The following is a 49854-nucleotide window of genomic DNA, read 5'->3' as shown; positions in this document are numbered from 1 at the left end:
TTACGGGCCGTAAGTAACGGAGTCTGATGCAAATGTCAGATCGTATGCGCCTGTTAGGGCGCGGCTGGTAACAGAGCCTTATAGGCGCATCAGAAAAACCTCCGGCTATGCCGGAGGATATTTATTTTTTTTTAACTCCCTCGCAGTATTACTTCAACGGTGATTGCGCCGTATTGAGACGTGCAGCCAACGTGGCCTGGGCGTTGCCACTCACATGTTTTTTGTGCGGAAACGCGCAGTGCGGTTACTCCGTTTCATTACTTGCTGCAAACCTCTGCGCTCTGCATTCCCCGCTTGCCACTTGTGGCTGGTCAGCATTACTGCCCCGCGCTATATCTGGGTGCGAACACCAGAACAAGCCAGGGAGACGGCATATCAAAACCTCGGTCGATATTGCAGCCATCGGGGTGGCTGCCGGCACATTGCCATTACTGCTATTACCGCAGCTTCCCCCCTGGCCATGGCTAGTGATCATTGCCGCTGTCGCGCTGCTGCTGTGGCGGCAAACGCAGAATTCCCTATGCCAGGCAATGTGCTGGTTGTTGTGCGGCTTTTTACTGGCGAGCGGTAGCGCCCGCGTGTTGGTGGGGCAGATCACCGCGCTAATTGGCGCGCCGCAAAATATCATCGTCACCGTAAGCAGTATCCGTCTGCAGGATGAAGCGCCTGGCCGGGTAATTTTTCGCATCGAACAGGTTGATGGGCGTTGGCTATTGCCGGCGCTTTACTTCAGTGCCGGCTGGAAGCAGGCGATACCCTGTGCTGGCCAACGCTGGCGGTTGCAGGTTCGTTTGCGCCCGGTACACGCCGTTCTCAATCAGGGTGGGTTTGACAGCCAGCGTTGGGCACTGGCACAGCGGCAACCGCTTACCGGGAGAATAACCCAGGCGGCGCTGCTGGATCCCGGCTGTAACCTGCGCCAGCGCATTATCCACCATGCAGAACAGAATATTCCCGCCGTGAATTATAAATCGGTGTTGCTGGCGCTGGCCTTTGGCGAGCGAACGTCGCTGGAGAAAGCGTTGCGCACGCTAATGCTGAAAACTGGCATAGCCCACCTGATGGCGATTTCCGGGCTGCATGTGGCGATGGCGGCGATCCTGGTTTGGTTATTACTGCGCGGCGTGCAGTTTTTTTTCCCGCCCTATTGGATTGGCTATCGTTTCCCGTTAGTCGTGAGTTGGTTTTTCACTGTGATTTATGTCTGGTTGGCCGGCGGCCAGCCGCCTGCGGTGCGCACCGGAGTGGCGCTGACTCTGTGGATGTTGTTGCGTATTGGTGGGGTGCAGTGTTCCTCGTGGCAGGTTTGGCTATGGTGCGTCAGTTTAATCCTGTTGTGCGATCCGTTGGCCGTGCTGTCAGACAGCTTTTGGCTATCCGTTATGGCGGTAGCCTCACTGATCTTCTGGTTTGACTGGGTGCCGCTAAGCGAGCGTGTACGCACCGCCTGGTTTTGGGCGCCGGTACGCTGGCTGCACCTGCAGTTAGGCATCACGTTGCTGCTGGTCCCCATGCAAGCCGGGTTGTTTCAGGGGATGACCTTAACCTCGTTGCCGGCCAACCTGTGGGCTGTGCCGCTGGTTTCCTTTTTGACCGTGCCGTTGATTTTATGGGCTATTGTTTTGGGCACACTCCCCACCGTCAGCGCGGCACTGTGGTGGCTGGCCGATCAAACGCTGCTGTGGGTATTTATCCCGCTAGGCTATTTGCAACGGGGGTGGGTTGAGCTTGGCGCTTCATCTTTGCTTATCAGCCTGGCGGGGTGGTTGCTGGTGGTCTGCTGGCGTTTCAATGGCTGGTGGCATTACCCCGGTGGGCTCCTGGCATTGGCTCTATGCGGCTTCTTGTGGCATGAACGCCCCGATCCTTACCGTTGGCGCGTGGATATGCTGGATGTTGGGCACGGCCTGGCCGTCGTGATTTCCGCCCAGGGGAAAGCAGTGGTGTTTGATAGCGGCGGGCAGTGGCAGAGCGGCAATGCGGCGGAGCGCTATATTCTGCCGTTTCTCACCTGGCGTGGCCTGGCTGTTGAGCAGATCATCATCAGCCACAATCATCTCGATCATACCGGTGGACTGGCAACGCTGCGGCAGGCATTCCCACAGGCCAGCGTACGCAGCCCACAACTCGGTGCCGGCCATCTGCCGTGTATGGCCGGCGAGCACTGGCACTGGCAAACCCTGGATTTTCGCGTTTTGGGGCCCGGCAAGCGGGTGGCCGATGCGGGCAACAATGACTCCTGTATCGTTCGGGTGAGTGATGGGCAATACAGCGTTTTGCTGACGGGCGATGTCGAGCAGAAAGGGGAGGCGCTGCTATTGCAGCAGCAGCGGCATTTATTGCCGGCAACGGTGCTGCAGGTGCCGCACCATGGCAGTAAAACCTCGTCTTCTTCGCCGTTTATTCGCGCAGTGGCGCCCAAAGCCGCGTTGGCTTCGGCTTCGCGTTATAACAGATGGCGTTTCCCTGCTGAGAAAATTGTTACCAGATATGTGGGCTATCAGGCGGACTGGCATGACACAGCCCGCTCAGGGCAACTGAGCGTCTTTTTCTTCGACAAAGATTGGCAGATTCAAGGCTTTCGCGAGCAATTAGTGCCCCGTTGGTATCATCGGTGGTTTGGTGTTATGGAGGATAATGAGTAAAATGAGCCGCTATTTCTTCCAATGCTGGTATTTGCATGATGAATGATAAAGATCTCTCGACCTGGCAGACCTTCCGTCGCTTGTGGCCGATGATCACACCTTTTAAAACTGGGCTGATCGTAGCCGCTATCGCGTTAATTTTAAACGCTGCCGGCGACACCTTGATGTTGTCGCTGTTGAAACCTCTGTTGGATGAAGGTTTTGGCAAAGCAGACAGCAGCGTTCTGGTCTGGATGCCGTTGGTGGTTATCGGCCTGATGATTATGCGCGGCCTCACCGGTTTTATTTCCAGCTATTGCATTTCCTGGGTATCGGGGATGGTGGTGATGCAAATGCGCCGCCGTCTGTTTGGCCATATGATGCGGATGCCCGTGGCCTTTTTCGACCAGCAGTCAACGGGGACGCTGCTATCGCGTATCACTTACGACTCCGAGCAAGTGGCATCGTCGTCGTCCAGCGCGCTGGTTACCGTGGTGCGAGAAGGGGCTTCGATCATCGGCCTCTTCATCATGATGTTTTATTATAGCTGGCAGCTTTCGGTGATTCTGATTGTGCTGGCGCCGATCGTTTCTTTCGCGATTCGCCTGGTATCGAAGCGTTTTCGTAATATCAGCAAAAATATGCAAAACACCATGGGGCAGGTGACGACCAGCGCCGAGCAAATGCTGAAGGGGCACAAAGAAGTGCTGATTTTCGGCGGCCAACAGGTTGAAACCGAGCGTTTCAACTCGGTCAGCAATCGCATGCGTCAGCAGGGCATGAAGCTGGTTTCCGCGTCGTCCATCTCTGATCCGATCATTCAGCTTATCGCATCGCTGGCGCTGGCGTTTGTGCTGTTTGCCGCCAGTTTCCCCAGTGTGATGGAAACCCTGACGGCCGGTACCATTACCGTGGTGTTCTCATCGATGATTGCCCTGATGCGGCCGCTCAAATCGCTGACCAACGTCAACGCCCAGTTCCAGCGCGGTATGGCGGCTTGCCAAACGTTGTTCAGCATTCTGGACATGGAACAGGAAAAAGATAGCGGTACCCGCGAAGTAACACGCGCCAAAGGGGATATTGAGTTCCGTAATGTCACCTTCTACTACCCAGGCAAAGAAACGCCGGCGCTGCGCGACATCAACCTGAGTATTTCTGAAGGCAAAACGGTGGCGCTGGTTGGGCGCTCCGGCTCGGGTAAATCAACTATCGCCAACCTGTTGACCCGTTTCTATGACGTGCAGGAAGGGGCGGTGTTGATGGACGGTTACGATCTGCGTGAGTACACGCTAGCATCCCTGCGCGATCAGGTCGCGCTGGTATCTCAAAACGTCCACTTGTTTAACGACACCATCGCCAACAATATTGCCTATGCGCGTGAAGATCGCTATAGCCGCGCAGAGATCGAACAGGCGGCGCGCATGGCTTATGCCATGGACTTTATCGACAAGATGGAAAAGGGGCTGGATACGGTGATCGGCGAGAACGGCGTGATGCTCTCCGGTGGGCAGCGCCAACGTATTGCCATTGCTCGGGCACTGCTGCGCGATTGCCCAATCCTGATCCTGGATGAAGCCACCTCGGCGCTGGATACGGAATCTGAACGAGCGATTCAGGCGGCGCTGGACGAACTGCAGAAAAACCGTACGTCGCTGGTGATTGCGCACCGCTTGTCCACGATTGAAAAAGCGGATGAGATTCTGGTTATCGAAGATGGGCGTATCGTTGAACGTGGCGGGCATGATGAACTGCTCGCCCGGCAAGGGGCTTACGCGCAACTTCACCGTTTGCAGTTTGGCCACTAATGATCGAGCGTATCTGGTCTGGCGGTTCACTGCTCTATTTGCTGCTGTTGCCGCTTTCCTGGCTGTATGGCCTGGTGAGCGGTTTAATCCGCCTGAGCTATCGTCTGGGGCTGCGCAAAAGCTGGCGGGCGCCGGTGCCGGTGATTGTGGTGGGCAACCTGACTGCAGGCGGTAACGGTAAAACGCCGGTTGTGATTTGGCTGGTAGAGCAGTTACAGCGGCGTGGTTACCGTGCGGGCGTGGTGTCGCGCGGTTATGGCGGCAAGTCCGCAAGTTACCCGCTGTTGCTGGATAGCGCCACCACAACGGCGCAGGCCGGTGATGAACCGGTGCTGATTTATCAACGTACCGGCGCGCCGGTCGCCGTTGCGCCCAAGCGTGTGGCCGCGGTGCAGGCACTGGTGCAGCAGCACGCGCTGGACGTGGTGATCACCGATGACGGTTTGCAGCATTATGCCCTGCAGCGTGATTTTGAAGTGGTGGTGATTGATGGCGTGCGGCGTTTTGGCAACGGCTGGTGGTTGCCCGCCGGTCCGATGCGCGAGCGTGCTGCTCGTCTGAACAGCGTGGATGTCTGCATTGCTAACGGTGGCGTGGCCCAGGAGGGTGAAATCGCCATGAAGCTGCAGGCTCAGGATGCGGTGAATCTGCTCAGCGGTGAGCGGTGCCCGGTTGCTGAACTGCCCGAGGTGGTTGCCATGGCCGGCATTGGCCACCCCCCGCGTTTTTTCGCCACGCTGGAAAAGCAGGGCGTTGAAATGGTGCGGGAGGTGCCGTTTGCCGACCACCAGGCCTATAGCTTGCCGCAGTTGGCCGCGTTGGTTCAGCCGCAGCAAACGTTGTTGATGACCGAAAAAGATGCCGTGAAATGCAGAGCGTTTGCTCAGCCGAACTGGTGGTATTTACCGGTTGATGCGCAGTTGCCCCAGCAACAGGCCGAACAGTTGCTGCAGCGCATCGAGGCGCTACTGAAATAACCCGTATGCCGCCTAGCCTTATGGCGGGGCGGCGTGTTGCATGGATAAAAAACGCTTTTTGTAATCAAAAAGAAAATAAATAATCAAGAGTTATCATGGAGATACTTCATCGGTGTGCATGATGATGAAAATAAAATGTTAAACTCGCTTGTGTAGCCGGTTGTTTTATGAGTAAATAAGCCTCGGCCTGTGATACAGACCTATTTATGCCAGAGTTTAGAGTTAAGCAGTTCCTTCAAAGCCGTTATCAGTCGATTCCGCTTCAAAGACGAACCTTCTAAGTACCTCCCATAAGTAATGTTTCTGCAAGCAGTCCAAAGTGCCTTATGGCAAGTTTTTATATTTAAAAGGTAAATGTAATGTCTAAGAAGATGGGTCAGGTTAAGTGGTTCAACGAGAGCAAAGGTTTTGGTTTCATTGAACAGCACGACGGTGGTAAAGATGTGTTTGTACATTTCTCTGCTATCATGACCGACGGTTTCAAAACCCTGGCTGAAGGCCAGCGTGTTGAGTACACCATTCAGGACAGCCCGCGCGGGCCGGCTGCCGCCAACGTTGTTGCCCTGTAAGTTCAGGTAATAGCGTATCGAGATCTTAATACAACCATGATGCAGCCGGTAGGCAGGCATCATTGCGGAAGATATTAAGTTCAATAAGCCCGCCAGCGTGCGGGCTTTTTCATGTTTGCTCATAAGGAGTTTATGACGAAAAACTTAGGATGGGCTGGTAGCATCCAGATAACAAATACGCATGGCGTAGTTCCGGGTGCCCACAAAAAAAGGAAATCAGTTATGTTAAAAAATCGGATGTTAAAAATGGGTCGGGTGAAATGGTTTAATCAGGCTGAAGGCTATGGTTTTATTTCACCGGTTGATGGCAGTGACGAAATATACGTCAGCCGCCAGGCGATTGCCAATACCAAAAACAAATCACTTACCGAAGGCCAGAACGTTGAGTTTTCGATCGGCCGTGGCTCTAATGGGCTGTCGGCTGCAGACGTTATCGCGTTCTAAGCTTCTTCCTCCTCGCCAGTGCCGGCGCTGCCGCTACTTTGCACTGGCGAAGAAAAATCACGCCAATTCCACTATTATCAAGTAACCCCCCTTTCAGCAGGACGACAGGATGCCTTTGCCGGTTATTTCATTGGCCGCCGCCCGCGCACTACACCTTGCCGCCCAGGGCTTATTAACCCCGGTTCGGCGTAAAGCCCGCCCAGACGATGTTATCCAGGCGATTCAACGGATGGGCTTGCTGCAAATCGATACCATCAGCGTCGTTGCCCGCAGCCCTTATCTGGTGCTGTTCAGCCGTCTTGGCGATTACTCGCCCGCATGGCTGGATCAGGCATTAGCGCAGCGGCGCCTGTTTGAGTACTGGGCGCACGAAGCCTGTTTCCTCCCCATTGACGACTTCCCACTGATGCGCCATCGCATGCTGGCGCCACAGGGAATGGGCTGGAAATACTCGGCACAGTGGGCAGAACAGCACCAGGATGCCATAGAGGCGCTGGTGCAACACATTGAGGAAAAAGGACCGGTGCGCTCGGCGGATTTCAGCAGCGCGGACAAAGGCAACAGCGGCTGGTGGGATTGGAAGCCGGAAAAACGCCATCTTGAACTGTTGTTTACCACCGGCAGGCTGATGGTGGCCGAACGCCGCAATTTCCAGCGGGTGTACGATCTTACCGAACGTCTGATGCCGCAGTGGGATGATACGCAACATGCGTTGCCAGAAAGCGCTGCCCGGCAAGAGATGCTCCGGCGTACCTGCCGCTATCTGGGTTTTTTCCGCGCCGAATGGCTGGCGGACTATTATCGCTTAAAGCGTGTTGCGCCGGGAAAACTGCTTGCCGAGCTGCAACAGCAAGGGGAGATCATCCCGGTCGCCGTCGCCGGTTGGGACGCGAAATGCTACGTCCACCGTTCGCTGGCCGCGCAACTGGCGCTGGCCGAACAGGGCAAACTGACATCGACGGTATGCACGCTGCTGTCGCCGTTTGATCCGGTGGTGTGGGATCGCCGCCGTACCAGTGAACTGTTTGGTTTTGATTATCGCCTGGAATGCTATACCCCGAGCGAAAAAAGGCAGTATGGCTACTTTACCCTACCGATATTGCAGCGCGGCGCACTGATTGGGCGCATTGATGCCAAAATGCACCGCCGTCTGAGCATATTCGAGGTACGCAGTTTGCACCTTGAGCCGGGGGTTCGCCTGGGCAAACAGCGCTGCCAGGATATGTATCAGGCCATTACCCGTTGCGCGCAATGGCACGGGGCGCGGCAGGTGGCGTTAAAAACGTTGCCGGATGAATTGGCTGCGCGCTGGGGCAGTGGCTGGGAAGTGGAATAACGAACGGCGTTGCCATAAAAAGGGGGGTAAAACGAGTGCCAGCGCCGTTCGTTACAATACGTGGTGTTATTTGCGGTACTACCTGAGAAATTGAGTGGCAGAAAGCTACATCGACTGCTTATGATTAATTGTGTGATGCTTGCCACACAAAATTCTACGCCTGCGGCCAGTGCAATTCAACCCCTTCACGGAAATGTCATCAAGGGTTCAGCCGGTGATTAACCGTAACACCACGTTATGCTATTCTCATGCCTCTTTTCCTGAAGTCATATCTCCACCCTGGAGGGAACATGGATCACCGTTTACTTGAAATCGTTGCCTGCCCGGTCTGTAACGGCAAGCTTTACTACAATAAAGAAAATCAGGAACTGGTTTGCAAAGTGGATGGTTTGGCCTATCCGCTGCGTGACGGTATTCCGGTGCTGTTGGAAAACGAAGCGCGTGCCCTGTCACTGGAAGAGAGACACGCATGAGCTTTATCGCGATTATTCCTGCGCGTTATGCGTCAACGCGTTTACCGGGCAAACCGCTGGCGGATATCCATGGCAAACCCATGGTGGTGCACGTCATGGAACGCGCTCGCGAGTCCGGCGCGGCGCGCGTGATTGTCGCCACCGATCATGCCGATGTGGCAGATGCCGTGGTGGCGGCCGGCGGCGAAGTGTGTATGACCAGCCCGGATCACCACTCTGGTACTGAACGTTTGGCGGAAGTGATTGAACATTACGGTTTTGCCGATGACCAGATCATTGTCAACGTCCAGGGTGACGAACCGTTGATCCCGCCGGTGATTATTCGCCAGGTGGCGGAAAACCTGGCGGCCTGCAGCGCCGGCATGGCGACGCTGGCGGTGCCGATTGACAGCGCGGAAGAAGCGTTTAATCCCAATGCGGTGAAAGTAGTGATGGACGCGCAGGGATATGCGCTGTATTTCTCGCGCGCCACCATTCCCTGGGATCGCGAGCGTTTTGCCGTTTCGAAAGCCGCCATCGGCGACAGCCTGCTGCGCCATATCGGCATCTACGCTTACCGCGCCGGCTTTGTGCGCCGCTATGTGCGCTGGGCGCCCAGCCAACTGGAGCAGATCGAGCTGCTGGAACAGCTGCGTGTGCTGTGGTACGGCGAGAAAATCCACGTGGCGGTCGCCAAGGCCATTCCCACCGTTGGGGTAGATACGGCGGAAGATCTTCAACGCGTGCGCGATACCCTGTGCGGCTGATTGTCCCCGGGTGATAGAACGGCCAGCGCGATATCGCGCTGGCCGTTGTGTTTTTGCCTATAGCTCTTCGTTTTGTTGATCTGCATTGAAGTATTTCCCCGCATGGCGTTTGATGATGTAAAGCGCTTTATTTTTCCTCCAGAGGTTTTGCTTGATGGAACAGTTACGTGCCGAACTGAGTATTGTGCTGGGCGAATCAATCAGCCGCCTTGAACGCGTCAGCGAGCAACCCTACGCGCATATGTACTCATTGTACGATCAACATGATCACGCCATCCCATTGATGGCGAAAAGCTATGTCTGCGCGGGGATCGCCCAACAAGAGGCCTATAAGCTTTCAATGCTGGCGCGGGAGGGAGATATCCGTTTGCCGACGGTGTTTGGCGTGGTGTATACCCACCAGGCGCCGTACAAGGAAATTCTGCTGATCGAACGGCTGCGCGGGGTACCGGTTGAAGCACCCGCGCGCACGCCCGACCGCTGGAACATGCTGAAGGGGCAGATCGTGGAAGGGATGTTGGCCTGGCACCGCATCGACAGCCACGGTAACGTTGGCACTGTCGACAGTACGCAGGAAAACGACTGGTTTTGCTGGTATCAACAGCGGATCGAGGTGTTATGGTCGACGCTTACCAACCTGAATTCGCCGCAGTTAACGATGGACGATCGCCGCTTGCTGTATCGCACGCGCGAAGCATTGACCCATTTCTTTGTCGGCTTTGACGATCCCTGTGTGTTGGTGCACGGCAACCTGACGCTGCGCAGTATGCTCAAAGACGCCAAAACCGACCAACTGTTGGCGATGTTTAACCCAGGCATGATGCTTTGGGCACCGCGTGAATACGATCTTTTCCGGCTAAGCGAACCCGGTATGCCAAGCCAACTGCTGTTTGAGTATTTGCAGCGGGCGCCGGTGGCGGAATCGTTCATGGCGCGCCGCTGGTTGTACACGGTATGGGAAGCCGCCGCGCGCATGATCCATACCGGCAAGCTCGATCGGCAACTGTTCAGCAATGCTTCGCAGCAACTGTTGCCGTGGCTGGCGGGTTAATCGTTATCGGCGCCTTTTACCCGTTGCCACAGGCTGCCCAGCGTTTCATACCAGGCGCGTTCGCTGTGCCCCAGGAACATGGCCGAAGGTAATACGCGATCCCAGAAATACAGCGGTGAGGCGATCGCCAACTGGTTGGCCGGCGCGGGAATCGGGTGCAACCCTTTGGCGCGAAAGAAACGCATCGCCCGCGGCAAGTGGTTGGCCGAAGTGACCAAAATAAACGGCTGTTGCCCCACCAGTTCGGCGACTTGCCCTGCCTCTTGTTCGGTGTCCATCGGGCGATCGAGCACCACGATATCACTGCGCGGCACTCCCAGGCTCTCCGCCACTCTGGCGGCGGTCTCGGCGTTGCTCAGCATATTGGCGCCGCTGGCGCCGGTAAACACCATTTTGCTGCCGGGGTGCGCCAGATAGAGACGTATGCCTTCGGTAACCCGCGGCAGGCTGTTGCCGATCAGATTGGAGCTCGGCGCCCAGTCCGGGTTATACGTGTAGCCGCCACCTAATACCACGATATACTTCGCCGCGTCGTTGCCGCGGTAGGTGGCGTATTGCGCCTCGATGGGCTGCAACAAGCGATCGGCAACCGGCTGCAGACTGAAAAGCAATAAAAACAGCCAACTCAGGGTTAAAATAGCCTTACTGCTTTTCTGCCAGCGGGTGAACCATATCAGTAGCAGTGCCAGCCCCATCAGCAAAAGCAGGGCGGGCAGCGGCATTAAAATACCGCCGATGAACTTTTTCAGGTCAAACAGCATCAAAAATCCGATCCTTTTGGGTGAAAAAACGGCATCCAGGCGCAATCTGGCTGCAAGAAGATTCATTCTAAGCCAGTCTGTGCCAAAATAGCAGGTTTGAATAGGCGGGCGTTTTGCCGGAGCCAGAATAAAAGCAGTGGAGCCACTGTCTTATGCAGGATCGCAATTTTGACGATATTGCTGAAAAGTTTGCGTGTAATATTTATGGCACCACCAAAGGGAAGATTCGCCAGGCGGTGCTCTGGCAGGATCTGAACGCGTTATTGGCGCAACTGCCGCAGCGACCGCTGCGCATTTTGGATGCCGGCGGTGGCGAAGGGCATATGGCCTGCCAACTGGCCGAATTAGGACATCAGGTATTGTTGTGTGATCTTTCCGGTGAGATGATCCAGCGGGCGGCGGCATTGGCAGAACAGAAAGGTGTGAGCCAGAACATGCAATTTAGACAAAATGCTGTTCAGGATATCGGCCAGCACTTGGAACAACCTGTCGATCTGATATTGTTTCACGCGGTGCTTGAATGGATCGCTGAACCGCTGGCGGCGCTGCGGGCGTTGTCAGCCTGTTTAGCGCCGGGCGGCGCGCTGTCGCTGATGTTTTTCAATGCTAACGGCCTGCTGATGCGCAACGTGGTGTTGGGGAATTTCCAGCTAGTGGATCCGCAGGTCAGAAGGCGCAGAAAGCGTTCGTTGTCGCCGCAGTACCCGCATCAGCCACAGGATGTTTACGGCTGGTTGGAACAGTTAGGGCTGCGCATTAGCGGCAAAACTGGTGTGCGGGTGTTCCATGATTATCTGCAAAGCCGGCAGTTACAGACCGAAAAATTTGAAGAATTATTGGCGCTTGAACAGCGCTATTGCCGGCAAGAGCCGTACGTGAGTTTGGGGCGCTATATTCACGTGATGGCGCATAAACCCGACCTGAAGGACGAACTATGAGTGAGTTTTCCCAGACTGTACCCGAATTGGTCGCCTGGGCACGGAAAAATGATTTCTCTCTTTCGCTCCCTACGGAGCGTCTTGCGTTTCTGCTCGCTATCGCCACGTTAAACGGGGAGCGGCTGGATGGCGAGATGAGCGAAGGGGAGCTGGTTGATGCCTTTCGTCATGTCAGCAAAGGCTTTGAGCAGACGCATGAAACGGTGGCGATTCGTGCCAATAATGCCATTAACGATATGGTGCGCCAGCGCCTGTTGAACCGCTTTACCAGCGAACTGGCGGACGGCAATGCCATCTACCGCCTGACGCCGCTAGGCATCGGCATTACCGACTACTATATCCGCCAGCGCGAGTTTTCGACGCTGCGGTTGTCGATGCAACTGTCTATTGTGGCGCAAGAGCTCAAACGCGCGGCGGACGCCGCGGAAGAGGGCGGGGATGATTTCCACTGGCACCGCAACGTGTTCGCGCCGCTGAAATATTCGGTGGCGGAAATCTTCGACAGCATCGATATGACCCAACGCGTGATGGACGAGCAGCAGCAAAGCGTCAAAGAAGACATTGCCGCCTTGCTTAATCAGGATTGGCGCGCAGCCATTTCCAACTGCGAAATGCTGCTGTCGGAAACTTCCGGCACTCTGCGCGAACTGCAAGATACGTTGGAAGCCGCAGGCGATAAGCTGCAGGCAAACCTGTTGCGTATCCAGGACGCCACCTTGGGCGATGCGGAGCTGAGCTTTGTCGATAAGCTGGTGTTTGATCTGCAGGGCAAGCTGGATCGCATCATCAGTTGGGGCCAACAGGCCATCGATCTGTGGATCGGCTACGATCGCCACGTGCATAAGTTCATTCGTACCGCCATCGATATGGATAAAAACCGGGTGTTCTCACAACGCCTGCGCCAGTCGGTGCAAAACTATTTCGACAACCCATGGGCGCTGACCTTCGCCAACGCCGATCGCCTGCTGGACATGCGTGATGAAGAGCTGGCGCTGCGCAGCGAGGAAGTGACCGGGGAGTTGCCGCCGGACCTGGAGTTCGAAGAGTTTAGCGAGATCCGCGAGCAGCTGGCCGCCATGATCGAGCAGGCGCTGCAGGTGTATCAGGAACAAAAAATACCGCTCAATTTGGGAACGGTAATGCGCGATTATCTGGCGCAATATCCGCGTGCCCGTCATTTTGACGTGGCGCGTATAGTGGTCGACCAGGCGGTGCGTCTTGGTGTGGCTGAAGCTGATTTTTCAGGGTTGCCGGCCGAATGGCAGGCAATCAATGATTACGGAGCCAAGGTACAGGCCCATGTCATCGACAAATATTGAACAAGTAATGCCAGTTAAACTGGCCAAAGCGCTGTCTAATGCGTTGTTCCCGGCGCTGGATAGCCAACTACGCGCTGGCCGCCACATCGGTATTGATGAGCTGGACAACCACGCCTTCCTGATGGATTTTCAGGAAGAGCTTGAGCTGTTCTATGGCCGCTACAACGTGGAATTGATCCGTGCGCCGGAAGGCTTCTTCTACCTGCGCCCGCGTTCGACCACGCTGATCGCACGTTCGGTGCTGTCCGAGCTGGATATGATGGTGGGCAAAATCCTCTGTTATCTCTACCTCAGCCCAGAGCGCCTGGCGCATGAGGGCATCTTCAGCCATCAGGAACTGTATGATGAACTGCTGAGCTTGGCGGATGAAAGCAAACTGCTGAAGTTCGTCAACCAACGTTCAACCGGTTCCGATCTCGATCGGCAGAAACTGCATGAAAAGGTGCGCACCTCGCTTAACCGCCTGCGCCGCTTGGGGATGGTTTACTTCATGGGCGGCGACAGCAGCAAATTTCGCATTACCGAAGCGGTGTTCCGCTTCGGTGCAGACGTGCGCAGCGGTGACGATCCGCGTGAAGCGCAGTTGCGCATGATTCGCGACGGTGAGGCCATGCCGATTGAAAACAGCCTGTCACTTCATGATGACAACGAAGGCGATGAGCAATCGGCAGCCAATGCCCAGGACAGTGCAGAGGATGAACAGGAATGATTGAACGCGGTAAATTTCGCTCGTTGACGCTGGTTAACTGGAACGGCTTTTTCGCCCGCACTTTTGATCTTGATGAACTGGTTACGACACTTTCCGGCGGTAACGGCGCCGGCAAATCCACCACCATGGCGGCCTTCGTCACGGCGCTGATCCCGGATCTGACGCTGCTGCACTTCCGTAACACCACAGAAGCCGGCGCCACCAGTGGCTCGCGTGATAAAGGCCTGCACGGCAAGCTGCGCGCCGGGGTGTGTTATTCCACGCTGGACGTGGTCAACTCGCGCCATCAGCGCGTGGTCGTTGGCGTGCGCTTGCAGCAGGTGGCCGGCCGCGATCGTAAAGTGGACATCAAGCCGTTCACCATTCAGGGTTTGCCGACCTCAATTCAGCCCACGGAACTGCTCACGCAGACGGTGGGCGAGCGCCAGGCGCGCGTGCTGCCGTTGCAGGAGTTGAAAGAGCGCGTGGAGGAAATGGAAGGGGTGCAGTTCAAGCAGTTCAATTCCATTACCGATTACCACTCGCTGATGTTCGATTTAGGGGTGATCCCGAAGCGCCTGCGTTCTTCGGCCGATCGCAGCAAATTCTATCGGCTGATTGAAGCCTCTCTTTACGGCGGGATTTCCAGCGCCATTACCCGTTCGCTGCGTGATTACCTGCTGCCGGAAAACAGCGGCGTGCGCAAGGCGTTCCAGGATATGGAAGCCGCGTTGCGCGAGAACCGTATGACGCTGGAAGCGATCCGCGTCACGCAGTCGGATCGCGATCTGTTCAAACACTTAATTGCCGACGCCACCGCCTATGTGGCCGCCGACTATATGCGCCACACCAATGAGCGCCGCATCCATTTGGATAGCGCCATTGCGTTGCGCAGCGAATTGTTCACCAGCCGTAAGCAACTGGCCGCTGAGCAGTATCGCCACGTTGAAATGGCGCGCGAGCTGGCTGAACAAAGCGGTGCCGAATCCGATCTGGAAACCGATTATCAGGCCGCCAGCGATCACCTCAACCTGGTGCAAACGGCGATGCGTCAGCGGGAGAAGGTCGAGCGCTACGAGGCCGATCTGGAAGAGCTGTCCTATCGTCTGGAAGAACAAAATGAGGTTGTCGCCGAGGCCAGTGAGCAACAGGCAGAAAACGAAGCGCGGGCCGAAGCCGCTGAACTGGAAGTCGATGAGCTGAAAAGCCAACTGGCGGATTACCAGCAGGCGCTGGATGTGCAGCAAACCCGTGCCATCCAATATCAGCAAGCGTTGCAGGCGTTAGAGCGGGCCCGCAGCCTGTGCCAACTGCCGGAGTTGACCGCCGAAAATGCGGAAACCTGGTTGGATACTTTCCAGGCGCGGGAGCAAGAGGCGACGGAAGCGCTGCTGCTGCTTGAACAAAAACTGAGCGTGGCTGACGCGGCTCACGGCCAGTTTGAACAGGCCTATCAACTGGTGGGCAAGATTGCCGGCGAAGTTAGCCGCAGCGAAGCCTGGCAGACGGCGCGCGAACTGTTGCGCGACTGGCCTTCACAGCAGCACCTGGCCGAGCGTGTGCAGCCGCTGCGGATGCGCCTGAGCGAGCTGGAACAGCGCTTGCGCTCACAGCAAGACGCCGAGCGCCTGTTACAGGAGTTCTGCAAACGGCATGGGCAGGACTATCAGCCAGACGATCTGGAAAGCCTACAGCAAGAGCTGGAAGAGCGCCTGGAGTCGCTGTCGCAAAACGTGAGCGAAGCCGGCGAGCGCCGCATGGAAATGCGCCAGGAACTGGAGCAGATTCAGCAGCGTATCAAAGCCCTGACCGCGCGTGCGCCGGTCTGGCTGGCTGCACAGGATGCGTTGAGCCAGCTTAGCGAACAAAGCGGCGAAGCGCTGGAAGACAGCCAGCAGGTGACTGAATACATGCAGCAACTGCTGGAGCGCGAGCGTGAAACCACCGTCGAACGCGACGAAGTGGCGGCGCGTAAGCGCGCGGTTGAAGCGCAGATCGAGCGCCTCAGCCAGCCGAGCGGGGCGGAAGATCAGCGCCTGGTCACGCTGGCCGAACGTTTTGGCGGCGTGTTGCTTTCGGAAATTTACGACGATGTCACCATTGATGATGCGCCTTATTTCTCCGCGCTGTATGGCCCGTCGCGCCACGCGATTGTGGTGCCGGATCTGTCGTTGGTGCGCGAGCTGCTTGAAGGGCTGGAGGATTGCCCAGAGGATCTTTACCTGATTGAAGGGGATCCGCAGTCGTTCGATGACAGCGTGTTTGCCGTTGAAGAGCAGGAAAAGGCGGTGGTGGTGAAAATCGCCGATCGTCAATGGCGTTATTCACGTTTCCCGGAAGTGCCGCTGTTTGGCCGTGCGGCGCGGGAAAGCCGCCTGGAAGTGCTGCATGCCGAACGCGATACCCTGGCGGAACGTTACGCGACGCTATCGTTCGATGTGCAAAAAACGCAGCGTGCGCATCAGGCATTCAGCCGCTTTATCGGCACCCACCTGGCGGTGGCGTTCGATACCGATCCCGAAGCGGAAATCCGCACGCTCAATGGCCGCCGCGGCGAAATTGAACGCGCGCTAAACAACCATGAAGCGCAGAACCAGCAGCAGCGCCAACAGTATGAGCAGGCCAAAGAGGGCATTTCCGCGCTCAACCGCCTGATGCCGCTGGTTTCACTGCTCAATGATGACACATTGCAGGATCGCGTCGATGAGATCCGCGATGAGCTTGATGATGCGCAGGACGCCGCGCGCTATATTCAGCAGCACGGCGCCGCGCTGGCGAAGCTGGAGCCGCTGTTGGCCGTGTTGCAGAGCGATCCGCAGCAGCATGAACAGCTGCAGCAGGATTATCAACAAGCGCAGCACGCGCAGCGCCAGGCCAAGCAGCAGGCATTCGCGCTGACGGAAGTGGTGCAACGGCGAGCGCACTTCAGCTATACCGATTCCGCCGGCATGCAGAACGCCAATAACGATCTGAACGAAAAATTGCGTCAGCGGCTGGAGCTGGCGGAGGCAGAACGTAGCCGCGCCCGTGACCAATTGCGCCAGTATCAGGCGCAGTTCACCCAGTTCAGCCAGGTGCTGGCTTCGCTGAAAAGCTCGTATGACGCCAAGCGCGACATGCTTAAAGAGCTTAACCAGGAACTGGTGGATATCGGCGTGCAGGCCGATGCCAATGCCGAAGAGCGCGCCCGTATCCGCCGCGATGAACTGCACACGGCGTTAAGCAATAACCGCGCGCGCCGCAATCAGTTGGAAAAACAGCTGACCTTCTGCGAAGCGGAAATGGACAGCCTGCAGAAAAAACTGCGCAAGCTGGAGCGTGATTATCACCAGATGCGTGAACAGGTCGTGACCGCCAAAGCCGGCTGGTGCGCGGTGATGCGCCTGGTGAAAGACAACGGCGTGGAGCGCCGCCTGCACCGGCGTGAGCTGGCCTATATGGACGGCGACGAACTGCGCTCAATGTCGGATAAGGCGTTGGGGGCGTTGCGTCTGGCGGTGGCGGATAACGAACACCTGCGTGATGTTCTGCGACTTTCCGAAGATCCTAAACGGCCGGAGCGCAAGATCCAGTTCTATATTGCGGTGTATCAGCATCTGCGCGAGCGTATTCGCCAGGATATTATCCGCACGGACGATCCGATCGAAGCGATTGAACAGATGGAGATCGAGCTTGGTCGCTTGACGGAAGAGCTGACCGCGCGCGAACAGAAGCTGGCGATTAGCTCGAAAAGCGTGGCCAACATCATTCGCAAAACCATTCAGCGGGAGCAAAACCGTATCCGCATGCTCAACCAGGGGCTGCAGGCGGTGTCCTTCGGTCAGGTGAAGAGCGTGCGGTTAAACGTGAACGTGCGGGAAGCGCACGCCACGTTGCTGGATGTGTTGTCTGAACAGCAGGAACAGCATCAGGATCTGTTCAACAGCAACCGCCTGACCTTCTCTGAGGCATTGGCCAAGCTGTATCAGCGCCTGAACCCGCAAATTGATATGGGGCAGCGCACGCCGCAGACCATCGGTGAGGAACTGCTTGATTACCGCAACTATCTGGAGCTGGAAGTTGAAGTGTTCCGTGGCTCCGACGGTTGGCTGCGTGCGGAAAGCGGCGCGCTGTCGACCGGTGAGGCGATCGGTACCGGTATGTCTATCCTGGTGATGGTGGTGCAAAGCTGGGAAGAAGAGTCCCGCCGCCTGCGCGGCAAAGACATTTCGCCTTGCCGCCTGTTGTTCCTGGATGAAGCCGCACGTCTGGATGCCAAGTCTATAGCTACGCTGTTCGAACTGTGCGAGCGCCTGGAAATGCAGTTGATTATCGCCGCGCCGGAAAATATCAGCCCGGAAAAAGGCACCACTTATAAGCTGGTGCGTAAAGTGTTCAAAAACCACGAGCATGTGCATGTGGTTGGGCTGCGTGGCTTCGCGATTAACGAGCCGGCGGCGCGTGATTCGGCGGCGGAAACGCCGTAGATAAAAAGGCCTGCTAAAAATCTGAAAATAGCCATCAAAGGATGGCTATTTTTTTCATCAAGGGGATGATCTGGCCATTTTTATTACCAGGAATGCTGTAGCGCCATGAAATAAACAGTTATTCTACGGCGCCTGAGAGCAAAACGGGGTTTCTGTTTGTATACTAAGCCTAGGTTGTCTTTGCATTGGTTCATGGTGTCGTTCAGTAGAAAAGCCCAGTTGATGCTCGAGCCGGGCGACCTGGTAATATTGTTGTTTTTTTGTGGGCAAACAGGGGGAAAGGATGTTGCTTGAAAATGGAGGCTCTATGCGGCGCCTCGCACTGAGTTGTGCTATGGCATGCAGTATTAGTGCGTCGTTACCTACACGGGCAGCCGTGCCAGCGTTTCCGGTTTCATCATCCGGCATCTCTGCCGCACAAAGTCGTGCTGAATTAATGGCGGCGTTGCCGCCTGGCGTCACACCGCATAACCTCTCTACGCTGGCGGCGCTGTATGCCGGCCATCATATGCAGCCTATGTGGCAGGATCGTGAGGCGGTACGGCAGTTTCAACAGCAGTTGGCGGAACTGGCGATCTCCGGCGTGCAGCCGCAGTTTACCCAGTGGGTCAAGCAGTTGACGGATCCGGCAATCAGCGGTATGGCGCGTGATATTGTGCTGTCGGACGCCATGTTGGGCTACCTGCAATTCGTGTCGTCGATTGCGGCAAATGGCAATGATTGGCTATACAGTAATATTCCTTACAAACTGGGCCTGCCGCCCAATACGGTGATTAACCAGTGGCAGTTGGCGGTGCGCGATGGGAAAACGCTGGCTTATGTTGAATCCCTGGCGCCGCAACACCCGCAGTATGCCAAGATGCATCAGGCGCTGCGCGCCATGCTGGCGGATAACCGCCCCTGGCCGCGCCTGGCCAGCGGCCCAAGTTTGCGCCCCGGCCAGATGAGCAATGATATTCCGGCGCTGCGCGAGATTCTGACGCGCAATGGCATGCTGAGCGCCGCCGCGGTGGTGCCGGCGACGGAGCCTGCCGCCGTGCTGATTTCATCGAGTGGCGGCGACGACGGCGGCCTTTCCGTTGATGAAGAAAAAGCGCAGGAAACCCCGCCGGCGGTGGTTAGCCCATCCGCAGCGCCGGTAAAGGATATTGCGCCTTCAGCAACGGCCGACGCCGCGCCGCAGCAGCCGGCCGGGCCGGTTGCGATCAGCGATAATATTTATAGCGACGATCTGGTGGAAGGGGTAAAACGCTTCCAGAAATGGCAGGGTCTGAGCGCCGATGGCGTAATCGGCGTGCGTACGCGTGAGTGGTTGAATGTGTCGCCCAACATGCGCGCAGCGCTGCTGGCCTTGAATATTCAACGTCTGCGTATTTTGCCCAACAGTGTTAATACCGGCATTATGGTGAACATCCCTAACTATTCGCTCACCTACTACCAAAATGGTAATGAGGTGTTGTCATCCCGGGTGATTGTCGGCCGTCCAAGCCGTAAAACACCGATGATGAGCAGCGTGCTGAATAATGTGGTAATGAACCCGCCGTGGAATGTGCCGACGACGCTGGTGCGTGAAGATATTGTGCCGAAAGCGATGCGTGACGCCAGCTACTTCCAGAAGCACGGCTATACGCTGTTGTCTGGCTGGAGCAGCGACGCAACGGTGATCGATCCGGCGATGATTGACTGGAACACGGTTTCCGCCCGCAACTTCCCGTACCGCATCCGCCAGGCGCCGGGCACCAATAACTCGCTAGGGCGTTTCAAATTCAATATGCCAAGCTCCGATGCCATTTATTTGCACGATACGCCGAATCATGAGCTGTTCCAGAAAGACATTCGGGCGCTCAGTTCCGGTTGCGTGCGCGTGAATAAAGCGTCTGATTTGGCGAATATGCTGCTGCAGGATGCGGGCTGGAATGATTCCCGCGTCTCTTCGACCCTGAAAGGCGGCAACACGACATACGTCAATATTCGCCAGCATATTCCGGTTAAATTGTATTATTTAACGGCCTGGGTTTCTGATGATGGAAAGCCACAATTTCGTACAGATATTTACAATTATGATGATACGGTGAGATCTGGCGCGCAAATTTTGGCTCAGGCGGAAAAATTACTGCAATAAATGCAGTAATTCTAAATAACTAACGGTCAGAATATTTGGCCATCCTGCGGGCAGGCATTTCCTTTCTGCCCGCAAACCACGCGGCACACGGGTTGACTCAGCCCGGCCGGGCGGTTATGGTTCGGGTAGTGCGCTTTTCTGTGCATATTTTTCCGATATTCTTTCCGGGTCTGACAGAAACATGGACAACATCGATCATCACCGCCGTAGATGGCTGGCGTTGGGTAGCGCAGCCTTGGGGCTTGCGCTGCTGCCAGAGCAGGCGTTTGCCAGTTTATCCACCTCTCGTCCGCGTATTTTGGTCGTCAATAACCTGAATACGGGGGAATCACTTAAGGCCGAGTTTTTCGACGGGAAAAATTACAATAGCGATGAGTTAGCTCGCCTTAACCATTTGTTCCGTGATTACCGTGCCAATAAAATCAAATCAATTGATCCGCGTTTATTTGATCATCTCTATCGCCTGCAAGGCATGCTAGGCACGCATAAGCCAATTCAATTAATTTCGGGTTATCGTTCCCTGGCGACCAATAATGAACTGCGTGGACACAGCCGCGGTGTGGCAAAACAAAGTTATCACACCAAAGGGCAGGCGATGGATTTCCATATTGAAGGCATTCAGCTAAGCAATATCCGTAAAGCGGCGTTAAAAATGCGCGCCGGCGGCGTAGGATATTATCCGCGTAGCAATTTTGTGCACATTGATACCGGGCCGGTCAGAACCTGGTAACCCGCAATCTGTTCCGGTAAGCTGTACGGTTATGCCGCAATGTGATTGTTATGGAGCCTTATGAAATACCACATTATTCCCGTCACCGCGTTCAGCCAGAACTGTACCCTGATCTGGTGTGACAAAACCGGGCAGGCCGCGTTGGTTGATCCCGGTGGTGAGGCGGAAAAACTGAAAGCCGAGGTCGCCCGTCAGGGCGTTACCATTGAGCAAATTTTGCTCACTCACGGCCATTTGGATCACGTTGGTGCGGCGGCTGAGCTGGCCCAGCACTATCAGGTGCCGATTATCGGCCCGGATAAGGAAGATGCCTTCTGGCTTGATGGCCTGCCGGCACAGAGCCGCATGTTCGGCCTGGAGGCGTGTGAACCCTTGACCCCAAGCAAATGGTTGCAGGAAGGGGATAGCGTGCAGGTTGGGGAAATGACGCTGCAGGTGCTGCACTGCCCAGGGCATACGCCAGGCCATATCGTGTTTATCAACCAGCAGGCACACCTGGCGTTGGTGGGTGATGTGCTATTCAATGGCGGCGTTGGGCGCAGTGATTTCCCGCGCGGTGACCACCAGGCGTTGATCAACGCGATTCGCACCAAACTGTTGCCGTTGGGGGATGATATGGCCTTTATTCCCGGCCACGGCCCAATGTCCACCTTTGGGCATGAACGCCAGACTAATCCGTTTCTGCGTGACGAACCCGCCATCTGGTAGTGGCAGGCGTTGCAGAATAACAAAGGGGCGCTTCTGCGCCCCTTTGTTTTATCTATGCGTGCTGATTTATAGAACGGCGACGATGGCTTCGCACAGCGGCGCCATGTTGTCTGGCGTCATCCCAGCGACGTTGACGCGGCCGGAATTTACCGCATAAACGCCGAATTCCTCGCGCAGGCGCAGCACCTGATCTTTGGTCAAACCGCTGAATGAGAACATCCCATTTTGCTTGATGATAAAGCTGAAGTCCTGCTGGGCGCCTTTTTCCTGCAGCGTATTGACGAATAGCTGGCGCATCCGCTGGATACGTTGGCGCATATCGGCCAGTTCCTGTTCCCACATGGCGCGCAGCGACTCATTGCTCAGGATAGTCGCAACGATAGCCGCACCGTGAGCCGGCGGGTTGGAATAGTTGGCGCGGATGCCGGCTTTGACCTGGCTGAATGCGCGCTCGGCGGTTTGTGCATCGGCAGCGACCAGCGTACAGGCTCCAACGCGTTCGTTGTACAGGCCAAAGTTTTTCGAATATGAGCTGGAGACGATCAGTTCACTATGCTGCGCAGCGAAAATACGCAGCCCCTGAGCATCTTCTTCCAGGCCGTTGGCAAAGCCCTGATAGGCGAAATCAAACAGCGGCAGCCAGCCGTTGGCTGCCGCCAGATCGGACAGCGCTTGCCATTGCGCTTCGGTGGGATCGATACCCGTCGGGTTATGGCAGCACCCATGAAGCACCACCACGTCGCCGGCCTTGGCCTGTTTCAGGCTGTTAATCAGGCCATCGAAATCCAACGCATGATTGGCTGCGTCGTAATAGTCATACTCCAGTACCTCAAGGCCCGCCGCGTTGAAGATGTTTTTATGATTTGGCCAGCTTGGGTTGCTGATCCACACGCGTTTGGCACCCGTTTGCGTAGCGATAAAGTCTGCCGCCACGCGCAAGCCGCCGGTACCGCCCGGCGTTTGCGCCGTGCGCGCACGTTGTTCGGCGATAATTGCGCTGTCTTTGCCGAACAGCAATGCCTGGGTACACGCTGCGAATGCGGGAATGCCTTCGATACCGAGGTAGCTTTTGGTGGTTTCATTTTCCAGCAGATATTGTTCAGCTTTTTTTACGCTGGTCAGCACCGGTGTTTTACCCGTTTCATCTTTATAAACGCCGATCCCGAGGTTGATTTTATTAGGGCGGGCGTCCGCGCGGAAAGTTTCGGCGAGACCCAGAATCGGGTCGGCCGGTGCAGCAGTGATTTTTTCAAACATTCAGATGCTTCCGTGGCCTAGAGTTAAGCAGTCAGAGGGTTCAGGGTAGCGCCAGTTATGCGCTTTGCCAACCGTTTGCGAGAAAAATACCTCGAACTTGTGACCGCGGCATAATCAGCAGGAAAAGGCGATGAAAGAGCAGGGATGAAAAGACGCAGAGGGGCATGGCTATAAAAAAACAGGGCCGTAGCCCTGTTTTTCACACCTGTGGCAGTAAATTGCCACTGTCAGGCGTTTAACAAATTAGAACTGGTAAACCAGGCCAACAGCCACGGTGTCGTCGGTGTTCAGACCCAGTGGGTTGTTGTTGTCCAGTTGGTTGATTTTGTAATCAACGTAGGTAGACATGTTTTTGTTGAATGCGTAGCTAACGCCGACATCAACATATTTGTACAGGTCAGCATCGCCGATGCCTTCGATGTCTTTGCCTTTAGACTGAACGTATGCCAGTGATGGGCGCAGGCCGAAGTCAAATTGGTACTGAGCAACCAGTTCCAGGGTCTGCGCTTTGTTGGCAAAACCAGTTACCGTAGAGGTAGAGATAGGCGTTGCATTGCGAGTTTCGGTGTAGATGGTTGCCAGGTACAGGTTGTTGGCGTCGTATTTCAGGCCAGCACCCCAGCTTTCAGCTTTATCACCTTGACCAACAACCAGTGCTTTCTGGTTAGGTGAACGGCTGGAGTTGGTGTAAGACGCTACTGCGCCAATGCCCAGGCCGAAATCGTAGGAAGCAGACAGACCGAAGCCGTCGCCGTTGGATTTCAGCACGTCACGGCTGTTGTTGGTGCCTTCGTTGTTCGCGCCTTGGTATTGCAGGGCGAAGTTCAGGCCGTCAACCAGACCGAAGAAGTTGGTGTTACGGTAGGTTGCTACGCCGTTAGTACGGCCAGCCATGAAGTTGTCGGTGTAGCCGGAATCGCCACCGAATTCATACAGCACGTCGGTCAGGCCAACAACGTCGTAGAATACGCCGTAGTTACGACCGTAGTCGAATGAACCGTAGTCGCCGAATTTCAGACCAGCAAAGCCCAGACGGGTTTTGGTGCCTTCGGTGCCGTCAGATTCAGTGTGGTTCGCCTGAACGTTGTATTCCCACTGGCCGTAACCGGTCAGTTGGTCAGTAATTTGGGTTTCACCTTTGAAGCCAAAACGGACGTAAGACTGGTCGCCGTCTGAACCATCATCTTTAGAGAAGTAGTGCAGACCGTCAACTTTACCGTACAGATCCAGTTTGTTGCCGTCTTTGTTATAGATTTCTGCTGCGTTAGCAGCACCAGCCGCTAACAGAGCCGGGATTACCACTGCAAGAATGTTGCGCTTCATCATTATTACCCTCATTGGTGTTATTCGGACACCTTGCCACTGCCGCCAATAATTCTTGGGAACTATTGTAGATAGTTTGGTGTCGTCCTGTGTCTGCACGCAGTGTTCCATTCAAAGCCGGGTTAATCTAGAGCGAAAATGCTACTAATATCCTAATCCGGTTTCAAAAAGAAAAATGCTGTAACAGAATGTAAAAATAAGGGAACTTTGTGATGAAAGTCAAGCATAGAAAATGCGAAAGGCCAGCTGAGCTGGCCTTTATTTTGTAACTAAAAGGTATGTCGTCTGTTTGGTTTTAGCAATCAGAACGTTGCGTTTCGCGGCGTTCGTGGGAAAGGAATCACGTCTCGCACGTTTTGCACACCGGTAACATAAGCAACCAGGCGTTCAAAGCCCAAACCAAAGCCTGAATGAGGAACCGTGCCGTAACGGCGCAAATCGCGGTACCACCAATAGTCTTCTTTGTTCAGGCCCATCTCTTCCATGCGGCTATCTAACACCGCCAGGCGTTCTTCACGCTGAGAACCGCCAATGATTTCGCCGATGCCAGGAGCCAAAACGTCCATTGCCGCTACGGTTTTGCCGTCTTCGTTCATGCGCATATAAAACGCTTTGATGTCTTTCGGGTAGTTTTTCACTACCACCGGCGCTTTAAAGTGTTGCTCCGCCAGATAGCGTTCATGTTCAGAAGAGAGATCGATGCCCCAGGATACCGGGTTCTCGAATTTTTGGCCGGAAGCCAACAAAATCTCAACCGCTTCGGTGTAGTCCACCTGGGCGAAATCAGAAGAAACAAAGCGCGACAAACGCTCAACGGCATCTTTATCCACGCGCTCGGCAAAGAACTGCATATCATCGGCGCGTTCATCCAGCACGGCCTGGAAGACATATTTCAGCAGATTTTCCGCCAGCCCGGCGATGTCTTCCAACGTGGCAAAGGCGACTTCAGGCTCGATCATCCAAAACTCCGCCAGGTGGCGGCTGGTGTTGGAGTTCTCGGCACGGAAAGTTGGGCCGAAAGTGTAAATTTTAGACAGGGCGCAGGCATAGGTTTCACCGTTCAACTGGCCGGATACGGTCAGGAACGCTTCTTTGCCGAAGAAATCCTCGCTAAAGTCGACGGCGCCTTTATCGTCACGCGGCAGGTTTTGCAGATCCAGCGTCGAAACGCGGAACATTTCGCCGGCGCCTTCGGTATCAGAGGCGGTGATCAACGGAGTGGAAACCCAAAAGTAACCATTTTCATGGAAGAAACGGTGAATAGCCTGGGCCAGCGTATGGCGCACACGGGCCACTGCGCCGATCAGGTTGGTACGTGGGCGCAAGTGGGCGACTTCGCGCAGGTATTCGATGCTGTGGCGTTTGGCCGCCATTGGGTAGGTATCCGGATCGTCAACCATACCGACGACTTTTACCACGGTTGCCTGCAGCTCAAAGCTTTGGCCGCCACCGGGCGAGGCCACGACTTTACCGCTGACTTCCACAGAGCAGCCGGTGGTCAGATGCAGCACTTCATCCTGGTAATTGGGCAGAGAATTATTCACAACGGCCTGTAACGGATTAAAGCAGGAGCCGTCATAAACGGCGAGGAAGGAGATACCAGCTTTAGAATCTCTCCGGGTACGTACCCAACCGCGCACCGTGACTTCACTGTCAACCGGGACACGGCCTTGCAGTACGTCGACTACAGGCACTACGCTCATAGATTTCTCTCTTTATAGGTTTTTGGTTCAGGAATAGCTAACAACCCAATAGTATGGGAGCCTCACTATGTTACTTGCCGCGGTGCAGAGCACAAGTAGAAATCGCCAAATCGGTGCAACATTTCGCATGCCCGCGCAGGGCAGATGAGCGCAGCTATATAAAGGAAGTGAAAAGGCCAACTTTGCCGACTTCAGGTTGCATAGGCATTGGTTTGCCTGCTATTACGCTGCCCCCGCCGGGGAAGGCTATCAGGGGAACGGAAAGGCAACGCCGGCGTGCGGGTGCCGCCGGCTGAGCGGATTAACTGGCTTTCTTCACCAACGGCAAATCAAAGGCTTTACGCAACGCTTTGACGAAGGCTTTGTCCTGGCAGATGGTTTTCCCCGGGCTGTCCGACAGTTTGGCCACCGGTTTGCCTTTGCATTCCACCAGCTTAATGACGATATTCAGTGGTTTCACGCCGGGGATATCGCAGGTCAGGTGGGTGCCGATACCAAACACCAGGTTGACGCGCCGATCAAAGTGGCGGTAGAGCGCCAGCGCCTTGTCCAGATCCAGGTTGTCGGAGAACACCAGAGTTTTGTTCAGCGGATCAATATCCAGTTTTTGATAATGGGCGATGGCTTTTTCGCCCCAGTCGAAAGGATCCCCTGAGTCATGGCGCAAGCCCTGATAGCGCTGGGCGAACTGCGGGCCAAAGTCGCGCAGGAACGCATCCATCGTGATGCAATCGGTGAGCGCAATCCCCAGTTGATCGGGATATTCATCCACCCACGCTTGCAACGCCGCACGCTGGCTGTTGGCCAGCACCGGGCTGATTTGCTGATGAGCCTGGAACCATTCATGCGCCTGCGTGCCGACGGGCGTAAGCTGCAGTTGGTGCGCCAGATCGTAGTTGCTGGTGCCGATAAAATAGGGAAACTCCGCTTTCAGCGTACTGACGATGGCTTTTTGCACACCGTGGGAAAAACGGCGGCGGGTGCCGAAGTCCATCAGTTTAAAGCGCGAAATATCCAGATCGGCCGTCATCTGCTGGAAATGCACCAGTTTGGTGCGCAGACGATCGGTTGCCATCTCAATGGCTACCTGCGGCGAACGGTGGCGATGCACCACTTCGCTGATTAATGCCAGTAGCGGCACTTCCCACAGGATGACCTCGCGCCACGGCCCGGCGATGCGGATATGCAGGCGGCCATGTTGATTGGTCACCTGCACCTGCTGCGGATCGTAGCGGAAATTACGTAGCCAGCTAAGGTAATCCTGGCGGAAAAAGGGCAGCGTCGAAAGATAGCGACTTTCGGCTTCAGTCAGCGCCAGTTCACTCATCAGCGCAATCTGCTCGCGGATTTCACCGGCATACTCGCCCAGCAATTCATCGCCGCGGCAACGGAACTCGGCCGCCACGGTAACCGCAGGGTAGCGGTGGAACACCGCTTGCTGCATATGAAGCTTGTAGGCATCGGTATCAAGCAACGATGTCAAAATTGGGGAAGCGTATTGAGTCATATGCGTTACAGCATCCTCGTCAGGCGCGTGTCCAAATCCGGCGCAATATAAAATTTTGCAGGAGTATACCCGGATTATCCTGTGATTGAAGCCCCATGACACCACAAATCGCCGGAGCGGGTCGAGGATTAAACGTGCCGTTTTCTCGCTGGTGCCAAGGGGGTTGGCATAAAAGCCAAGTAAACCAGTTAGGTGGCGAACTTAGCTTATTTAGTAATAGAAATTATAGTGTTAATTATTTTAAACACTACATCTAACGAAAAATATTTACGTGGGAAGGTAGAGGGCGTCTCTTTGAAAGGCGGCCGATCGGTTAGCCTACTCCGGCTCTGGGTTTTTTCTGTGGCTGTGATACAGTTTGTTTACAATCAGGCACATTACTGCTGCACTGCGTTCTGGTCAGCCGAAACGCCCGCGCGGTTGATGGTGCCGGGACTCCTGTAATTCCGGAATAAGAAGGTTTTTTATGACTCAGCAGCCTCGGGCTAAGTATCGCCACGACTATCGCGCACCTGACTATACCATTACCGATCTCGATTTGAATTTTGAGCTGGATGCCGCCACCACACGGGTGACGGCCGTCAGCCAGGTTAAGCGCCAGGGCGCTGCCGGCGCCCCGTTGATTCTGGATGGCGAGGATCTGGCGCTGGTGAGCCTGCAGGTAGACGGGCAGGACTGGAGCCATTATCACCAGCAGGAGAATACGCTGGTGGTTGAGCAACTGCCGGCGCAGTTCACACTGACTATCGTCACGGATATTCACCCGGCACAAAACAGCGCGTTGGAAGGGCTTTACCTGTCGGGCGATGCGCTATGCACCCAGTGTGAGGCCGAAGGTTTCCGCCATATCACGTATTATCTCGATCGGCCGGACGTGCTGGCCCGCTTTAGCACGCGCATCGTGGCTGACAAGGCAAAATACCCTTTCCTGCTCTCCAACGGCAACCGTGTGGCGCAGGGCGAACTGGACGGTGGCCGCCACTGGGTTCAGTGGCAGGATCCGTTCCCGAAGCCTTGCTACCTGTTTGCGCTGGTGGCGGGGGACTTTGACGTCCTGCGGGATACTTTCATCACCCGCTCCGGGCGTGAAGTGGCGCTGGAGCTGTTTGTCGATCGCGGCAATCTGGATCGCGCCGGCTGGGCGATGACCTCGCTGAAAAATGCGATGAAGTGGGACGAAACGCGCTTTGGCCTGGAATACGATCTCGACATCTATATGATCGTCGCGGTGGATTTCTTCAATATGGGCGCCATGGAAAACAAGGGGTTAAATGTATTTAACTCCAAATATGTGCTGGCCAAGGCGGAAACCGCCACGGATAAGGATTACCTGAATATTGAAGCGGTCATCGGCCATGAATACTTCCACAACTGGACCGGTAACCGCGTTACCTGCCGCGACTGGTTCCAGCTTAGCCTGAAAGAGGGGCTAACGGTCTTTCGCGATCAAGAATTCAGTTCCGATCTCGGCTCGCGGGCGGTCAACCGCATTAATAACGTGCGAGTGATGCGCGGCGCGCAGTTTGCCGAAGACGCCAGCCCGATGGCGCACGCCATCCGGCCGGATAAAGTGATCGAAATGAACAACTTCTATACCCTGACGGTTTATGAGAAGGGCGCGGAAGTGATCCGTATGATGCATACCCTATTGGGCGAAGAGAACTTCCAGAAAGGGATGCAGCTCTATTTTGAACGCCATGACGGCAGCGCCGCCACCTGCGATGATTTTGTGCAGGCGATGGAAGACGCATCCAATGTCGATCTGTCGCTGTTCCGCCGTTGGTACAACCAGGCCGGCACGCCAGTGCTGACGGTGCGCGATGAATACGACGCCGAGAAGCAACAGTATCGCCTGCATGTCAGCCAGCAAACGCCGCCAACGGCGGAACAGCCGGAAAAGCTGCCGCTCCATATTCCGCTGGATATTGAACTGTACGGTAGTGAAGGCCAGGTGATTGCGCTGCAGAAAGACGGTCAGCCGGTCAACAACGTGCTGAATGTCACCCAGGCGGAGCAGACCTTTATTTTTGACGGCGTCGAGCAAAAACCGGTGGTGTCGCTGCTGCGTGAGTTTTCTGCGCCGGTGAAGCTGGACTACCCGTACAGCGATCGGCAACTGACTTTCCTGATGCAGCACGCGCGCAACGACTTCGCCCGCTGGGATGCCGCACAAAGCCTGCTGGCGACCTATATCAAGCTTAACGTCGCCAAATATCAGCAGCAACAGCCGCTGTCGTTGCCGTTGCACGTGGTGGATGCATTCCGCGCCGTATTGCTGGATGAGAAGCTCGATCCGGCGTTGGCGGCGCAGATCCTGACGTTGCCGACGGAGAGCGAGATCGCCGAACTGTTCACCACCATTGATCCGCAAGCGATCGCCGCGGTGCGTACCGCCATGACCCGCTGCCTGGCGGATGAAATGGCGGATGAATGGCTGGCTGTCTATCATGCTAACAAAACGGCGGGCTATCGCGTTGAGCACGGGGATATCGCCAAACGCGCCTTGCGCAACGTTTGTCTGAACTATCTGGCATTTGGCGAAGTGGCGCTGGCCGATAAGCTGGTGGAGCAACAATTCCGGCAGGCCGATAATATGACTGATTCGCTGGCCGCGCTGTCGGCGGCGGTCAGTGCGCAACTGCCGTGCCGTGATGCGCTGATGGCGGCATTTGACGAGCGCTGGCATCAGGATGGCCTGGTAATGGATAAATGGTTTGTGCTGCAAGCCACCAGCCCAGAGGCTAACGTATTGGCCAAGGTGCGTAGCCTGCTGCAACACCGCTCATTCAGCCTGAGCAACCCGAACCGTCTGCGCGCGTTGATTGGCGCTTTCGCCTCGGGCAACCCCGCGGCGTTCCATGCGGCGGATGGCAGCGGCTACCAGTTCCTGGCGGAAATCTTGCGTGATTTGAACACGCGCAATCCGCAGGTGGCTGCACGGCTGATTGAACCTCTGATCCGTCTCAAACGTTACGATGCTTCGCGCCAGGCGCTGATGCGCAGCGCGCTTGAACAACTGAAAGGGTTGGAAAACCTGTCAGGCGATCTGTACGAGAAAATCACCAAGGCGCTGGAAGCCTAAGCGCAGGGCGCCTTTAGGGTGATGAAGGAAAGGGCGGCACATTCGTGTACCGCCCTTTTTTTAATTGGCCAGGCGTTGAGCCGGCGCTACGGTGGGTGTCAGTACGCGATCGAGCACAGTGGCCTCCAGCTCGGCCAGTTTGGCGGAGCCTTTGCGGCGTGGGCGCGGCAGATCGATTGTCAGATCCAACCCGATGTTGCCTTCCTCAATTAAAATCACCCGATCGGCCAGGGCAATCGCTTCACTGACGTCGTGCGTCACCAGCAAGACGGTAAAGCCGTGCTGTTGCCACAGGCTTTCAATCAGCCCCTGCATCTCGATACGCGTCAGGGCATCCAGCGCCCCCAAAGGCTCATCCAGCAATAACAGGCGGGGGCGGTGGATCAACGCTCTGGCCAGCGCGACGCGCTGTTTCTGGCCGCCGGAGAGCGCGCTGGGCCACTCGTTGGCGCGGTCGGCCAGGCCCACGGCTTCCAACGCTTGCAGAGCGGCCTCGCGCCAATTGCCGCGCAGGCCAAGGCCAACGTTGTCGATAACCTTTTTCCACGGCAGCAGGCGCGCATCCTGGAACATCAGGCGGGTATCGTTTTTCACGCTGCTGAGTGGGGCGTTGCCGCTTAACAGCGCACCGCCGCTGGTGGTTTCCAGCCCGGCCATCAGACGCAGCAGCGTACTTTTACCGCAGCCGCTGCGGCCAACGACGGCGACAAACTGGCCGGCGGTAATGCGCAGTTGAATATTGTTGAGCACGGTGCGGTTACCGTACCGTTTGGCGATCGATTCCAGGGTGACTGGCGTGCCTTGTGGGATGCGAGTTGGCGTACTCATAACGCTTCACCTTGTTTCAGTTGGTAAGCCGGATGCCAGCGAAGCCAAATGCGCTCCAGCAGTTGAGCGCTGACATCGGCCAGTTTGCCGAGCAGGGCATACAGGACGATTGCCACTACCACGATATCGGTTTGCAGGAATTCCCTGGCGTTCATCGCCAGATAGCCGATGCCGGAGTTGGCGGAAATGGTTTCGGCCACGATCAGCGTCAGCCACATAAAGCCGAGGGCAAAGCGCACACCGACCATAATCGAGGGCAGGGCGCCAGGCAGCACGACCTGAGTGAATAACTGGAATCCGCTTAACCCATAGCTGCGGGCCATTTCCAGCAGCCCGCGATCGATATTTTTGATCCCGTGATAGGTGTTGAGATAAATCGGGAACAGGGTGCCAAGGGCCACCAGGAAAATCTTGGCGGATTCGTCGATGCCGAACCACAGGATTACCAGTGGGATCAACGCTAAATGCGGCACGTTGCGGATCATTTGGATAGAACTGTCGAGCAGGCGCTCTCCCCAGCGTGATAGCCCGGTAATAAAGCCCAGGGTCAATCCCAGGCTGCCGCCGATGCTAAAACCGATCAGGGCGCGCCAGGTGCTGATTGACAGGTGTTGCCACAGTTCGCCGCTTTTCGCCAATGCCCAAAAGGCGGTGATCACCGCGCTGGGCGCCGGCAGGATACGGTTCGACAGCCAGCCGGCTTCGACGGCGATTTGCCAAAGCACGATCAGCGTTACCGGCAAGGCCCAGGGGGCCAGCCGGTGCAGCGTACGCGTAGTATTACTCGCCATGTTTGGGCTCCTCAGCGTTAAGGCTCATGATGGTGTTCCCCGTGGCGCGTTACGCCGATTGGCCGGTCAGTAATGGCGACGCGGCCTTGACCGTGACGGGATGGCGGCGGCCCAATGCCAGATACAGGCTTTCCAGCGCCTCTTCCAGGCGCGCCGCTACGCCTTCCTGCAGTTGGATATCGTCGCCGTTTTGCACTACCTGGCTGTCGTCGGCGAACACGCCGTGCAGCACTTCCTGCGCTTTGAGTGCCGCCAGCACGGGTTTCAGGGCGTAGTCCACGGCCAGCATATGCCCAATGGAACCCCCGGTTGCCAGCGGCAACACCACTTTATGATCCAGCGCGCGTTCCGGCAGCAGATCCAATAGGGTTTTCAGCGCACCGGAAAACGACGCTTTATAAACGGGCGTGGCGATCAGTAAACCATCCGCTTGCGCCAGCTGTGCGGTGAATGCCTTGATTTGCGTGCTATTAAAGTTGGCGTACAGCAGATCTTCAGCGTCAAAATCGTGCAAGGTATAGGCGATCACTTCCACCCCACGCTGTTGCAGCCATTTTTGCCCCAGGGTAAGCAGCGCTGCTGAACGAGAGGGGAGACGAGGGCTACCCGCCAGTGATATAACCCGCATGACGACTCCTTATAACTAAAAGTTAGGTTTAATCAGAAAATGTTCATGAAGTGGTTTAAAACTACCAGCAAAGTAGGGCGTTGTTTAAATCTCTTTTTTTAATTTTGTTATGAGTTGGTTGGGATTAGGTTGATTTCGTGATGTGATTGTTAATCTCCCGGCAGGGAAAAGCCGGGAAACGGCGCCATGAACATGCGATTTTTTGCCCTGAATCAATTCCAATTGGCGCTGGGATCCCGGATAATACGCCCCCGGTCTGCAACCGGGAAATCAGGAGAGTACATGTACTACCCCCTCGTCAGGAAAGCGCTATTCCAGTTCGATCCAGAGCGCGCGCATGAATTAACCTTCCAGCAATTGCGCCGTATTACCGGCACCCCGCTTGAGTTTCTGGTTCGCCAGTCCGTGCCGACAAAGCCGGTAAACTGTATGGGGCTCTCGTTTAAAAATCCGTTAGGGCTGGCCGCCGGTCTGGATAAAGACGGTGACTGTATCGATGCCCTGGGCGCGATGGGTTTCGGTTTTATTGAAGTGGGGACGGTCACGCCGCGCCCTCAGCCGGGTAATGAAAAGCCCCGCCTGTTCCGCATTGTCGAAGCGGAAGGCCTGATAAACCGAATGGGCTTTAATAATCATGGGGTGGATAACCTGGTTGAGAACGTTAAAAAGTCCCACTTCGGCGGCATTCTTGGGATTAATATTGGCAAGAATAAAGACACCCCGGTTGAGCAAGGCAAAGATGATTATCTGATCTGCATGGATAAGATCTATCCTTACGCCGGCTATATTGCGATCAATATATCTTCCCCTAACACCCCCGGTTTAAGATCCTTGCAGTACGGTGAAGCGCTGGACGATCTTTTAGCGGCGATCAAAAATAAGCAGGCGGAGCTTAATGCACGGCATCATAAATATGTCCCGGTGGCGGTAAAGATCGCGCCGGATCTTTCTGAAGAAGAATTGATCCAAATAGCTGATAGCCTGGTGCGCCATAATATCGACGGCGTGATTGCAACCAACACTACGCTAGATCGTAAATTGGTGCAGGGCCTTAATCACTGCGAACAAACCGGGGGTTTGAGCGGCCGTCCATTACAGTCAAGCAGCACTGAAGTGATACGCCGTTTATCACAAGAGCTTCGGGGGCGTTTGCCTATCATCGGCGTTGGCGGTATTGATTCGCTGATGGCTGCGCGTGAAAAAATGGCTGCGGGTGCTTCACTGATACAAATTTATTCCGGGTTTATTTTCCGCGGCCCTGGTTTGATTAAAGATATCGTTACCCATATCTAATATTTTTCCTTTCATATCGCGCTGGGGGTTTATTTCTGCTCCCGGCTCGTTTATATTTTGTTCGTTGGCATAAATATTGTTCGCGGAATTATCCGATGTTTAAGCGGCATTGGCGATGTTAGCATCGTCGCTTGGGGTAAATACGGCGTTGGCTCGAGGCGAAAAGGATAACTAATGAAGATAAAACCTGACGATAATTGGCGTTGGTATTTTGACGCTGAACACGATCGGCTAATGCTCGATTTAGCTAATGGTATGATCTTCCGTTCGCGTTTTCCGGCGAAAATGCTAACCCCAGATGCGTTTGCTGAATGTGCTTTTTGCGTTGACGACGCCGCGCTTTATTTCACCTATGACGAGCAATGCAAGCAAATTAACCTGAGCAACGAGCAACGTGCCGAATTGGTATTGAACGCGTTGGTGGCTTTCCGTTTTCTCAAGCCGTTGATGCCTAAAAGCTGGCATTTCTCGCAGCAACATTTTCCGCTGCAGCCGAAAAACGGCGAACTGGCGGCGGTGAAGGTGATGGCCAGTAATGAAGAAGCCCGCCTGTTGGTGGTGGAAGCCGGCGATAACGCCAGCCTGTGCCTGCTGGCGCAGGGGCAACTGTCGCTGGCGGGCCGCACCATGATTTTGGGCGACGCCATCAAGGTAATGCACGATCGCCTCAAACCTTACGAGCTGGCCAACGCCGCTCCCCGCGCCTCGCTGCGCAATACGGCCTAAGCCAGCTTCAGATCGCTTTCCGGTATGCAACTGCATGCCAGTATGGTGCCATCCGCCGCCACGGCGCTTTTCTTCAACGGCGCGACTTTGCCGCTGAGCAACGCCATATGGCAGCTGCCGCAAACGCCCGCGCGGCAGGAATAGGGGATGCGGATACCTTGTTGTTCCAGCTGTTCCAGCAGGATTTGCTGGTTATTGCCCTGAAAGATCTTCCCTGCGTATTCAATCGTGACCGGCCGTTCGCGCTGCTGCGGCGCCTGCACGTTCTCGATGACCTTCCCGCTGCCATAGGGGCGTGGCGGCTTCAGGGCCAAGACATCGACCGTATCCCCCACGCGAATAATGCCGCTGTTGCGTGCGATCATGTTCTGGCCAAAATCCACATCGCCGTTCTCAGCGGTACGGAATTGCTGCAGCGTGCTCAGCGGCTCGCCGCTGGGGTGCTTGCGCCCGCGTTCAGTGCTGACGGTGGTCAGTACGCAGCGGCTGCACGGTTTCACCAGGTCGAAAATAACATTGCCGATGCGAATGGTTTGCCAACCGTCTTCGGCCCAGGCCGTGGCACCGCTTATCACCAGGTTCGGTCTGAACTGTTCCATTTTAACGCTGCTGGGGCAGCGCTGCTGCACATCATGCAATGAGGCTTCGTTAGCCAGCAAAAAGGGGTAACCGTCGGCAAAGGAGAGCGGAACTTCGGGGTGTTTTTTTACCCGGCGGGTGAGTTCCGGCCCCAGCCAGCGTAGCTGTACGCTGCGGCGGAAATAACCGCTAAGCCACTGATTGATAGCCGGCGATGCGATCAGCGCCGTGAAATGGTTGCCCCATACTTCGGTGGGGTGCGCTTGCCGGCTAAAATCACAGAAGCGGATAGTCATGCTTTCGCCGTCCGGCGCGCTTAAATGCAGGCCATCGGCCAGCAGCGCCGGCGTGAACAGCACCATTTGCGGGTATTGGCGTGCGGTGATAAAAGTGCCGTCCGGCTCGGTGACCATAAACGCACGATCAAATGCCAGCCCCTGGGGCGCAACCTGCGCATGGGAGAGCTGCAAACCGCGTAGCGATTTGACCGGATGGACATAAAGACGCGAAAGTGTAATCACCTTATCTCCGTGTGATTATTAAATAGAAAGAGGCAACTTTATGACAAGCGGTCTGGATTAGCTATAATGCGCAACAATTTTCTTTTTGGTGATAAGTACGATATGAACTCTCTGTTTGCCAGCACAGCCCGTGGCCTGGAAGAACTGTTAAAAAGCGAACTGGAAGCGCTTGGCGCCCATGCCTGCAAAGTGGTGCAGGGTGGGGTACATTTTCAGGGTGACGATCGTCTTCTGTACCAAAGCCTGCTGTGGAGCCGCCTGGCCTCACGTATTCTGCTGCCGCTCAACGAATTCCGCGTGCACAGCGATCTGGACCTTTATCTTGGCGTACAGGCCATTGACTGGCCGAGCATCTTTAGCGTCGATGACACCTTTGCCGTGCATTTTAGCGGTGTGAATGAAGAGATCCGCAATAGCCAGTACGGCGCATTGAAAGTAAAGGATGCGATCGTCGACAGTTTCACCCGCAAGCTTGACCAGCGCCCAAGCGTTGCCAAGCAACAGCCGGACATCCGCATTAATGTGTTCCTGCAGCGTGATACGGCAAGCGTCGCACTCGATCTGAGCGGAGAAGGCCTGCACCAGCGCGGCTACCGCGATCTCACTGGCCTGGCGCCGCTGAAGGAAAACTTGGCTGCGGCCATCGTGCAACGCTCCGGCTGGCAGGCGGGCATGCCGATGCTCGATCCGATGTGCGGTTCCGGCACCTTGCTGATCGAAGCGGCGATGATCGCCAGCGATCGCGCGCCGGGCCTGCAACGCCAGCATTGGGGCTTTACCGCCTGGCGCGGGCATAATGCCGAACTATGGCGCGAACTGCTTGCCGAAGCCCAGGTGCGCGCACGCCGTGGCCTGCAGGAAACAACCTCTCGCTTTTTCGGCTCAGATATCGATCGCCGGGTGATTGACATCGCGCGTGCTAACGCACGCCGCTCCGGGGTTGGCGAACTGATAACCTTTAATGTCAATGATGTCAGTAAATTGACTAACTCGCTGCCGGACGGCCCGGTGGGCACCGTGCTGAGCAACCCGCCTTACGGCGAGCGCCTGGAAAGCGAGCCGGCGTTGATTGCCTTGCATAATATGCTGGGGCGGGTGATGAAAAGCGCCTTTGGCGGTTGGCAACTCTCGTTGTTCAGCGCATCGCCGGAGCTGTTGAGCTGCCTGCAACTGCGTGCCGAGCGCCAGTTCAAGGCGAAAAACGGCCCGCTGGACTGCGTGCAGAAAAATTACCGGTTAGCGGAAGCGGCGGCGGGTGGCGGCGTGCAGGTTGCGGAGGATTTCGCCAACCGCCTGCGCAAAAACCTGAAGAGACTGGATAAATGGGCCAGGCAGCAGGGCATTGAATGTTATCGTTTGTACGATGCGGATCTGCCGGAGTATAACGTCGCGGTGGATCGCTATGGCAGCAAGGTCGTGGTGCAGGAGTATGCGCCGCCGAAAACGGTGGATGCGCAGAAGGCTCGCCAGCGCTTGTTCGACGTGATCAACGCCACCATGGCGGTGCTGGAACTGTCGTCCAACCAATTGGTGATGAAAACCCGTGAGCGCCAGAAAGGCAAAAACCAGTATGAGAAGCTGGCGCAGAAAGGGGAATTTATGCTGGTGGAGGAATACCGCGCCAAGCTATGGGTGAACCTGACGGATTATCTGGACACCGGGCTGTTTCTCGACCACCGTATTGCGCGCCGCATGCTTGGGGAAATGAGCGCCGGCAAGGATTTCCTTAACCTGTTCGCATACACCGGCACCGCCAGCGTGCACGCCGGGCTGGGCGGCGCGCGTTCCACCACCACCGTGGATATGTCGCGCACCTATCTGGAATGGGCCGAAAAGAACCTGCGTGCGAACGGCCTGGTGGGCAGACAGCACCGATTAATACAGGCCGATTGCCTGTCCTGGCTGCATAATGCCAACGAACAGTTCGACGTGATTTTCATTGATCCGCCTACCTTCTCCAATTCCAAGCGGATGGAAAACACCTTTGACGTTCAGCGCGATCATCTGGCGCTGATGAAAGATTTGAAACGTTTGCTGCGCCGTAACGGGACAATTATGTTCTCCAACAACAAGCGCGGCTTCCAAATGGATCTGGCCGGTCTTGGCGCATTAGGTCTGGCGGCGAAAGAGATCACCGCTCAGACGCTGTCGCAGGATTTTGCCCGTAACCGTCAGATCCATAACTGTTGGCTGGTGACCCATGCCGGCGAAGGAAAAGAAGAGTTATGTCGTTAATCAGCATGTCCGGCGCCTGGCTGTCTTTCAGCGATGCGCCGCTTTTAGATAACACCGAAATTCATATCGAAGACAACGAACGCGTTTGTCTGGTTGGGCGCAATGGCGCCGGGAAATCCACCTTGCTGAAGATCCTCGGCAAGGAAATCCCGCTTGATGATGGGCGCATCGTGTATGAGCAGGATCTGATCGTCGCCCGGCTGCAACAGGATCCGCCGCGCAATATCGGCGGCACCGTGTTTGATTTTGTGGCCGAAGGCGTGGCGGAACAGGCTGAGCACCTGAAAGCCTATCATGACATTTCCAAGCGGGTGGAGCAGGATCCGAGCGAGAAAAACCTGGCGCGCATGGCGCAGATTATGGAAGTGCTGGATCATCAGGGCCTGTGGCAACTTGATAGCCGCATCAGCGAAGTGCTGGCGCAGCTTGGCCTGGACGGCAACGCCCAGCTTTCATCCCTGTCCGGCGGCTGGCTGCGCAAAGCGGCGCTTGGCCGGGCGCTGGTCAGCGCGCCGCGCGTGCTGTTGCTGGATGAGCCAACCAACCACCTGGATATTGAAACGATCGACTGGCTGGAAGGGTTCCTGAAAGAATTCCAGGGCAGCATCGTCTTTATTTCCCACGACCGTTCATTCATCCGCAATATGGCAACGCGCATTGTGGATCTTGACCGCGGCAAACTGGTTTCCTGGCCGGGCAATTACGATCAGTACCTGCTGGGTAAAGAAGAAGCGCTGCGGGTTGAAGAATTGCAGAATGCGGAATTTGATCGCAAGCTGGCGCAGGAAGAAGTATGGATCCGCCAGGGCATCAAGGCGCGGCGCACCCGTAACGAAGGGCGTGTGCGGGCGCTGAAGGCGTTGCGTATGGAACGCTCTGCGCGGCGTGAAGTGATGGGCGCAGCCAAGATGCAGGTGGAAGAGGCGGTGCGTTCCGGCAAGATCGTGTTTGAGTTGGAAAACGTCAATTATCAGGTTGGTAATAAAGTGCTGGTGCGTGATTTTTCCGCGCAGGTGCTGCGCGGCGATAAAATTGCGCTGGTGGGCCCGAACGGCTGCGGCAAAACGACACTGCTGAAGCTGATGCTCGGCCAACTGAAGGCCGACAGCGGCCGGGTGCACTGTGGTACCAAACTGGAGGTGGCCTATTTTGACCAACACCGCGCTGAGCTGGATCCGGAACGCACGGTGATGGACAACCTGGCGGAAGGCAAGCAGGAGGTGATGGTCAATGGCCGTTCCCGCCATGTGCTCGGCTATCTGCAGGACTTCCTGTTCCATCCGAAGCGTGCCATGACGCCGGTGAAGGCGCTGTCCGGCGGTGAGCGTAACCGTCTGCTGTTGGCCAAGCTGTTTTTGAAGCCAAGCAACCTGCTGATCCTTGACGAACCGACCAACGATCTGGATGTTGAAACACTCGAACTGCTGGAAGAGTTGATCGACAGCTATCAGGGCACCGTGCTGCTGGTGAGCCACGATCGTCAGTTTGTGGACAACTCGGTCACCGAATGCTGGATCTTCGAGGGCAATGGCGTGATCAATGCCTTTGTCGGGGGGTATTATGACGCCCATCACCAGCGGGCGACGGCGCAGCCTATCCGCCAGGCCGCCGTCAGCCAGGCCAAACCGGTCGCAGAGAAAAAAGCCGAACAACCGAAAAAGACCATAGCGAAGCTAAGTTACAACTTGCTGCGCGAACTGGAACAACTGCCGCAGCGGCTGGAGCAGTTGGAAGTTGAAATTGAAGCCATGCAGGCGCAGGTCAGCGATGCTGATTTCTTCTCACGGCCGCACAGTGAGACGCAGCAAGTGCTGTCCGATCTGGCCGCGGCGGAACAACGCTTGGAAGAGGCGTTTACCCGCTGGGAAGAATTGGAAGCCATGAAAAACGGTTAATCAGCCGATACCGCCCACGTGCTGCAGTGGGCGGCGTTTCACCGGTAACGATGTTGCATAAAGGAGATATATGGTGTGTTCACACAGCCATCACGAGCAGCATAACTCTGCAAATGCGGGCGATCGCCAGGGTGACATGATGTTATGCCCGCAGTGCGATATGCTGGTGCGGTTGCCGCCGTTGGCCTATGGCTCGAAAGCGGTTTGCCCGCGTTGCCATACTGTGCTTTCATCCCGCTGGGATGAACCACGCAAACGGCCGATTGGCTACGCGATCAGTTCGCTGTTTATGCTGGTGCTGGCCAATGTTTTCCCGTTCGTCAATATGCGCGTCGCCGGCCTGGGTAATGAAATCCAACTGACGCAGATCCCACAGGTTATGGTGGCGGAAGATTACGCCAGCCTGGCCACGTTGTTTATGGTGTTCGTCCAACTGATCCCTGCATTTTGCATGCTGAGCATTATTTTGCTGTGCGGCAAAGTGCGCATGGCGCCAGGGCTGAAAAAATGGATGGCCCGCCAGCTGTTCCGCTTTAAAACCTGGTGCATGGTTGAAATCTTTCTTGCCGGGGTGCTGGTGAGTTTCGTGAAGCTGATGGCCTACGGCGATATCGGCATTGGCCCCAGTTTTATTCCTTATTGCCTGTTTTGTCTGCTGCAGGTGCGGGCTTTCCAGTGCGTCGACCGGCGTTGGCTATGGAATGATATCCAGCCGGCGCCACACGTTGCCTTGCCGATGGTGCCTGGGCGCACCGGGTTGCGCCAGGGGCTGCGCAATTGTGCGTGCTGCGGGGCGATCCTACCTGCCGAACAGCAACAATGCCCGCGTTGTCACACCACGGGCTATGTGCGCCGCCGCCATAGCGTGCAGTGGACGATGGCGCTGCTGATCACCTCGCTGATGCTATATATCCCAGCCAATCTATTGCCGATTATGGTGACGGAAGCGCTGGGCAATAAAATGACGTCGACCATTATGGCCGGTGTTGTGCTGCTGTGGGGGGAAGGATCTTACCCGGTGGCGCTGGTGATTTTTATCGCCAGCATCATGGTGCCTTCGTTGAAGATGCTGGCTATCGGCTGGCTCTGCTGGGATGTGAAAAATAAGCATAAGGTCAAGGCAGATAACGAACGTATGCACTTGATTTATGAGGTCGTCGAATTTGTTGGCCGTTGGTCAATGATCGATGTGTTTGTTATCGCCGTATTGTCGGCATTGGTGCGTATGGGGCAATTGATGAGTATTTATCCTGCTACCGGGGCGCTGCTGTTTGCCATGGTCGTGATCCTTACGATGTTTGCAGCCATGACGTTTGATCCTCGTCTTACCTGGGATCGCGTAAGTGAAACAATAAAGAAGGAGCCGTAAGGTGACGGAAACTAACCATAGCGTCGCGGACGTTGAGAAGATCAAGCGCTGGTCGCCGGTGTGGATTATTCCCATCGTTACCGCATTGATTGGTGCCTGGATCCTGTTTTACCACTTCAGCCATCAGGGGCCGGTAGTAACCTTGTACACCACCAACGCGGAAGGGTTGGAAGCGGGCAAAACCACCATCAAGAGCCGCAGTGTGGATGTCGGCATGGTGGAAAGCGTCACGCTAAGTAAAGATCTGAGCAAGGTTTTGGTGCAGGCGCGCCTCAATGCCGGTATGGAAAAGCTGTTGCGCCAGGATAGCGCTTTCTGGGTGGTGAAACCGCAAATTGGCCGCGGTGGCGTATCCGGCCTGGGAACGCTGCTTTCCGGCGCTTATATCGAGCTACAGCCCGGCAGCAAGGGCGATGACGATAAGAGCGAGTATCAATTGCTGGACGCGCCGCCGTTGGCTTCGCCGGATGCCAAAGGGCTGCGGATCCTGCTGAGCAGCGAGCAATCCGGGCAGCTTAATGCCGGCGATCCGGTGCTGTTCCGCGGCTACCGCGTGGGTTCGGTGGAAACCAGCTACTTTGATCCTACGCTGCGCGCCATGCGTTATCAGCTGTTTATCTCCTCGCCTTATGATCGGCTGGTGACCACCAACGTGCGCTTCTGGAAAGACAGCGGCGTGGCCTTTGATATGTCGGCGCAAGGGATGCGGGTTGAAATGGGCTCGCTGGCGACCTTATTCAGCGGCGGCGTCAGCTTTGATGTGCCAGAGGGTTGGGACCGTGGCGATCTCGCCAAAGAGAAGGCGGAATACCAGCTGTATGACAACCAGCGCAGTATTCAGGACTCGCTGTACACGGAACACGTTGACTATCTGATGTTCTTCTCCGATTCCGTGCGTGGTCTGCAACCGGGAGCGCCGGTGGAGTTCCGCGGCATTCGGCTGGGGACGGTGGCGCAGGTGCCGTTCTATAAAGAAGGTTTGGAACAGCGTCTGGACAGTGACTATCGTATTCCTGTGTTGATTCGCATTGAACCGGATCGCTTCAAGAAACAGCTTGGCAAGACATTCGATTTCCAACAGCATCTGAAAGACGCGGAACTCCGTGGCCTGCGTGCTTCACTGAAATCGGCTAACCTGTTGACGGGGTCACTGTATATCGATCTGGACTTCGATCCGAATGCGAAAGAGTGGAAAGGCCCGCGTGAACTGTTCGGCTACCCATTGATGCCGACGGTAAGCGGCGGCCTGACGCAGATCCAGCACAAGTTGACCAGCGTACTGGATAAGATTAATGCGATGCCGCTGAACCCGATGATCGAACAAGCGACCAATACGTTGGTGGAAAGCCAGCGCGTGATGCGTGAAACGCAGAACACCATGAAGTCGCTCAATGACATTATCTCCAGCAAGTCGATGCAAGATCTGCCGCAGGATATGCAGAAAACGTTGCAGGAACTGAACCGCAGCATGAAGGGCTTCCAGCCTGGCTCACCGGCTTACAATAAAATGGTGGCTGATATGCAGCGTCTTGATCAGGTTCTGCGCGAGCTACAGCCGGTGCTGCGTACCCTGAATGAAAAGAGTAATGCCCTGGTGTTCGAAGCCGCGGGCAGCGACGATCCACAGCCGAAGAAGGCCAAAAAATGATGAAATGGATTCCGGTAGCGTTGGCGCTGTTGCTCAGCGCCTGCAGCAGTTCTTCACAGAAAACCTACTATCAACTGCCGGCGTTAGGTTCGCCGGCCCAGGTGGAGGCCACTTCAGCGACGCGCCAGCTCTGGCTGGAGCACGTTGGCGTGGCGGATTACCTGGCGCAGAATGGGATTGTCTACCAAACCAACGATGTGCAGTATGTGATTGCCCAGAACAACCTGTGGGCCAGCCCGCTGGATCAACAGCTCCAGCAGGCGCTGGTCGCCAACCTGAGCAGCGCGCTGCCGGGATGGGTGGTTTCTTCGCAGCCGATGAGCAGTGGGCAAGACGTGTTGAACGTGTCGGTAACGGGCTTCCACGGGCGCCATGATGGCACGGCGGTGATCCGCGGCGAATGGGTATTGAACCAAAATGGCCGCCTGGTGAAAAAGCCATTTAACCTGACGTTGAAACAGGATGCCGACGGCTATGATTCGCTGGTGCGTACTCTGGCGGCAGGGTGGCAACAGGAGGCGCAGGCGATAGCCACGCAGGCCCGCCAGTTTTAGTCATAAGTTGTACAAAAATAACCTAACCCCCTGTCATTCTGAACAGTCATCTTTCAGGATGGCGGGGGTTTTCATTATAGATCAATGTATTAACATATCCTTTCTTTTTCAGCGGGTTACTGTTTTTCTCTATGTAGCTCACAATTGTGACATTGGCGTGAAATTTGCGCGTTGATCTTCCCTCCGTTTAGCGCTATTGATTAGTTGTGGTTGTGTAAAAAGCAGCCACTGTTTTCTTTCCAGCAGACCAAAATGAGGGAAACGAGGCATGAAGAGACAAAAGCGAGATCGTTTAGAACGGGCTCAATCACGCGGCTATCAGGCAGGTCTTTCAGGGCGTTCCAGGGAACATTGTCCCTATCAGTCTTTAGACGCCCGGGCAAATTGGCTGGGAGGTTGGCGACAGGCCATGGAGGACAGGGCGGTGACCGCTTAAGCGGCCCCCTGTCATGAGTAGGGAACGGCCTCCGCCTTTGCGCGGAGGCTTTCGTTTTTAGGGCCCGGGGCCATTGGCGTTATGACGGGCGCGTTTACGACGCCGGTATGGCAAAGAGGCTATCCACAGACAGTGCGGCAGAACGGCCGGCGGCGTTGGGGAGCAGGGGAGAGAAAAAACGGACGGGGCCAGTGCTGGCCACCGTCACAGGCGCACCACGGCTTAGAATGCCTCGGTGTCTTTGAACAGACCCACTTTCAGATCGTTGGCGGTATAGATCACTTTGCCGTCAACAAGCACTTCACCATCGGCGACGCCCATGATCAACTTGCGCGTAATCACACGCTTGAAGTTAATGCGATAGGTGACTTTCTTCGCGGTTGGCAACACTTGGCCGGTGAATTTCACTTCACCTACCCCCAGCGCACGGCCTTTGCCTTCGCCGCCTAACCAGCCGAGGTAAAAGCCGACCAACTGCCACATGGCATCCAGGCCCAGGCAGCCGGGCATGACCGGATCGCCGATAAAGTGGCAGGCGAAAAACCACAGATCGGGATGAATATCCAGTTCGGCTTCCACATAGCCTTTGCCGTGGGAGCCGCCGTCTTCGCTCATTTTGACCACGCGGTCCATCATCAACATGTTACCTGCCGGCAACGGTGGGCCACCGGCGCCGAACAGTTCGCCACGGCCGGATGCTTCGAGGTCTTCTTTTGTATAGGAGTCGCGTTTATCTACCATGTTTTCTGTAAGCCTTAATTTAATGAATGGAGCAGGTTAGCTAACACGTGTACGCTGAACAAGTCCGATCAGCCGTGGTTAAACCAGTTGAGCCAACGAAATGGCCATGGGCGCCGGCGTTCTTGCGGGTTCACTTGCGCGATGCGCTCCTGAATCGCGGGCAGCAAACTGGGCCGTTGTTCATCGGCATACGGATAGCCGGTCAGCAACGGCAGGGCTTCCGCTACACAGTCCACTGTCCACAGATGGAATTGCCCCTCGCGCACGGCATCGACCACATCCTGACGCAGGCACAGATGGCGCACGTTGGCGGCGGGCAGGATCACCCCCTGGTTGCCGGTCAGGCCGCGGCGTTGGCACACGTCGAAGAAACCTTCGATTTTTTCATTGACGCCGCCGATCGGCTGCACGTTGCCAAATTGGTCAACGGAGCCGGTTACTGCAATTTGCTGATTGATCGGCTGCTGTGACAGCGCGCTAATCAACGCGCACAGTTCAGCGAGCGAAGCACTGTCCCCATCAACTTCACCGTAGGATTGTTCAAACACGATGGAAGCCGAAAATGGTAACTGTTGATCCAGTTCCAGCTCGGAAATCAGAAATGCCTGCATGATCATCATGCCTTTGGCATGCAAATTGCCGCCGAGTTCCGCTTTACGTTCAACATCGGTGAATTCGCCGTCGCCAAGGTGCACGACGCAACTGATACGCGAAGGCTCGCCAAAGCTGCGCGGGTGCCCTGGGAAATCCAATACCGACAGGCCGTTGATCTGGCCGATAACTTCCCCTTCGGTTTCAATCAGGATCTGCCCCAGTTCGATATCATCCTGCATGCGTTCGGCCAGATAGCTTTCGCGCCATGCGCGCGCGTTGAGCGCCGCTTCCAGGGCATTGGCATCAATCAACGGGTTTTCGCAGTATAACGCGGCTTCAGAGATCTGTTGGTTAACCCACAGCGGGGAGAGGGGCAGGTTGCCCTGATCGCCGCTGAAGCGCACCGCCTGCGTCATCAATGTTGGCCAGGCATCGGCGGCCAACGTTGGCAGTTGGTATTCGGCAATCAGCGTATTGACGTAGCGGCACCATAGCGCCACGTCGTCGTTATCGGTGAGTTGCAGATCGTCTTCATATTCGCCGTAAACGGCCTGCTCACACAGTTCCGGCTCGATATCCTGGAAATCGGCCAGGCTGTGGCGATCGCCCACCACAATCATGCGCAGAGCCAAAGGCATCGGCGGTATTGCCAACGGCAATGGGCGAGTCTCATCCGGCGAAACCCAGTGGAACTGACGTTGGGTGATCATTTGCTTCAACCGCAGCCACAACAGCGGCTGTGCCAAAATGGTGCGGGCGGATAAAATCAGCACACCGCCGTTAGCCTTATGTACCAAGCCGGGCTGCAGATGAATTTTGCCTTGATGGATACGCACGCAGCCAAACAGCTGCTCCGGCTCCACCCACTCCTGGTACAGGCAAGCACCCCCGGCGGCAAAAGGTTCATCACTGCCGGTGGCCGGCTCAATCACAACGGCATCATCCTGGATCAGATAACGGCTGCCTGTCATGGTGCCTGGCGTATACAGCGGCGCTACGGCGCGGGCGATTAGCGCCAGATATTCGTGCGTTTCCTGGGCTTTCAGCAGCATGAAGCGCGGCTGTGACTGTGGGTGGCAAAACAGCGCCAACGCATTTTCCAGCCTGGGCTGAACGGCAGCAAAAGGCAAGGGTGCCAACTGAGAGGCGGTATCAAATATCGCCTGGTAAGGCGTTACGGCAGGCAACAGAGATTGCCATTCAAGTCGGTTATTGGTCAAAGTGTTAGATGCAATCGTTAAAAAGGGAAAGAGCGATTATACAAGAATAACGCCAGCTTGATACACGCAGAGTCGCCGTTGCCCGTGGTGAGTTTGACATTGTTGGACAACTGTGCAAAAAAACAGCTAAAACGGCGTCTAATTGCCAGGGAAATTTGTTGTAAAGCTGTTATGCTTATTAAAGTTACGTGGTCACTGAAGAGCTCACGATGAAATATCAGCAACTGGAAAATCTTGAGAGTGGTTGGAAATGGAAATACCTGGTGAAGAAGCACCGGGAAGGGGAGCAAATTACCCGCCATATTGAAAGCAGTGCCGCGCAAGAAGCGGTCGACCAATTGCTCAAGCTAGAAAATGAACCGGTGAACGTGCTGGCCTGGATTGCAGAGCATATGAACCCAGCGCTGAACAACCGGATGAAGCAGACTATCCGTGCCCGCCGTAAACGCCATTTCAATGCGGAGCACCAGCACACGCGTAAAAAATCTATCGACCTGGAATTTTTAGTGTGGCAGCGGCTGGCCGCGTTGGCGCGCCGGCGTAATGCCACGCTGTCTGAAACGGTGGTGCAACTGATTGAAGATGCGGAGCGCAAAGAAAAATACGCTAGCCAGATGTCATTATTAAAGCGTGATTTGAAAGCGATCCTCGGTAAAGACGAAGAGTGATGCATGCTTAACGCTGCTAGCATGTCAAACCGTATTATTGTTTGAGCCAAAAAAAACCCCGCAGCGCGGGGTTTTTTACTAATCAGCGGTAACTTAAGCCTGAGGCTGGGTTACAACGTCTTTGATGCCTTTAACTTCGATCTCTACGCGACGATCTGGAGCCAGACATGCGATCTGTGCTGCGGTAGCGCGGCCAGATTTGTAGCCACAGGTGTTGCCGGTAACTGGGTCAGATTCGCCCATACCGCGTGCAGAGATTTTGTCTGCAGGGATACCTTTGGATACCAGGTAATCAACAACGCTTTGAGCACGTTGAGTTGACAGTTTCTGGTTGTACTGTTCAGAACCAACGGCGTCGGTGTAACCCAGAACAACTACGGAACCGTCTTTAGGATCCAGAGAGCTCAGTTGGGTGTACAGTTGATCCAGTGCCTGTTGACCTTCTGGTTTCAGCGTTGATTTGTTGAAGTTGAACAGCACGTCAGATTTCAGCGTGAAGTGTTTGGTTTCAACAACTGGAGCTGGTGCTGGAGCAGGAGCTGGTGCTACTGCTTCGTCCTGGCCAAAGCGGTATGCAACGCCCAGGCTCAGCATGCTGTTGTCTGGACGAGCGCCAACGGTACCAGCGTCACCAATGTTGTTAACCCATTGGTAGTCCAGGCGGGTTGCCCAGTTTTTGGTCAGAGCGTATTCAACACCCACTGCTGCCAATGGAGAAACACCGGTATCGTGGTTGCTCAGACGAGTACCATTGGCGTAGTTGGCTTTGGAGTCTGCACGCCAAACCATACCACCCAGACGGGTATAAACGTCCAGTTCATCCGTGATTGGGTAGCTCAGTTTAGCTGCCAGTTGAACGCCCTGTGCTTTGAACGCACCGTTGTTCACGCTGCCTTTGTAAGGCATACGGCCAAGCCAGTCATAGCCCAGCTCGAAGCCCAGGTATTGGTTCGCTTGGTAACCCAGGAATGCGCCTGCACCCAATTGGTTTTCATGGGTAGGGCCATTACCGATACGGTTATCATAACCATTACCGTAGAAACCGGTATCATGATACTGGGACCAGCCCAGTTTAGCACCAGTGTACCAAGTATCATCTTTTGGGGCGGCTTGCGCTACGGTAGCGAAACCAGCCAGTGCCACTGCTAATGCGATAGCTGTCTTTTTCATTTTGCGCCTCGTTATCATCCAAATAGGCAATGAGCTTTAAAGCTATTTTAAGCCCTTGGTTAAATTCCTTCGCCAAGGTTTATGCCCTCGTTTGTTACTCTGCCAGTTTTTCTGGCGTTATAGAGCAACCTCGGCGATGTAAAGTCTACAACGTGGCGCGAAAGTTACAAGTGTGATGTGATAAAGCTCTAAAAAAAAACAGCGAATTGTACATATTTGCTGACAATTAGCAGCGAAAAAGTTGGTTATTTTTTACACTGTGAGGTATGTGGAACCGCAGCCGATCACGCTTTGTTGGCTCTCCTCCGGGGTTGCTTCCTCCGGAGGATAAAAATGATGGGAAAACTCCTAAATTTACTTAATGATACAAAGAAGAGTGAATTTTTAGCGTGGAACACTGTCCTTGAGGCGTATTAACCTCACGCTGAGGGCGCATAATGAACCCGTAAGCGTTTCCTGAAACCGCCGCCCGTGACAATCTCAACCGATCCTGCTCGTTCAATTCCGGCAACCAGCCCAGCACTACGCTGTAGTTCCCCGTCAATAATGCTTTTTCCATTGCTTCAACCGTCGCGGTTGGTGTGATTTGGCTAAGCTGCACCACTTTCCCAACTGGCAGGCCGGATTGCTGCAGCCAACGTTTGCTGAGTTTTTGCTGTGGCGTGAGCCACAGCAGCCAGCGCGACTGCAGGCCAAGCTGTTGCAATAGTGGCAAAAGGAGCTGCACCACGGCGGGTTGCTGTTCGCTGTAGACCAGTTCACTGATAAGACCATTTTCTTTACCGCCGCTGGTGCTGTTGACCGCGGAATCCTCCGCATAAGCCGTGTAGCCGAAATGGGGTTGGTGAAATGATTGAGTACGCATAAAAGTATCCCGCCCGTAGTATTGCTGTATGGATATACAGTATATCCATCGGTGGTGAAAATCAACTCAATTTTTCGTGACGCGCCGCATATCTGCGATCGTTTTTTGCGTATGTCCATTTTGTTATTGGCAGGGGAAGGGAACCTGCGTATTTTTCATAATTAGTTGTTCGAGTTACGTTTATTGCACTAGGGAATGACTTGCATACGGTTTATTAAAGGGAGTTATATATGAAAAGCAAAAATGCAGCCAGAACGGCACAGGCGAAGGCTATTTTTAGCGTATTAGGCAAAATCACAACGCGCTCTCAGTTCGGGGGGTATGGTTTGCTGGCCGATGGCATCATGTTCGCCATTATTGCCGAAGGGGAACTGTATCTGCGCGCGCCTGGCGATTTAGAGGCGGAGTTTCGCGCACTGGGGATGGAAAATATGATCTATTCCAAACGGGGGCTCCCCATCACG

Annotated in this window: 40 protein-coding genes (1 of these 40 cut by a window edge); 27 read left to right on the top strand and 13 right to left on the bottom strand. The window is 55.4% G+C overall.

The window, feature by feature from the left end; genetic code table 11:
* Positions 1–374: 374 nt before the first annotated feature.
* From AC559G_RS09895 to AC559G_RS09855, 9 genes are all read left to right on the top strand, one after another.
* A complete protein-coding gene (locus AC559G_RS09895; protein ID WP_498912431.1) occupies positions 375–2645 on the top strand; it encodes a ComEC family protein in 2271 nt (756 codons plus the stop codon).
* Positions 2646–2680: 35 nt separating this feature from the next.
* Entirely contained in the window at positions 2681–4429 is a 1749-nt protein-coding gene (gene msbA, locus AC559G_RS09890) for a lipid A ABC transporter ATP-binding protein/permease MsbA (RefSeq protein WP_498912418.1), read from the top strand.
* Positions 4429–5406, top strand: a complete 978-nt coding sequence (gene lpxK / locus AC559G_RS09885) for a tetraacyldisaccharide 4'-kinase (protein ID WP_498912417.1) — start codon at positions 4429–4431, stop codon at positions 5404–5406. Before msbA ends, lpxK begins: the two co-directional genes overlap by 1 nt.
* 359 nt (positions 5407–5765) lie before the next feature.
* Positions 5766–5975 (top strand): S1 domain-containing protein, encoded by a 210-nt coding sequence (gene cspE / locus AC559G_RS09880; RefSeq protein ID WP_498912416.1) that lies wholly within the window; start codon positions 5766–5768, stop codon positions 5973–5975.
* A gap of 222 nt (positions 5976–6197) precedes the next feature.
* The gene (locus AC559G_RS09875; protein ID WP_438597362.1) at positions 6198–6419 is read left to right on the top strand and encodes a cold-shock protein; all 222 of its coding nucleotides are present in this window, start codon (positions 6198–6200) and stop codon (positions 6417–6419) included.
* Between the two features lie 109 nt (positions 6420–6528).
* Complete coding sequence (locus AC559G_RS09870; RefSeq protein ID WP_498912415.1) at positions 6529–7755, top strand: winged helix-turn-helix domain-containing protein; 1227 nt, start codon at positions 6529–6531, stop codon at positions 7753–7755.
* A gap of 290 nt (positions 7756–8045) precedes the next feature.
* On the top strand, positions 8046–8228 hold the full coding sequence (locus tag AC559G_RS09865; protein ID WP_095848065.1) for a Trm112 family protein: 183 nt from the start codon (positions 8046–8048) through the stop codon (positions 8226–8228).
* Positions 8225–8974 carry a 3-deoxy-manno-octulosonate cytidylyltransferase family protein gene (gene kdsB / locus AC559G_RS09860; RefSeq protein WP_498912414.1) on the top strand — a complete coding sequence of 250 codons (750 nt, stop codon included), beginning with the start codon at positions 8225–8227 and terminating at the stop codon, positions 8972–8974. Before AC559G_RS09865 ends, kdsB begins: the two co-directional genes overlap by 4 nt.
* Positions 8975–9128: 154 nt before the next feature.
* Positions 9129–10025, top strand: coding sequence for a YcbJ family phosphotransferase (locus AC559G_RS09855; protein ID WP_498912413.1), 897 nt, complete (start codon positions 9129–9131; stop codon positions 10023–10025).
* Here the strand turns inward: AC559G_RS09855 and elyC are convergent.
* A complete protein-coding gene (gene elyC, locus AC559G_RS09850) occupies positions 10022–10786 on the bottom strand; it encodes an envelope biogenesis factor ElyC (RefSeq protein ID WP_498912430.1) in 765 nt (254 codons plus the stop codon). The two genes, AC559G_RS09855 and elyC, sit on opposite strands and share 4 nt — an antisense overlap.
* A gap of 152 nt (positions 10787–10938) precedes the next feature.
* Between elyC and cmoM the strand changes: the two genes are divergently transcribed.
* The 7 genes from cmoM (at position 10939) to AC559G_RS09815 (ending at position 21757) form a co-directional block, all read left to right on the top strand.
* On the top strand, positions 10939–11724 hold the full coding sequence (gene cmoM, locus AC559G_RS09845; RefSeq protein WP_438597355.1) for a tRNA uridine 5-oxyacetic acid(34) methyltransferase CmoM: 786 nt from the start codon (positions 10939–10941) through the stop codon (positions 11722–11724).
* Entirely contained in the window at positions 11721–13043 is a 1323-nt protein-coding gene (mukF, locus tag AC559G_RS09840; protein WP_498912412.1) for a chromosome partition protein MukF, read from the top strand. Before cmoM ends, mukF begins: the two co-directional genes overlap by 4 nt.
* Entirely contained in the window at positions 13024–13752 is a 729-nt protein-coding gene (gene mukE / locus AC559G_RS09835; RefSeq protein WP_095848071.1) for a chromosome partition protein MukE, read from the top strand. Before mukF ends, mukE begins: the two co-directional genes overlap by 20 nt.
* Positions 13749–18197 carry a chromosome partition protein MukB gene (gene mukB / locus AC559G_RS09830; RefSeq protein ID WP_498912411.1) on the top strand — a complete coding sequence of 1483 codons (4449 nt, stop codon included), beginning with the start codon at positions 13749–13751 and terminating at the stop codon, positions 18195–18197. Before mukE ends, mukB begins: the two co-directional genes overlap by 4 nt.
* Positions 18198–18480: 283 nt before the next feature.
* On the top strand, positions 18481–20319 hold the full coding sequence (gene ldtD / locus AC559G_RS09825; RefSeq protein WP_498912410.1) for a L,D-transpeptidase: 1839 nt from the start codon (positions 18481–18483) through the stop codon (positions 20317–20319).
* 181 nt (positions 20320–20500) lie between these two features.
* Positions 20501–21049 (top strand): peptidoglycan L,D-endopeptidase MepK, encoded by a 549-nt coding sequence (mepK, locus tag AC559G_RS09820; protein WP_095848074.1) that lies wholly within the window; start codon positions 20501–20503, stop codon positions 21047–21049.
* A 60-nt stretch (positions 21050–21109) separates the two neighbouring features.
* Positions 21110–21757 carry an MBL fold metallo-hydrolase gene (locus AC559G_RS09815; RefSeq protein WP_498912409.1) on the top strand — a complete coding sequence of 216 codons (648 nt, stop codon included), beginning with the start codon at positions 21110–21112 and terminating at the stop codon, positions 21755–21757.
* A 66-nt stretch (positions 21758–21823) separates the two neighbouring features.
* On the opposite strand, the gene AC559G_RS09810 is transcribed toward AC559G_RS09815, so the two are convergent.
* From AC559G_RS09810 to pncB, 4 genes are all read right to left on the bottom strand, one after another.
* Entirely contained in the window at positions 21824–23014 is a 1191-nt protein-coding gene (locus AC559G_RS09810; RefSeq protein WP_498912408.1) for an amino acid aminotransferase, read from the bottom strand.
* Positions 23015–23257: 243 nt separating this feature from the next.
* Entirely contained in the window at positions 23258–24340 is a 1083-nt protein-coding gene (gene ompC / locus AC559G_RS09805) for a porin OmpC (protein ID WP_438599190.1), read from the bottom strand.
* Positions 24341–24639: 299 nt separating this feature from the next.
* A complete protein-coding gene (gene asnS, locus AC559G_RS09800) occupies positions 24640–26040 on the bottom strand; it encodes an asparagine--tRNA ligase (RefSeq protein ID WP_438599189.1) in 1401 nt (466 codons plus the stop codon).
* Positions 26041–26341: 301 nt separating this feature from the next.
* Positions 26342–27547: a nicotinate phosphoribosyltransferase gene (gene pncB, locus AC559G_RS09795; protein ID WP_498912407.1), complete on the bottom strand. Its 1206-nt coding sequence runs from the start codon at positions 27545–27547 to the stop codon at positions 26342–26344.
* A 466-nt stretch (positions 27548–28013) separates the two neighbouring features.
* Here pncB and pepN point away from each other — a divergent pair, with 466 nt between their 5' ends.
* On the top strand, positions 28014–30629 hold the full coding sequence (gene pepN, locus AC559G_RS09790) for a M1 family metallopeptidase (protein ID WP_498912406.1): 2616 nt from the start codon (positions 28014–28016) through the stop codon (positions 30627–30629).
* A gap of 60 nt (positions 30630–30689) precedes the next feature.
* On the opposite strand, the gene ssuB is transcribed toward pepN, so the two are convergent.
* Genes ssuB through ssuE form a run of 3 tightly spaced genes read right to left on the bottom strand, consistent with a single transcriptional unit; the run spans position 30690 to position 32876 of the window.
* Entirely contained in the window at positions 30690–31457 is a 768-nt protein-coding gene (ssuB, locus tag AC559G_RS09785; protein WP_498912405.1) for an aliphatic sulfonates ABC transporter ATP-binding protein, read from the bottom strand.
* Positions 31454–32248 (bottom strand): ABC transporter permease, encoded by a 795-nt coding sequence (gene ssuC / locus AC559G_RS09780; protein WP_498912404.1) that lies wholly within the window; start codon positions 32246–32248, stop codon positions 31454–31456. Before ssuC ends, ssuB begins: the two co-directional genes overlap by 4 nt.
* 49 nt (positions 32249–32297) lie before the next feature.
* Entirely contained in the window at positions 32298–32876 is a 579-nt protein-coding gene (ssuE, locus tag AC559G_RS09775) for an NAD(P)H-dependent FMN reductase (protein ID WP_498912403.1), read from the bottom strand.
* A 282-nt stretch (positions 32877–33158) separates the two neighbouring features.
* On the opposite strand from ssuE, the gene pyrD reads away from it, so the two are divergent.
* Both pyrD and AC559G_RS09765 read left to right on the top strand, forming a co-directional pair.
* Positions 33159–34169, top strand: coding sequence for a dihydroorotate dehydrogenase (pyrD, locus tag AC559G_RS09770; protein WP_498912402.1), 1011 nt, complete (start codon positions 33159–33161; stop codon positions 34167–34169).
* Positions 34170–34343: 174 nt separating this feature from the next.
* On the top strand, positions 34344–34895 hold the full coding sequence (locus AC559G_RS09765) for a cell division protein ZapC (RefSeq protein WP_498912401.1): 552 nt from the start codon (positions 34344–34346) through the stop codon (positions 34893–34895).
* Here the strand turns inward: AC559G_RS09765 and AC559G_RS09760 are convergent.
* Positions 34892–35995 carry a YcbX family protein gene (locus AC559G_RS09760; protein WP_498912400.1) on the bottom strand — a complete coding sequence of 368 codons (1104 nt, stop codon included), beginning with the start codon at positions 35993–35995 and terminating at the stop codon, positions 34892–34894. The genes AC559G_RS09765 and AC559G_RS09760 overlap by 4 nt on opposite strands.
* A 102-nt stretch (positions 35996–36097) precedes the next feature.
* Here AC559G_RS09760 and rlmKL point away from each other — a divergent pair, with 102 nt between their 5' ends.
* The 6 genes from rlmKL (at position 36098) to rmf (ending at position 44132) form a co-directional block, all read left to right on the top strand.
* Positions 36098–38230, top strand: a complete 2133-nt coding sequence (rlmKL, locus tag AC559G_RS09755; protein WP_498912399.1) for a bifunctional 23S rRNA (guanine(2069)-N(7))-methyltransferase RlmK/23S rRNA (guanine(2445)-N(2))-methyltransferase RlmL — start codon at positions 36098–36100, stop codon at positions 38228–38230.
* Positions 38221–40125, top strand: a complete 1905-nt coding sequence (locus tag AC559G_RS09750; protein ID WP_498912398.1) for an ABC transporter ATP-binding protein — start codon at positions 38221–38223, stop codon at positions 40123–40125. The genes rlmKL and AC559G_RS09750 overlap by 10 nt, the downstream gene beginning before the upstream one ends.
* 70 nt (positions 40126–40195) lie before the next feature.
* On the top strand, positions 40196–41494 hold the full coding sequence (gene pqiA, locus AC559G_RS09745; protein WP_438599148.1) for a membrane integrity-associated transporter subunit PqiA: 1299 nt from the start codon (positions 40196–40198) through the stop codon (positions 41492–41494).
* A gap of 1 nt (position 41495) precedes the next feature.
* Positions 41496–43142: an intermembrane transport protein PqiB gene (gene pqiB, locus AC559G_RS09740; protein ID WP_498912397.1), complete on the top strand. Its 1647-nt coding sequence runs from the start codon at positions 41496–41498 to the stop codon at positions 43140–43142.
* A complete protein-coding gene (gene pqiC, locus AC559G_RS09735) occupies positions 43139–43696 on the top strand; it encodes a membrane integrity-associated transporter subunit PqiC (RefSeq protein ID WP_498912396.1) in 558 nt (185 codons plus the stop codon). Before pqiB ends, pqiC begins: the two co-directional genes overlap by 4 nt.
* Before the next feature lie 268 nt (positions 43697–43964).
* On the top strand, positions 43965–44132 hold the full coding sequence (gene rmf, locus AC559G_RS09730; protein WP_095848091.1) for a ribosome modulation factor: 168 nt from the start codon (positions 43965–43967) through the stop codon (positions 44130–44132).
* A 222-nt stretch (positions 44133–44354) separates the two neighbouring features.
* Here rmf and fabA read toward each other — a convergent pair whose 3' ends face one another.
* Together fabA and AC559G_RS09720 are read right to left on the bottom strand one after the other, a co-directional pair.
* A complete protein-coding gene (gene fabA, locus AC559G_RS09725; RefSeq protein WP_095848092.1) occupies positions 44355–44873 on the bottom strand; it encodes a bifunctional 3-hydroxydecanoyl-ACP dehydratase/trans-2-decenoyl-ACP isomerase in 519 nt (172 codons plus the stop codon).
* 68 nt (positions 44874–44941) lie between these two features.
* A complete protein-coding gene (locus tag AC559G_RS09720) occupies positions 44942–46687 on the bottom strand; it encodes a Lon protease family protein (RefSeq protein WP_498912395.1) in 1746 nt (581 codons plus the stop codon).
* A gap of 209 nt (positions 46688–46896) precedes the next feature.
* Here AC559G_RS09720 and matP point away from each other — a divergent pair, with 209 nt between their 5' ends.
* Entirely contained in the window at positions 46897–47355 is a 459-nt protein-coding gene (matP, locus tag AC559G_RS09715) for a macrodomain Ter protein MatP (protein ID WP_095848094.1), read from the top strand.
* 93 nt (positions 47356–47448) lie between these two features.
* Here the strand turns inward: matP and ompA are convergent, their stop codons facing one another.
* Both ompA and sulA read right to left on the bottom strand, forming a co-directional pair.
* Positions 47449–48525 carry a porin OmpA gene (ompA, locus tag AC559G_RS09710; RefSeq protein ID WP_279026933.1) on the bottom strand — a complete coding sequence of 359 codons (1077 nt, stop codon included), beginning with the start codon at positions 48523–48525 and terminating at the stop codon, positions 47449–47451.
* 358 nt (positions 48526–48883) lie between these two features.
* Positions 48884–49390 carry an SOS-induced cell division inhibitor SulA gene (sulA, locus tag AC559G_RS09705; RefSeq protein ID WP_498912394.1) on the bottom strand — a complete coding sequence of 169 codons (507 nt, stop codon included), beginning with the start codon at positions 49388–49390 and terminating at the stop codon, positions 48884–48886.
* Positions 49391–49620: 230 nt separating this feature from the next.
* Between sulA and AC559G_RS09700 the strand changes: the two genes are divergently transcribed.
* Positions 49621–49854 carry the start of a TfoX/Sxy family protein gene (locus AC559G_RS09700; RefSeq protein ID WP_498912393.1) on the top strand. It continues 426 nt past the right edge of the window, so only the first 234 of its 660 coding nucleotides appear in the window; the start codon lies at positions 49621–49623; the stop codon falls past the right edge of the window.

The organism is Gibbsiella greigii, from assembly GCF_039540155.1.
Lineage (GTDB): Bacteria > Pseudomonadota > Gammaproteobacteria > Enterobacterales > Enterobacteriaceae > Gibbsiella > Gibbsiella quercinecans.
This window is presented reverse-complemented; position numbering and strand designations above follow the sequence as displayed.

What these genes read in the sequence shown, in the direction of transcription:
- msbA (WP_498912418.1), top strand. Translation starts at nt 2,681, where the DNA reads ATGATGAATGATAAAGATCTCTCGACCTGGCAGACCTTCCGTCGCTTG.
- lpxK (WP_498912417.1), top strand. Translation starts at nt 4,429, where the DNA reads ATGATCGAGCGTATCTGGTCTGGCGGTTCACTGCTCTATTTGCTGCTG.
- cspE (WP_498912416.1), top strand. Translation starts at nt 5,766, where the DNA reads ATGTCTAAGAAGATGGGTCAGGTTAAGTGGTTCAACGAGAGCAAAGGT.
- AC559G_RS09875 (WP_438597362.1), top strand. Translation starts at nt 6,198, where the DNA reads ATGTTAAAAAATCGGATGTTAAAAATGGGTCGGGTGAAATGGTTTAAT.
- AC559G_RS09870 (WP_498912415.1), top strand. Translation starts at nt 6,529, where the DNA reads ATGCCTTTGCCGGTTATTTCATTGGCCGCCGCCCGCGCACTACACCTT.
- AC559G_RS09865 (WP_095848065.1), top strand. Translation starts at nt 8,046, where the DNA reads ATGGATCACCGTTTACTTGAAATCGTTGCCTGCCCGGTCTGTAACGGC.
- kdsB (WP_498912414.1), top strand. Translation starts at nt 8,225, where the DNA reads ATGAGCTTTATCGCGATTATTCCTGCGCGTTATGCGTCAACGCGTTTA.
- AC559G_RS09855 (WP_498912413.1), top strand. Translation starts at nt 9,129, where the DNA reads ATGGAACAGTTACGTGCCGAACTGAGTATTGTGCTGGGCGAATCAATC.
- elyC (WP_498912430.1), bottom strand. Translation starts at nt 10,786, where the DNA reads ATGCTGTTTGACCTGAAAAAGTTCATCGGCGGTATTTTAATGCCGCTG.
- cmoM (WP_438597355.1), top strand. Translation starts at nt 10,939, where the DNA reads ATGCAGGATCGCAATTTTGACGATATTGCTGAAAAGTTTGCGTGTAAT.
- mukF (WP_498912412.1), top strand. Translation starts at nt 11,721, where the DNA reads ATGAGTGAGTTTTCCCAGACTGTACCCGAATTGGTCGCCTGGGCACGG.
- mukE (WP_095848071.1), top strand. Translation starts at nt 13,024, where the DNA reads ATGTCATCGACAAATATTGAACAAGTAATGCCAGTTAAACTGGCCAAA.
- mukB (WP_498912411.1), top strand. Translation starts at nt 13,749, where the DNA reads ATGATTGAACGCGGTAAATTTCGCTCGTTGACGCTGGTTAACTGGAAC.
- ldtD (WP_498912410.1), top strand. Translation starts at nt 18,481, where the DNA reads ATGTTGCTTGAAAATGGAGGCTCTATGCGGCGCCTCGCACTGAGTTGT.
- mepK (WP_095848074.1), top strand. Translation starts at nt 20,501, where the DNA reads ATGGACAACATCGATCATCACCGCCGTAGATGGCTGGCGTTGGGTAGC.
- AC559G_RS09815 (WP_498912409.1), top strand. Translation starts at nt 21,110, where the DNA reads ATGAAATACCACATTATTCCCGTCACCGCGTTCAGCCAGAACTGTACC.
- AC559G_RS09810 (WP_498912408.1), bottom strand. Translation starts at nt 23,014, where the DNA reads ATGTTTGAAAAAATCACTGCTGCACCGGCCGACCCGATTCTGGGTCTC.
- ompC (WP_438599190.1), bottom strand. Translation starts at nt 24,340, where the DNA reads ATGATGAAGCGCAACATTCTTGCAGTGGTAATCCCGGCTCTGTTAGCG.
- asnS (WP_438599189.1), bottom strand. Translation starts at nt 26,040, where the DNA reads ATGAGCGTAGTGCCTGTAGTCGACGTACTGCAAGGCCGTGTCCCGGTT.
- pncB (WP_498912407.1), bottom strand. Translation starts at nt 27,547, where the DNA reads ATGACTCAATACGCTTCCCCAATTTTGACATCGTTGCTTGATACCGAT.
- pepN (WP_498912406.1), top strand. Translation starts at nt 28,014, where the DNA reads ATGACTCAGCAGCCTCGGGCTAAGTATCGCCACGACTATCGCGCACCT.
- ssuB (WP_498912405.1), bottom strand. Translation starts at nt 31,457, where the DNA reads ATGAGTACGCCAACTCGCATCCCACAAGGCACGCCAGTCACCCTGGAA.
- ssuC (WP_498912404.1), bottom strand. Translation starts at nt 32,248, where the DNA reads ATGGCGAGTAATACTACGCGTACGCTGCACCGGCTGGCCCCCTGGGCC.
- ssuE (WP_498912403.1), bottom strand. Translation starts at nt 32,876, where the DNA reads ATGCGGGTTATATCACTGGCGGGTAGCCCTCGTCTCCCCTCTCGTTCA.
- pyrD (WP_498912402.1), top strand. Translation starts at nt 33,159, where the DNA reads ATGTACTACCCCCTCGTCAGGAAAGCGCTATTCCAGTTCGATCCAGAG.
- AC559G_RS09765 (WP_498912401.1), top strand. Translation starts at nt 34,344, where the DNA reads ATGAAGATAAAACCTGACGATAATTGGCGTTGGTATTTTGACGCTGAA.
- rlmKL (WP_498912399.1), top strand. Translation starts at nt 36,098, where the DNA reads ATGAACTCTCTGTTTGCCAGCACAGCCCGTGGCCTGGAAGAACTGTTA.
- AC559G_RS09750 (WP_498912398.1), top strand. Translation starts at nt 38,221, where the DNA reads ATGTCGTTAATCAGCATGTCCGGCGCCTGGCTGTCTTTCAGCGATGCG.
- pqiA (WP_438599148.1), top strand. Translation starts at nt 40,196, where the DNA reads ATGGTGTGTTCACACAGCCATCACGAGCAGCATAACTCTGCAAATGCG.
- pqiC (WP_498912396.1), top strand. Translation starts at nt 43,139, where the DNA reads ATGATGAAATGGATTCCGGTAGCGTTGGCGCTGTTGCTCAGCGCCTGC.
- rmf (WP_095848091.1), top strand. Translation starts at nt 43,965, where the DNA reads ATGAAGAGACAAAAGCGAGATCGTTTAGAACGGGCTCAATCACGCGGC.
- fabA (WP_095848092.1), bottom strand. Translation starts at nt 44,873, where the DNA reads ATGGTAGATAAACGCGACTCCTATACAAAAGAAGACCTCGAAGCATCC.
- matP (WP_095848094.1), top strand. Translation starts at nt 46,897, where the DNA reads ATGAAATATCAGCAACTGGAAAATCTTGAGAGTGGTTGGAAATGGAAA.
- ompA (WP_279026933.1), bottom strand. Translation starts at nt 48,525, where the DNA reads ATGAAAAAGACAGCTATCGCATTAGCAGTGGCACTGGCTGGTTTCGCT.
- sulA (WP_498912394.1), bottom strand. Translation starts at nt 49,390, where the DNA reads ATGCGTACTCAATCATTTCACCAACCCCATTTCGGCTACACGGCTTAT.